The 57671-nt window shown below is 62.7% G+C and carries 51 protein-coding genes (2 of these 51 running past the window's edge); 25 read left to right on the top strand and 26 right to left on the bottom strand.

The window, feature by feature from the left end; translation table 11 throughout:
• From NGM68_RS11700 to NGM68_RS11710, 3 genes are all read right to left on the bottom strand, one after another.
• A protein-coding gene (locus NGM68_RS11700) for a TIGR00341 family protein (RefSeq protein WP_252698305.1) crosses the window boundary here: on the bottom strand, positions 1 to 250 show its beginning. 1130 nt of this gene lie to the left of the window's left edge; the window shows 250 of its 1380 coding nt (coding positions 1-250); its start codon is at positions 248 to 250; the stop codon falls past the left edge of the window.
• A gap of 195 nt (positions 251 to 445) precedes the next feature.
• Positions 446 to 1204, bottom strand: coding sequence for a universal stress protein (locus NGM68_RS11705; RefSeq protein ID WP_252698306.1), 759 nt, complete (start codon positions 1202 to 1204; stop codon positions 446 to 448).
• Positions 1205 to 1501: 297 nt separating this feature from the next.
• The gene (locus NGM68_RS11710) at positions 1502 to 2263 is read right to left on the bottom strand and encodes a lysophospholipase (RefSeq protein WP_252698307.1); all 762 of its coding nucleotides are present in this window, start codon (positions 2261 to 2263) and stop codon (positions 1502 to 1504) included.
• Between the two features lie 235 nt (positions 2264 to 2498).
• Between NGM68_RS11710 and NGM68_RS11715 the strand changes: the two genes are divergently transcribed.
• On the top strand, positions 2499 to 3182 hold the full coding sequence (locus NGM68_RS11715; protein ID WP_252698308.1) for a DUF7095 family protein: 684 nt from the start codon (positions 2499 to 2501) through the stop codon (positions 3180 to 3182).
• Positions 3183 to 3234: 52 nt separating this feature from the next.
• Here NGM68_RS11715 and NGM68_RS11720 read toward each other — a convergent pair whose 3' ends face one another.
• Both NGM68_RS11720 and NGM68_RS11725 read right to left on the bottom strand, forming a co-directional pair.
• Positions 3235 to 4131 (bottom strand): class I SAM-dependent methyltransferase, encoded by an 897-nt coding sequence (locus tag NGM68_RS11720; protein ID WP_252698309.1) that lies wholly within the window; start codon positions 4129 to 4131, stop codon positions 3235 to 3237.
• Positions 4132 to 4293: 162 nt separating this feature from the next.
• The gene (locus NGM68_RS11725; RefSeq protein ID WP_252698310.1) at positions 4294 to 5157 is read right to left on the bottom strand and encodes a hypothetical protein; all 864 of its coding nucleotides are present in this window, start codon (positions 5155 to 5157) and stop codon (positions 4294 to 4296) included.
• A 326-nt stretch (positions 5158 to 5483) separates the two neighbouring features.
• Here NGM68_RS11725 and NGM68_RS11730 point away from each other — a divergent pair, with 326 nt between their 5' ends.
• Both NGM68_RS11730 and NGM68_RS11735 read left to right on the top strand, forming a co-directional pair.
• Positions 5484 to 6290, top strand: coding sequence for a hypothetical protein (locus NGM68_RS11730; RefSeq protein WP_252698311.1), 807 nt, complete (start codon positions 5484 to 5486; stop codon positions 6288 to 6290).
• Between the two features lie 166 nt (positions 6291 to 6456).
• Positions 6457 to 7272: a hypothetical protein gene (locus NGM68_RS11735; protein WP_252698312.1), complete on the top strand. Its 816-nt coding sequence runs from the start codon at positions 6457 to 6459 to the stop codon at positions 7270 to 7272.
• 293 nt (positions 7273 to 7565) lie between these two features.
• Here NGM68_RS11735 and NGM68_RS11740 read toward each other — a convergent pair whose 3' ends face one another.
• Positions 7566 to 8435, bottom strand: a complete 870-nt coding sequence (locus NGM68_RS11740) for a deoxyribonuclease IV (RefSeq protein ID WP_252701422.1) — start codon at positions 8433 to 8435, stop codon at positions 7566 to 7568.
• A gap of 291 nt (positions 8436 to 8726) precedes the next feature.
• Here NGM68_RS11740 and uvrA point away from each other — a divergent pair, with 291 nt between their 5' ends.
• A complete protein-coding gene (gene uvrA, locus NGM68_RS11745; protein WP_252698313.1) occupies positions 8727 to 11678 on the top strand; it encodes an excinuclease ABC subunit UvrA in 2952 nt (983 codons plus the stop codon).
• Positions 11679 to 11717: 39 nt separating this feature from the next.
• Here the strand turns inward: uvrA and NGM68_RS11750 are convergent, their stop codons facing one another.
• The 3 genes from NGM68_RS11750 to NGM68_RS11760 all read right to left on the bottom strand — a co-directional run bounded on the left by NGM68_RS11750 (position 11718) and on the right by NGM68_RS11760 (position 14877).
• Entirely contained in the window at positions 11718 to 11993 is a 276-nt protein-coding gene (locus NGM68_RS11750) for a hypothetical protein (protein WP_252698314.1), read from the bottom strand.
• Positions 11994 to 12260: 267 nt separating this feature from the next.
• Complete coding sequence (locus NGM68_RS11755; RefSeq protein WP_252698315.1) at positions 12261 to 13052, bottom strand: FkbM family methyltransferase; 792 nt, start codon at positions 13050 to 13052, stop codon at positions 12261 to 12263.
• Positions 13053 to 13371: 319 nt separating this feature from the next.
• Complete coding sequence (locus NGM68_RS11760; RefSeq protein WP_252698316.1) at positions 13372 to 14877, bottom strand: sensor histidine kinase; 1506 nt, start codon at positions 14875 to 14877, stop codon at positions 13372 to 13374.
• A gap of 230 nt (positions 14878 to 15107) precedes the next feature.
• Between NGM68_RS11760 and NGM68_RS11765 the strand changes: the two genes are divergently transcribed.
• The 5 genes from NGM68_RS11765 (at position 15108) to NGM68_RS11785 (ending at position 20667) form a co-directional block, all read left to right on the top strand.
• Positions 15108 to 16169, top strand: a complete 1062-nt coding sequence (locus NGM68_RS11765) for a beta propeller repeat protein (protein ID WP_252698317.1) — start codon at positions 15108 to 15110, stop codon at positions 16167 to 16169.
• A 219-nt stretch (positions 16170 to 16388) separates the two neighbouring features.
• A complete protein-coding gene (locus tag NGM68_RS11770; protein WP_252698318.1) occupies positions 16389 to 16700 on the top strand; it encodes a 30S ribosomal protein S24e in 312 nt (103 codons plus the stop codon).
• Positions 16701 to 16835 (top strand): 30S ribosomal protein S27ae, encoded by a 135-nt coding sequence (locus NGM68_RS11775; RefSeq protein ID WP_252698319.1) that lies wholly within the window; start codon positions 16701 to 16703, stop codon positions 16833 to 16835.
• Between the two features lie 123 nt (positions 16836 to 16958).
• Positions 16959 to 18584: a bifunctional N(6)-L-threonylcarbamoyladenine synthase/serine/threonine protein kinase gene (locus NGM68_RS11780; RefSeq protein ID WP_252698320.1), complete on the top strand. Its 1626-nt coding sequence runs from the start codon at positions 16959 to 16961 to the stop codon at positions 18582 to 18584.
• A gap of 130 nt (positions 18585 to 18714) precedes the next feature.
• Positions 18715 to 20667, top strand: coding sequence for a heavy metal translocating P-type ATPase (locus tag NGM68_RS11785; RefSeq protein WP_425493619.1), 1953 nt, complete (start codon positions 18715 to 18717; stop codon positions 20665 to 20667).
• Between the two features lie 96 nt (positions 20668 to 20763).
• Here the strand turns inward: NGM68_RS11785 and NGM68_RS11790 are convergent, their stop codons facing one another.
• The 3 genes from NGM68_RS11790 to NGM68_RS11800 form a co-directional block, all read right to left on the bottom strand.
• A complete protein-coding gene (locus NGM68_RS11790) occupies positions 20764 to 22059 on the bottom strand; it encodes a polysaccharide deacetylase family protein (RefSeq protein ID WP_252698322.1) in 1296 nt (431 codons plus the stop codon).
• A gap of 171 nt (positions 22060 to 22230) precedes the next feature.
• Entirely contained in the window at positions 22231 to 22866 is a 636-nt protein-coding gene (moaC, locus tag NGM68_RS11795; protein ID WP_425493566.1) for a cyclic pyranopterin monophosphate synthase MoaC, read from the bottom strand.
• Entirely contained in the window at positions 22859 to 24286 is a 1428-nt protein-coding gene (locus NGM68_RS11800) for an NAD(P)H-hydrate dehydratase (RefSeq protein ID WP_252698323.1), read from the bottom strand. The genes moaC and NGM68_RS11800 overlap by 8 nt, the downstream gene beginning before the upstream one ends.
• 161 nt (positions 24287 to 24447) lie before the next feature.
• Between NGM68_RS11800 and NGM68_RS11805 the strand changes: the two genes are divergently transcribed.
• Positions 24448 to 24939, top strand: coding sequence for a hypothetical protein (locus tag NGM68_RS11805; protein WP_252698324.1), 492 nt, complete (start codon positions 24448 to 24450; stop codon positions 24937 to 24939).
• 12 nt (positions 24940 to 24951) lie between these two features.
• Here the strand turns inward: NGM68_RS11805 and NGM68_RS11810 are convergent, their stop codons facing one another.
• Positions 24952 to 25254: an acylphosphatase gene (locus NGM68_RS11810; RefSeq protein WP_252698325.1), complete on the bottom strand. Its 303-nt coding sequence runs from the start codon at positions 25252 to 25254 to the stop codon at positions 24952 to 24954.
• Positions 25255 to 25362: 108 nt separating this feature from the next.
• Positions 25363 to 26325 carry a phytoene/squalene synthase family protein gene (locus tag NGM68_RS11815; RefSeq protein ID WP_252698326.1) on the bottom strand — a complete coding sequence of 321 codons (963 nt, stop codon included), beginning with the start codon at positions 26323 to 26325 and terminating at the stop codon, positions 25363 to 25365.
• Positions 26326 to 26571: 246 nt separating this feature from the next.
• Here NGM68_RS11815 and NGM68_RS11820 point away from each other — a divergent pair, with 246 nt between their 5' ends.
• The 3 genes from NGM68_RS11820 (at position 26572) to NGM68_RS11830 (ending at position 30292) form a co-directional block, all read left to right on the top strand.
• On the top strand, positions 26572 to 27564 hold the full coding sequence (locus tag NGM68_RS11820; protein WP_252698327.1) for a hypothetical protein: 993 nt from the start codon (positions 26572 to 26574) through the stop codon (positions 27562 to 27564).
• Between the two features lie 370 nt (positions 27565 to 27934).
• The gene (locus NGM68_RS11825; protein ID WP_252698328.1) at positions 27935 to 28900 is read left to right on the top strand and encodes a transcription initiation factor IIB; all 966 of its coding nucleotides are present in this window, start codon (positions 27935 to 27937) and stop codon (positions 28898 to 28900) included.
• 138 nt (positions 28901 to 29038) lie between these two features.
• A complete protein-coding gene (locus NGM68_RS11830; protein WP_252698329.1) occupies positions 29039 to 30292 on the top strand; it encodes an RNA-guided endonuclease InsQ/TnpB family protein in 1254 nt (417 codons plus the stop codon).
• Positions 30293 to 30314: 22 nt separating this feature from the next.
• On the opposite strand, the gene NGM68_RS11835 is transcribed toward NGM68_RS11830, so the two are convergent.
• Positions 30315 to 30713 (bottom strand): TRAM domain-containing protein, encoded by a 399-nt coding sequence (locus NGM68_RS11835; RefSeq protein WP_252698330.1) that lies wholly within the window; start codon positions 30711 to 30713, stop codon positions 30315 to 30317.
• Positions 30714 to 31059: 346 nt separating this feature from the next.
• Complete coding sequence (locus tag NGM68_RS11840) at positions 31060 to 32298, bottom strand: ornithine cyclodeaminase, nickel-pincer nucleotide-dependent (RefSeq protein ID WP_252698331.1); 1239 nt, start codon at positions 32296 to 32298, stop codon at positions 31060 to 31062.
• A 136-nt stretch (positions 32299 to 32434) separates the two neighbouring features.
• On the opposite strand from NGM68_RS11840, the gene NGM68_RS11845 reads away from it, so the two are divergent.
• Positions 32435 to 33181, top strand: a complete 747-nt coding sequence (locus tag NGM68_RS11845; RefSeq protein ID WP_252698332.1) for a minichromosome maintenance protein MCM — start codon at positions 32435 to 32437, stop codon at positions 33179 to 33181.
• 75 nt (positions 33182 to 33256) lie between these two features.
• Positions 33257 to 33868 (top strand): translation initiation factor IF-2 subunit beta, encoded by a 612-nt coding sequence (locus NGM68_RS11850; protein WP_252698333.1) that lies wholly within the window; start codon positions 33257 to 33259, stop codon positions 33866 to 33868.
• 180 nt (positions 33869 to 34048) lie between these two features.
• On the opposite strand, the gene NGM68_RS11855 is transcribed toward NGM68_RS11850, so the two are convergent.
• From NGM68_RS11855 to NGM68_RS11865, 3 genes are all read right to left on the bottom strand, one after another.
• Entirely contained in the window at positions 34049 to 34387 is a 339-nt protein-coding gene (locus NGM68_RS11855) for a DUF6176 family protein (protein ID WP_252698334.1), read from the bottom strand.
• Between the two features lie 1364 nt (positions 34388 to 35751).
• A complete protein-coding gene (locus NGM68_RS11860; RefSeq protein ID WP_252701424.1) occupies positions 35752 to 36582 on the bottom strand; it encodes an IS5 family transposase in 831 nt (276 codons plus the stop codon).
• A gap of 272 nt (positions 36583 to 36854) precedes the next feature.
• A complete protein-coding gene (locus NGM68_RS11865; protein WP_252698335.1) occupies positions 36855 to 37388 on the bottom strand; it encodes a DUF4407 domain-containing protein in 534 nt (177 codons plus the stop codon).
• 626 nt (positions 37389 to 38014) lie between these two features.
• Here NGM68_RS11865 and NGM68_RS11870 point away from each other — a divergent pair.
• The gene (locus NGM68_RS11870) at positions 38015 to 38461 is read left to right on the top strand and encodes a hypothetical protein (protein ID WP_252698336.1); all 447 of its coding nucleotides are present in this window, start codon (positions 38015 to 38017) and stop codon (positions 38459 to 38461) included.
• A 190-nt stretch (positions 38462 to 38651) separates the two neighbouring features.
• Positions 38652 to 39869, top strand: coding sequence for a M24 family metallopeptidase (locus NGM68_RS11875; RefSeq protein WP_252698337.1), 1218 nt, complete (start codon positions 38652 to 38654; stop codon positions 39867 to 39869).
• Positions 39870 to 39990: 121 nt separating this feature from the next.
• Here NGM68_RS11875 and NGM68_RS11880 read toward each other — a convergent pair whose 3' ends face one another.
• Together NGM68_RS11880 and carA are read right to left on the bottom strand one after the other, a co-directional pair.
• Positions 39991 to 41634 (bottom strand): HTTM domain-containing protein, encoded by a 1644-nt coding sequence (locus NGM68_RS11880; protein WP_252698338.1) that lies wholly within the window; start codon positions 41632 to 41634, stop codon positions 39991 to 39993.
• A 105-nt stretch (positions 41635 to 41739) separates the two neighbouring features.
• Complete coding sequence (gene carA / locus NGM68_RS11885; protein ID WP_252698341.1) at positions 41740 to 42816, bottom strand: glutamine-hydrolyzing carbamoyl-phosphate synthase small subunit; 1077 nt, start codon at positions 42814 to 42816, stop codon at positions 41740 to 41742.
• 102 nt (positions 42817 to 42918) lie between these two features.
• Between carA and NGM68_RS11890 the strand changes: the two genes are divergently transcribed.
• A complete protein-coding gene (locus tag NGM68_RS11890) occupies positions 42919 to 43332 on the top strand; it encodes an Lrp/AsnC family transcriptional regulator (protein WP_252698343.1) in 414 nt (137 codons plus the stop codon).
• A 31-nt stretch (positions 43333 to 43363) separates the two neighbouring features.
• Here the strand turns inward: NGM68_RS11890 and NGM68_RS11895 are convergent, their stop codons facing one another.
• Positions 43364 to 44101 (bottom strand): PHP domain-containing protein, encoded by a 738-nt coding sequence (locus tag NGM68_RS11895; protein ID WP_252698345.1) that lies wholly within the window; start codon positions 44099 to 44101, stop codon positions 43364 to 43366.
• Positions 44102 to 44154: 53 nt separating this feature from the next.
• Between NGM68_RS11895 and NGM68_RS11900 the strand changes: the two genes are divergently transcribed.
• The 6 genes from NGM68_RS11900 to NGM68_RS11925 all read left to right on the top strand — a co-directional run bounded on the left by NGM68_RS11900 (position 44155) and on the right by NGM68_RS11925 (position 50733).
• Positions 44155 to 45195, top strand: coding sequence for a diacylglycerol/lipid kinase family protein (locus tag NGM68_RS11900; RefSeq protein ID WP_252698347.1), 1041 nt, complete (start codon positions 44155 to 44157; stop codon positions 45193 to 45195).
• Between the two features lie 145 nt (positions 45196 to 45340).
• Positions 45341 to 45907: an NUDIX hydrolase gene (locus tag NGM68_RS11905; RefSeq protein WP_252698349.1), complete on the top strand. Its 567-nt coding sequence runs from the start codon at positions 45341 to 45343 to the stop codon at positions 45905 to 45907.
• Between the two features lie 93 nt (positions 45908 to 46000).
• Entirely contained in the window at positions 46001 to 46297 is a 297-nt protein-coding gene (locus NGM68_RS11910; RefSeq protein ID WP_252698351.1) for a DUF7853 family protein, read from the top strand.
• A gap of 86 nt (positions 46298 to 46383) precedes the next feature.
• Positions 46384 to 46635 (top strand): phosphoribosylformylglycinamidine synthase subunit PurS, encoded by a 252-nt coding sequence (gene purS / locus NGM68_RS11915; RefSeq protein WP_252698353.1) that lies wholly within the window; start codon positions 46384 to 46386, stop codon positions 46633 to 46635.
• A complete protein-coding gene (gene purQ, locus NGM68_RS11920) occupies positions 46636 to 47328 on the top strand; it encodes a phosphoribosylformylglycinamidine synthase I (protein WP_252698354.1) in 693 nt (230 codons plus the stop codon).
• Between the two features lie 165 nt (positions 47329 to 47493).
• Positions 47494 to 50733, top strand: coding sequence for a PAS domain S-box protein (locus tag NGM68_RS11925; protein WP_252698356.1), 3240 nt, complete (start codon positions 47494 to 47496; stop codon positions 50731 to 50733).
• 180 nt (positions 50734 to 50913) lie between these two features.
• Here the strand turns inward: NGM68_RS11925 and NGM68_RS11930 are convergent, their stop codons facing one another.
• On the bottom strand, positions 50914 to 52098 hold the full coding sequence (locus tag NGM68_RS11930; RefSeq protein ID WP_252698357.1) for an archaeosine biosynthesis radical SAM protein RaSEA: 1185 nt from the start codon (positions 52096 to 52098) through the stop codon (positions 50914 to 50916).
• A 362-nt stretch (positions 52099 to 52460) separates the two neighbouring features.
• On the opposite strand from NGM68_RS11930, the gene NGM68_RS11935 reads away from it, so the two are divergent.
• Positions 52461 to 54527 carry an SLC13 family permease gene (locus NGM68_RS11935; protein ID WP_252698358.1) on the top strand — a complete coding sequence of 689 codons (2067 nt, stop codon included), beginning with the start codon at positions 52461 to 52463 and terminating at the stop codon, positions 54525 to 54527.
• A 33-nt stretch (positions 54528 to 54560) separates the two neighbouring features.
• Here the strand turns inward: NGM68_RS11935 and NGM68_RS11940 are convergent, their stop codons facing one another.
• The 3 genes in view from NGM68_RS11940 to lysA are tightly spaced (each overlapping or abutting the next) and all read right to left on the bottom strand, a layout consistent with a single transcriptional unit that may run on beyond the window.
• The gene (locus NGM68_RS11940; protein WP_252698360.1) at positions 54561 to 55709 is read right to left on the bottom strand and encodes a M20 family metallopeptidase; all 1149 of its coding nucleotides are present in this window, start codon (positions 55707 to 55709) and stop codon (positions 54561 to 54563) included.
• Positions 55706 to 56569 carry a diaminopimelate epimerase gene (gene dapF, locus NGM68_RS11945; RefSeq protein ID WP_252698368.1) on the bottom strand — a complete coding sequence of 288 codons (864 nt, stop codon included), beginning with the start codon at positions 56567 to 56569 and terminating at the stop codon, positions 55706 to 55708. The genes NGM68_RS11940 and dapF overlap by 4 nt, the downstream gene beginning before the upstream one ends.
• Positions 56566 to 57671, bottom strand: the 3' portion of a protein-coding gene (gene lysA, locus NGM68_RS11950; protein ID WP_252698369.1) for a diaminopimelate decarboxylase. The gene runs 271 nt beyond the window's last position; the window shows 1106 of its 1377 coding nt (coding positions 272-1377); its start codon lies off the right edge, out of view — the gene reads right to left on this strand; it ends in the stop codon at positions 56566 to 56568. The genes dapF and lysA overlap by 4 nt, the downstream gene beginning before the upstream one ends.

The following is a 57671-nucleotide window of genomic DNA, read 5'->3' on the forward strand; positions in this document are numbered from 1 at the left end:
AGTCGTCGAACTGCTGGGAGATGACCGTCTCGGCGTCGACGACAACGACGCGGGCGTCGTCGATCCCGGTGCGGTTCAGGCGGTCGAGGACGGGTTCGACTGCTCTGGTTGGGAGCGGGAATCGAACCACGGCGGTGTAGCCTCGCCCGCTCGTTTCGTCGCTGACGACGTAATCGATACCCTCGTCCTCGAGAATGTCCAGGACGCCCCGTCGATGTCCCTCGGGTACGGCGATCTCCAGGTAACGCATGGGGAGCCAACTACGGGGAGGGGTATATGAGTAGGGCCGGAGGCGAGGGGGTGGAGCCGGAAACGAGGAGGTGGGGTCGGAAACGACGGGGTAGGGCCGGAAGCGAATGAGTACGGCCGAGGAGTCTCCATCGACTCGCCACACTCGACGTCGTGGCGTCCGTCCAGGGCATCCCCAAGACGGGTTCAGCGACTACTACCGTTCGTCGGTCGACCCGGTATCCGTCCCGTTCGATTCGAGATAGGAGCCGCGAACCACGATGACCGGATCGACCGATCGCCTGGCGATCCGGTCGGCTCGATCCCGGAAGATCAGGCGTCGAATCGAGGGTCGGCTTTCGCCGACGACGAGCAGATCGTGATCGGCGGCGGCGTCGAGGATGGCATCGGTCGGCTTCCCGTCGTCGACGACCGTTCGGATTCGGTCGCGTTCGATCCCGTTTTCTTCGAGGGTTGACGCTGCCATCTCGAGGGCGGCTTCCCCTTTCGCTCGCTCGTCGTCGCTCGAGACGACGTGGAGGAGCGTCACGTCGATATCGGTATCAGTGAGGACGGTCGCAACCAGTCGAGCGACGTGGTCGACGTTGACGTCGCCGCGGATCGCGACGAGCATCGTCTCGAGAATCGGGGCGGGGTTCAACAACAGGATCGAATCACAGTCCAACTCGAGTGCGACGCGTTCGAACGTCTTGAACCGGTCGCGAGTGAACACGAGTCGGGTGGTGACCGCACAGCCGGCGGTTTCGAACACCTCCTGGAGTTTTTCGAGTTCCGCACGAGCCTGCGCTTCGAACTCGGATTGGGCTTGCTCCGGTGTGGTCTGGTCGGGAATTTCGTGATAGCCGAGTACAACGACCGGTACCGAGGCGAACGCGTCGACGATCGACGCCGGAACACTCTGGCCGCCGAGAATATCGACCGGGACGAGGATGCGGTGGTCGTGTGGATCAACCATTGGAAACTACCTGCTGTGGGTGAGCGACAGCACGTACCCCACCGATCCGGATTATCTTTGGGGGTCGTTCAGCGGGTGCTTGCGAGCCGGCAGCCGAAACCCGACGGCCGATTTCGTCGTCCTCGAGCCGATCATCCTCCTGCCCTGGTCGACAGGAGCGGGTGCCCCATCGAGAGCGGTGCGACACGGCTACGAGCCGGGTTGACGGAGTTTCGGTGACCTCACCAGTGTGGTCTGGGCTCCGTGATCACCAGTGTTGTCTGCGCTCCGTACTGCCGACGAATGCGACGACGTTCGTTATTCGGCCTCGAGTTCGGCAGCCTCGGCGGATCCCGGCGTCTCGGTCGGCACGACGTGCTTCGATTCGATCGCGTCAGCGCCGGCCTCGAGGGCGGCCAGCAGGAGGTCGACGTACTGGTCGCGAACGCTCGAGGAGAACAGTTCGTGGCCCCCGTCGTAGAGGACGACGTGTTCCGGCGGGACGCGCTCGCCGATGGGTCGAAGGTCGATCACGGTGTCTCGAAGGGAACAGAAGACGACAGCGTCGTGATCGATGTCGAGCAAGTCGGCCTGTGCACGACGGGTCTCCCGAAGGAACGACGGCGAGACCCACTTCGGGCTGGTCGCCAACTGGTGATCGGACGCGAGATCCCCGATCGTCGCTTTCGACACCTCACCACGGGGCAAGAACGGAGCGCTGGTCGGGATCTGGGCGGCGAGATCGATGACGACGTCCGGGTAGTCCTCGTTGTAGCCCCACCACGGACTCAGATAGACGTGGTTTTCGGCACCATCGAGCGCCTGCGCAATGAGCGAGCCGGCACTATGGGCGAGCAGCTGGTACTCCTCGAGGTCGATGACGTACTCGGCGACGGGCTCGAGCCAGTCGGCTTTGAAGTCGTCGATGTTCGTCGGGATCTCGAAGGCGTGGACGCGGTAGCCGGCGTCGGCGAGCGTCCCGATGAGCCAGCTCACGTTCTCGTGTGTCCAGCGATTTCCAAGACCCATGACGAACACGAGATCCGTCTCACCGTCCTCGTTGAACAGTCGATGTCTCATACCTCCACGTTCGCTCGGAACGGATAAAAACGTAAGCGGTTCAATCTGTTTGCTGTGCCGGCAGATCTGACCTGGGTTAACCAGTCCGGTTTTCACTCGAGTACTCTCGAAACAGTCGTAAACCAGCGTTTACGCGTTTTTCTCCTCTCGTCGAACGGGGCCACGTTTCACCCTCGAGACCACCGCCACGGCCGAGAGGAAAACCGTTTTGCGTTCGTCGCCCGACGGTTCACCAATGAGCGGAAGTGGAAACGGGAACGGATTTTCGCGCGAGGCGGCGATCAACCGAATCGAACGGTTGGTCGATACCGTCGAATCGGAGCTGTTGTCCGTCCCTGTCCGAGAGGTGTGGGTGTACGGCGACCTCGCCCTCGGCCTCGATCCCGTCGACCGACTCGATATTTACCTGACGAAGGATATATTGATGCGGGACGACCCGGACGCAGCGGGCGAGTTCGAACGGTCTCACGGCGTAAAAGGCGTTGGTAAATCGGTTCGTGCCGAGTGGGCACGCACGCACCCCGAGTATCTGCGGGCGAACGCGAACGGGCACGCCGCGCCGGAAAAGTGCCTGGCAGCACAGCTCCTCGAGGGCGACGACGGGAGCGGGGAAGCGATCCACCTCGAGGTCTGTAACGCGAGCTTCGAGGACAACGTGACCCAGCGGTTACGCGGGGCGCAGTTGCGGGAGGATTATACCCAGTTGCTCGACCCCCGCGGGGTCTGTCTGTGGGCCGACGGCGTCCGCAGCGAGGAGGCCATCCGAAAACTCCGGGAGAGCGAACTCGCCTTCCCGACGCTTTCGGCGGCGCTCGAGATGCTCGGGATGGACGAGGCAGAAGCCGGGGAGGCCGCACGCGCCGTCCACGCCTGGCGGGACGAACAGGAGGGCGTGACGGTTCGGGGCGACGTCATCTGACTTCGACATTCTCGCTCGCGCGGAGACTCGAGCGATACTGCCCTCTCACTCGTTAGACCCGTCCGACCGTCACGAAAAACGGCACCGTTTCCGTTCGGGCGTACGCCTCCGTTTGCATCTGTTCGATGACCGTCCGTCCCATTTTGCGCCAGTCGCTCCGGAGGTCGTCGTACTCCTCGCCGGTCAGATCGCTCTCGAGCATCGTCGCTCGGTCGTCTGCCAGCCCGGCACCCGTCGCTTTCCGGCGGGCGACCTCGAGAGCGTGCTCGTCGTACGGCGCTTCGATCGAGCGGTCGTGGTCGTATCGGTGGCTCGAGACGGCCTCGAGGCCCACGTCCGTGAAGACGGCTCGAGCATCGGCGCCGAGGGTAACGTCGGTTTCGACGCCCGCGAGGTAGGCCCGCCGCGCGCGGCGCTCGAGGGTGGCTTCCGTGGGAACGGTCGAGTCGATCCGGACGGCCCCGTTGTCCGGTTCGATGGCGGCGACGACGTCGCTCGAGACGCGGGCGAACTCCCGGACGGCGGCCGCCGGGTCGGGGAGGTTGATCAACAGCGCCTGGCAGACGACCAGGTCGAAGGTATCGTCTGCGAAGGGGAGTCTGGTAGCGTCGCCGGTGACGACGGGCGTCGGTTCCTCGAGTGAGTCGTCCGACTCGGCATCGTCCGCCAGTTCGTCGACGTCGGCGTTGGGATTGGTTGCGGATCCACTCGACTCGAGGTGACTCGAGGGCGGCATCCGGGCGAACTCGAGCAGCGCCGGGTCGGCGTCACAGCCGACTACCTCGCCAGGACACTCCTCCCGGAGGACGCGGGTGAGTTCGCCGGAGCCACAGCCGACGTCGAGCACCCGGTCTCGAGACGGGAGACCGAGCGGGGTGAGAGCCTCGCGGGAATCGGCCCACATGCCCTTGCGAGTCCGGCGAAGGTAGGATTCGGAGAACGCGCGCACGGCTTCGATTTACGGACGGGCCGTAAAAAGGGGTGCGGGTTCGGGGTGGCGGCTGGTACCGGGGTCTTCCACCACCCGAGCGGTTGGCTGTCAGCAGCCGTTGATCCTCGAGTGACGTGTCGTCGTCGACGATTGCCACCTCGCGTGCCTCGTCGTTACTGCTTACTCGCCGAAGGTGTCCTCGACGTACTGGGACGCGGCCTCGAGGGTGCCCTCGCTCATCTTGGTGGTGTGTTCCCAGGTGTGGACACCCTCGACGCCATCGTGGCGATAGAAGTCGGCGTGGTGGCCACAGCCGGTTCCCGAAAATCGGGTGTCGTTATCGGTTCCCTCGGTGCCAGCACCCGCGTAGGCGGTCGCCATCGGTGACACCTCGCGAACGCCGTCCTCGAGTTCCCGAACAGTACCGAGGCTGTGATCGCAGCCGACGCCGACGACCGTCCTGGCTGCTGCCGGCGAGAGGAACGTATGTAATACCTCGTGAATCGCGATATTGACCGTCACCGCGCGGGTATCCCACATTTCTGTCGCGCCGATGTTGGCGACCGTCACCGCGTCGCCAGCCCGTCGACCGACTCGACGGTACGCCGATGGTGTCGTCCCGTAGCCCAGGTTTGAGTCGAACGGCCGCCAGGCTAGCAGCAGGTGACAGCCGGTTCCGGTCAGCGTTTCGCGGTGCTCGAGGTGGCGGTAGAACCTGTCGGTCATCGCGGTCACTGGGTCGACGTCTTCGGTGTCGGTGTGATCCGTTCCGTCTTCGAGCCCTGGCCCAGTCGAGAGATCCACCGGGGTCATCGGCTCAACCCGCCAGTAGACGCGGTCGAAACTCGTTCGAGTCTCGATTTCGGACGCCAGCGTTCGCATGGCATCGCTGACTCCCGTGACGGCCTCTCGGTGGGCGCTCGGCCAACCGGTGAGCGTCTGGAGACCGCCCGTCTCGGGATAACACCGGACGTGGAGCGTCACCGCGTCGCTCACCGCCGAGTGGGAATCAGCTGGGGCACCCCTATCGCTGCCAGTGACCATGCTCGCATACGTGCTCGTATGGCGGCGATAAAATGACTGTGGCTTACTGGGCGTCGATAGAGATAACTACATAGTTTGTAGTTGGATAATACAATTTTAACAGTTATGGGTATTGTTGCTCTAGAGGCGTCAAAAACGCTCTCTAACGGAAAATATGAAATTCATGATTATTATTAATGCTATTTATTTCCCTACGAAGCCTATAATCATTCGATTGTTATGATTTCGACAGTCGCTTTCGAGCACATGGTATCGGCAATAGACCGACACAACATTGAGGTGGGACGATGACCCTTGCCTCGTCGACGAGGTCCGTTGGCCACCGTATGTCGAACTCCGCCAGCCACGGAGCCACTCGAGCACGGAAGCCAGCGTTCTACCTCCTCACGGCAGCGTTCTTCGCGTTCCTGCTGTTCGCGTTGCGGGAGTCGATGGCGATGCTCCTCACCGCCTGGACGTCGGGCTACGCGTTCCCGGCACACCGCGTCCACCACGTGATGATCGGGGGCATGCTCACGGTGTTCACCGTGCTGATCGCGGTGCAGCTGTTCCGGCCGACGAAGCGCGTCGGCGCGCTCCAGGCCGTCGTCGCCTTCGTCATTGCGGCGTTCGCGCTCACGCTCGTGGCCTCGGGCGTCGCCGCCGCGGGTGAGATCATGGCCTTCGTGATTCCTGTACTGCTCATCGCGCTGTTACACCCGGCTCGCGATCAACTCGTCCCCAGGCTCGAGCGCGTCGACCGACGCCTGCTCGCTCTCGGTGGGATCGGTGCGATCGGCTTCGGTGCCGTCGCCGTCGCCGAGTATCTGCGCCACACGGGTCCGGGCACCGAACACGTGCTGTTCGGCCACCACGAGTTCCTGCTGTTCACCATGGTGTCGATCGGCCTGTTCGCCATCCTGGGTGCGCTTCGACCGACCGGCTGGCGCGCCCTCGTCTACAGCGCGGCCGCCCTGGCGATCCTCTTCGCCATTGCGTCGCTCGCGTATCCGGGCATCGAGCAGGGCTCGAGTCTGGGCACCATTGGCGCGCTCGCGGTCATCGCCTGGGCCGTCGCGTACGTCGGCTTCGCGGAGTCCGTGGAGCGTGAGGACTCGAGCGAGTCCGACCGCCGCGTCGCCACGACGGCGTGAACGGGGCGTGTGATTCCTTTTTTGTTGGTGGTTCCGCAGTCGTGTCGCTGATCGTGTATCGGTCTGCCAGTAGAGTGGTCTAACCCAGACTGTGAATCTGGTAGCGGTACCTCCGGCCCACCGGAAATTGGGAGGTTTTTTGTGCGTTACCTGTATGCTAGCCGTCATGAAGCCACCCTCCAGCGGAACCACCGGTAGCAGTCCGCCCTCGATTGCCGACCTCCTCTCCCTTACGTCCGCACATCTCGACCGCCTCCTCGTACTGGCACTCGTGCCGCTGGCGACGTCGTTGCTCAACGTCAGTGATCTGTTGGCCACGGCGCAGACGCGTGGGATGGCCGTCAACGCCGCGTTCCCGTTCTACCGGTACGATCTCTGGAGCTTCGTCGACGCACCGGACGGTGGCGGCTTCACGGTTTCGGTGCCGTTCGGAACGATGGAGTCGGTCACACTTCTCGTCCCACTACTCGTGACGTACCTCATCGTTTCCGGTGCGCTCAGCGCGGGGTACTTCGGAAGTATTGCGTCCAGCATCACGACCGGCTCCTTCGATTTCGCTGCCAGCCTGCGCCATTTCGCCGTTCGGATGATCGCGCTGGAGGTGCTCGTCATCGTCGGGTTGCTCGTTGTCTTCTTCCCGTTGCTCGTTGTGCCACCCCTGTTCGTCCTCGCCCTCCTCGTTCTCTTGGTCGTCGCGTACTTCCTGTTCCCGACCGTGTACGTGCTTGTGCTGGAAGATCGCGGCATCGAATCCGCCCTTCGACGAGCGTACGACCTCGTTAGCGAACACCAACCGATTGGGGTGTTCCTGGCACTCGTTGGTGCGACGCTCATCTGTTCGATCCCGCTGAGTATACTGGCGTTCTCCGGGCTTGGTGGCGCGATCATAGCGGCGGTCGTCGCCGCACCGATCAGTCTCGCGTTCAACGTCGCTACCGCACTGCTGGTGGCCGAGATGGCCGATCTCGAGGTCGTCGCGTGAGTTCTTGAACGCATCGGCAGGTGTCGGTTCATCCCGATTCACCCATAGATCGACTCGTGGCCTCCATCCATTCCACGTCGGTGACGGTGCTCGAGGCTCGTGGCTCACGTCGTTCTCAGATCGGTCACCCGTGGCGGTAGAAATCGCGCAGTTCACGGGTCACTGCGTTCCCCCTTCGCCATTCCGCGAAACTACGTTTCGCGGGTCGCGGTGCTCCCCGCTCACCATAACGTGACAATACGAGTCACGCAGCTCACGGGTCGCTTCGCTCCCCGTTCGCAACCTCGAGATTCTTACGAATCTCGCAGCTCCTTCACTTTCGCAATATTCCACGCAAACCCTTTCCCATCCTCGGTGGGCGTCTCGAGCGCATACGGCAAATCCCGAAGCTCGGGATGGTTGATGATCGCCGCGATCCCATCCTCGCCGATGTAGCCCTCGCCGATGAGCGCGTGTTCGTCCTTGTGGGTACCCACGTCGTGCTTCGAATCGTTCAGGTGGATGTACTCGAGGTGCTCGAGGCCGACCACGTCGTCGAAGCGTTCGACCGTCTCGTCGACGGATTCGGGCGTCGTCAGATCGTTCCCCGCCACGAGGGTGTGGGCCGTGTCGATACAGATCCCGATCTCCTCGTCGGTTCGCTCGATGATCCCCGCAAGGTGTTCAAACTCGCCGCCGAGTTTCGTCCCCGACCCCGCGTCGGACTCGATCAGGATCGTGACGTCCTCGGGGACGTCCAGCGCGTCGATCACCTCGGCTGCGTTGTCCAGGCCGCCCTCGACCCCAGCACCGGTGTGGGCCCCGAGGTGGACGTTGACGTACGGAATTCCCAACTGGTCGGCGGCGTCGAGTTCGGCCTGCATCGAGGCCATCGACTTCTCCCGAAGGCCCTCCTTGGGCGTACAGAGGTTGACCAGGTACGCCGAGTGAATCACCCACGGCCCCTCGAGCAGTTCGTCGGTTTCCTCGCGGAAGCCGTCGGCGGCCTCATCACTGATCTCTGGCTGGGCCCAGACCTGCGGCGAGGTGGTAAAGATCTGGCCGCAGTTGCCGCCGAAGGTCATCTGTCGATGGACGGCGTTGCGGATGTCGCCGTAGGGCGGTGTCTCGTCGTCGGATGAAACGCGCGATCCGGAGATGGATACGTGTGCGCCGACCTGCATTGTCATGTTCGAGTGTATAGAGCGGGTCATGAAAGGCGCTTCGAAGGCGGCCAGGTGGTTGGGTTGGTGGGCACTCGGATTGACCGATTGCTGGCTGCCCGCTCGAGGTGGCTGTGCAGGCGGTTCGCGTCGGGATCTGTGAGGACTCGCACCCATACACGCCAAGCGTTCCGTGCTAGCACGTATCGGGAAGGTACGCTATCAGACGCGTTAAGTCGCTTCGGCCACTGATGAACGCACAATGAATCGACCCGTCGAACGACCGCGTCACCACTCGAGACGGAGCGGCAAATGAGCAAAGACCACATCACCGTCCGCGGGGCACAGGAGCACAACCTCAAGGACGTCGACGTCTCGATTCCGCGCGAGTCGTTCACCGTCGTCACCGGCCTCTCGGGGTCGGGGAAATCGTCGCTCGCGTTCGACACCGTCTACGCAGAAGGCCAGCGCCGGTACATCGAGAGCCTCTCGGCGTACGCCCGGAACTTCCTGGGCCAGATGGACAAACCCCAGGTCGAGAACGTCGAGGGCCTCTCCCCGGCGATTTCGATCGACCAGAAGAACGCGGCGAACAACCCACGGTCGACGGTCGGTACCGTCACCGAGTTACACGACTACCTGCGCCTCCTCTATGCCCGCGTCGGCACACAATACGACCCGATCACGGGCGAAGAAGTTGGCACCCAGAGCGCCCAGGACATGGTCGCCCAGATCATGGATCTCCCCGAGGGCACCCGCGCGAAGATCGCCGCCCCCGTCGTCCGCGACCAGAAGGGCGCATTCGAGGATCTCTTCGCCGAACTCGTCTCGGAAGGCTACTCCCGCGTCGAAGTCGACGGCGAGGAGTGGGATCTGGCCCTCGAGCAACCCGATCTGGACAAGAACTACGACCACACCATCGACGTGATCGTCGACCGCGTGACGATCAGTGAGGAAGCACGCCCCCGGATCACCGACAGTGTCGAAACCGCGCTCGAGGAGGCCGATGGCGTCCTCAAGGTCATCATCCCCGACCCCGGCGATGACATCGACCTGGGGTCGAATACGCGCTCGACCGGCGACCTGGCCGGCGACGGCGACGAGCGCCTGACCGTCGAGTTCTCGACGGCGCTCGGCAACCCCAACAGCGACTTCCAGTTCAGCGAGATCGAGACCCGCAGTTTCTCGTTCAACAGCCCTCACGGTGCCTGCCCGGAGTGTGAAGGACTCGGGAAGACGAAGGAGGTCGACGAGGATCTCGTCGTCCAGCATCCCGAAAAGCCGCTGAAGAACGTCTTCGAGGCCTGGAGCTACAACCGTTCGTACTACCGAACCCGGATCGACGCCGTCGCGGAACACTTCGACGTCAGCCTCGACACGCCCTGGAAGGAACTCGAGGGCGACGTCAAACGCCAGTTCCTCTACGGCACCGACGACCAGGTCGTGTTCAAGCGCCGGACGAAAAACGGGATCCGCCGGAAGACCAAGCGCTTCGAGGGCGTCGTTCCGAACCTCGACCGCCGGTACCTCGAGACCGACTCCGACGGCACCCGCGACCACATCGAGAAGTACATGGCCGTCACCGAGTGTCCGGCCTGTGACGGCTCGCGGCTCAAGGAGCAGTCCCGGCACGTCCGCGTCGCCGGCACCAGCCTCGACGAGATCAACCGCCTGTCGATCGGGGACGCCCTCGAGCACTTCGAGGGACTCGAGTCCGACCTCTCGGGCCGCGACCTGACCATCGCCGAGGAGATTCTGAAGGAGATCCGCGCCCGCCTCGGCTTCATGTGCGAGGTCGGTCTCGAGTACCTCACCCTCGACCGGGAAGCGTCGACGCTTTCTGGCGGGGAGAGCCAGCGAATTCGGCTCGCGACGCAGGTCGGTTCCGGCCTCGTCGGCGTGCTCTACGTACTGGACGAGCCCTCGATCGGGCTCCACCAGCGCGACAACGATCGGCTGCTGGATACGCTCTGTGAGCTTCGGGACATCGGCAACACCCTACTCGTCGTCGAGCACGACGAGGAGACGATGCGCCGGGCCGACACCATCATCGACATGGGGCCCGGCCCGGGCAAGCGCGGCGGCGAGGTCGTCATCAATGGGCCGCTCGAGGAGGTCAAAGCCTGCGAGGGCTCGATCACGGGCGAGTACCTCTCGGGGCGCAAGGGCATTCCCGTCCCCGAAACGCGACGCGATGCGGACGGGGCGCTGACGATCCTCGGCGCTCGCCAGCACAACCTCAAGGACGTCGACGTGGACATCCCGATGGGTTGCTTTACGTCGATTACCGGGGTGTCGGGCTCCGGTAAGTCGACGCTGATGCACAAAGTCCTCTACAAGGCACTGGCCCGCCGGATGAACGACAACACCTCTGTAATCCCGGGCGACCACGACGACATCCAGGGCCTCGAGGAGATCGAAACCGTCCGGCTGATCGACCAGTCGCCGATCGGTCGCACCCCGCGCTCGAACCCCGCGACCTACACCGGCGTCTTCGACTACATCCGGGAACTGTTCGCCGAGACGAAACTCGCTAAACAGCGCGGCTACGAGAAGGGACGCTTCTCCTTCAACGTGAAGGAAGGCCGGTGTGCCGAGTGTGGCGGTCAGGGGACGGTCAAAATCGAGATGAACTTCCTCTCGGACGTGTACGTCCCCTGTGAGGCCTGTAACGGTGCCCGGTACAACGACGCGACGCTCGACGTGACCTACAAGGACAAGACCATCGCCGACGTCCTCGAGATGTCCATCGAGGAAGCCTACGACTTCTTCGAGTCCTCGAGTCGCCTCCGGCGTCGTCTCCAGCTATTGAAGGACGTCGGCCTCGAGTACATGAAACTCGGTCAGCCCTCGACGACGCTTTCGGGAGGGGAAGCCCAGCGGGTGAAACTGGCCGAGGAACTCGGCAAGCGCGATTCAGGCAACACCCTCTACCTGCTCGACGAGCCGACCACGGGGCTGCACTCCGAGGACGAGCGCAAACTCATCGACGTCCTCCATCGGCTGACCGACAACGACAACACCGTCGTCGTCATCGAACACGAACTCGACCTGGTCAAAAACGCCGACCACGTCATCGACCTCGGCCCCGAAGGTGGCGAGAACGGTGGCGAGGTCGTTGCCACGGGTACGCCCGAGGAGGTCGCCCACGTCGAGGGCTCCTACACCGGACTGTACCTCCGTGATCTCCTGCCCGACGTCGATCTCGAGGGGCCACGCGGCGAGCGCGCCGAGCCGATGACCGCACCGATGGACGACGACTGATCCTCGGTTCCTTTCGCGACAGTCGGCATCTGCTCTCGATTACACTAGTCCCCAGACCGCGTGCTGACCGAAGCGAACCGCGGCGAACGGGACGATAGCGACGAGTGCGAGGACGAACGAGACGAGCAATTGCTTCGTCGTCGAAAGGTCGTTCCATCCGCTCGCCCCGAATCTGGCCGTCAGCGGCGGTTCGAACGCTGCCCCGAGAAAGCCGATGCCGAAGAGCGTCGCGAACGCGCTGATCCGCGTCTCGAGGCCGAGGTTCGGTTGGCCGAGGGTGGATCCGACGAGGACGAGGACGACGCCGATGAGCAATCGATGGGTGACAGAAAGCTTCGAAATATCAATATAGATTGATACAAATGGGGTTATAATAATTCTTGTGACTGTTGGATCCTGTCGTGCAGGTGCGTCGAAGAAGCATCAGTAGAGTGATGGCTGGTAGTCTCAGAGACGGGATACTCCAGTGATGGCGGCCAGACCACAGTCAGCGTCCGTTCTCGATCTGGTAGCTATCGTAGCCACTGAAAGTCAATGCACACCCGATCACAAGATAGGTTTTCGATCGGTGTGTCAGTCGTTTCAGTGGCTACTGCTGTTGGAGCGTGCTTTGACGTGGAGGTCGAGGCCTCGATCCATGATCGTCTCGACGGTAAAGCCGAGATCCGAAAGGGAGTCCAGGAACTCCTCCGTGGTGGCTCCGTGATCCTGTACCGACGGTCGCGTTTCCGCTGGCCGGTGGACTTCACAGTAAACCAGTCGACACTCGTCGTCTGTCAGCGTTTCTTCCATTCCATCGATAACGCGTGGCTCAGCACCTTCAACGTCAATTTTGACGACGTTCGGCTGGGGAATCTCGTCACCGACGAGATTGTCTCCCGTCCGAGCAGGCACCGTGATCGACCCGCCTTCGCCGGTGGCGGCACTCTCTGAATCCAGCGTGAGCGTCTCGTTCGTATGCCAGAGCGCACATTCGTGAACCGATGCGTCCACGTCGTTCGCCGCAACGTGTTTCCGACAGCGCTCCGCGGCGACCGAAGCCGGTTCGAACGCTTCGACCCGATTCACACGCTGGCCGGCGAAACACGAGTGAAAGCCGATATGTGCACCGACGTCCCAGAAGACGTCGTCCTTCTCGACGTTCGAGAGGAGGTCTTGTACCATCTCGCGTTCGCCGTCGTCGAAGATCTGCAGGGAGCGTGCGGCACGCCCCTTCGTCGTGAACGTCGCCGTGACGTCATCTATCTCGAACGTCCGTGAGCCACGGCTGCGCCAGTAGGTCAATGCTGTGTATCGCTGTAGCGCCCCGATTGATTTACCCACGAGCTGATTCAACCCTTCCTCTCGGTAGACTTCCGCTGCACGATTGATCATGTACATCCCGTCCCATCATATTGTTGCCAATAGTTCCTCACCTTCGATTAGAAACTGTTTTAAGTGGGTTCCCTGGTTTTCTTCCTTTCAGACGTTCGATCGTTCCACTGCCGCCTGCTCGAGTGGTACTGGTCGATAGCGGTCGGTCGAGATGGTCGATAGCGGGGTTGGTCACGATCGTGGAGGATATACGCGAGAGAGCGCGTTCTAGTGGGAGTTTCAATCGTGGGTCACGTTCGAGTTCGAATCGAGACAGGTGACGAGAATCCCAACCGACGTCGAAATAACCGCTGACCGTTGCGTTGACGCTCGTTTACCTTCAGTGGGCCAGTAGAGGCGGTTCCGCCGGCTCGTTGTCCACCGAAGTCCGCTCGAGCGGGAACGAGAGCGTGACGACCGAGCCGCCACCAACCCGGTCGCTGAAGCGGACGTCGCCGCCGGCATTGGTCACCAACCAGGAGACGAGCCAGAGGCCGAGTCCGGAGCCGTGATTCAGTTGCGTTTCTTCGCCCTCGAGCACCGCTCGCCGTTCGCTTTCGGGGATACCGGGGCCGTCGTCGGCCACCGTGAACTCGAGGCGGGCAGACGACTCGTAGGTGACGGTCTGGACGCCCACCTCGACCGTTGGCTCGGTTTTCTGAGCGGCACTGTCGACGTCGGTATCGGACACGGAAGCCGACCCGTGGTGATGCTCGACGGCGTTATCGACCAGTTCGTTGAGTGCGTCGACGACGCTTCCGTCGACAGTGGTGGTAGCGGCTCCCATTTCTTCGACCTGCGAACGGACCGTCGCGTGAGGGTACGCCGCTGTGGCGCGGTCGACGACCGATCGGATCGCCGTCGGGGGCTCGATCAGATCACGATCGCTGCGGCGTGCCAGGGCGCGTTCGACGCCACGGGCCTTATCGGCCGTTCCCAGCAGGTTTTGGATTTCCTGACGAATTGGTTCGACGTGTTCGGAGCCAACCTCGTCGTGGCGTTCGGCGATGAGATTCGTGTGCCCCTGAATAACCGTAAACGCGTTCCGGAGGTTGTGTCTGAGGACGCGATTGAGTACCTGAATTCGCTGCTCGCGGTCGCGTTGTTCGGAGACGTCCCGAACGACCGCCACGTAGCCGCGCTCGAGCGAACTGATCGTCACGCGCTGGGGGAAGGTAGTACCGTCGTCGCGAACGCCGATCAGCGTTCCTTGCCAGTTTGACCGCGACTCGAGGGCGGGGTACACCTCGCGCTCGATTTTGACCCTGGCGGCGTTCGTATACTGCTCGTCCCAGGGACGCCCGGTGAGCGCGTCTGGTGTCTCGAGGTCGTACATCGACGCGTAGGCTTCGTTGACGTAGGTGTGCTCGGCGTCGGTGAAGAGCGCGATGCCGTCACGTGAGGCGTCGACGGCGCGTGCGAGGCGGTTGTGCGATCGGTAGTGGCGAGCGAAGTCTGTGTAGAGATGTCCCACACCGGTGCCGACGGCGATGCCGATGCTGAGGGCGGTCAATGCCGGTTGTCCAAGCCCTGTTTCTGTGCCCGTTCGAATGGCCTGGAGGTACACGGCCCAGATACTCGTCGTCGTTGCGAGGAGGCCACACCCGATCGCACACGCGGCGATCGTTCCTTGCCGATCGGTCTCGAGTCGGTCGCCATCGCTAGTTCCGTACCAGACGAGGGCTGCGCCGACGACGATCGGCACCAGTGTCTCGAGAAGGATCGTCTCGGGTGGCCCGCCACTCCGGGACGCGTACAACAACGAGAGCACGATGAGGCCGAGTCCGACGAGTGAAACGGCGTGCTCGGCGAGAGACGTGCGCGCGGGGGGAACGAGCGAGGCCATCGATATCGTCTGCTTGGACGAGTATTTTCAGACGGCGGCCATACGTGTTGTGGCCAGTCACCGCCGATTTATGGCGATTTATTGTCAACTCGTCTTCGTGGCTGGAGCGTACGCCACTTTCGTCTCCGGGCCTCGCATCTGTCTGCTCGTGCCGGCTCGTCGTTCCGACCATGTGCCATTACATCTGCTACCACAAACGGTAGGGCAGCCGCGGTCGATACGGGTACTAGATGACTCGAGTGTATATCGCACTACGCGACCGGTTGCGGTGGTGTACAGTTTCCGAGGTCGGTGACGGTGGCGGTGATCGACCACGGGCGACTCAGCAAACGACACGCCTCGAGGGTCGTCAGCTCGAGTGCGTCGTTGTCTCCCCCGACGCGCCCGAGCGAGTGTTCATCGGCACGTTCGAGGATGGAGTGTTTCGATCGACGGACGGCGGTGAGACGTTCGAGTCGCTCGAACCGACGGTGGAAACTGAAACAGGCGACGAAACCGCGTTCGTTAGCGACGCGGTGATGTCGATCGCGATCAGTCCCCACGACCCCGATGTCGTCTACGCGGGTACCGAACCCAGTCGGGTGTATCGCTCCCGGGACGGTGGCGACACCTGGACGCACCTGTCGGGACTGACCGATCTCCCTTCCGAGGACGAGTGGTACTTCCCGCCACGTCCGCACACCCATCACGTTCGGTGGCTCGAGGTCGACCCGTTCGATCCCGACCGCGTGTACGTGGGAATCGAGGCCGGCGCGCTCGTCCTTCGCGACGAGGCCGGCGACAGCTGGTACGAACGCCCCGAGGGATCCCGGATCGACAATCACAGTCTCGCGACCCACTCCGACCGCGAGGGTCGGGTCTACAGCGCCGCCGGCGACGGCTACGCCCAGAGCGACGACACTGGCGAGACGTGGGAACACCCTCGGGACGGTCTCGAGCACCGCTACTGCTGGTCGGTCGTATCCCATACAGACGACCCCGACCGCGTCATGGTCTCGAGCGCGAGCGGTGCCTCGAGCGCCCACACGGCCTCGCAGGCGTCGGCGTACGTGTATCGGAAGGACGGGGCCGACGTCCCGTGGGAACGCCTCGACGACCGGGGCATCCCGATGGGCGATGGCGTCGTTCGGGCGGTGTTCGCGAGCGATGACGAGGGGGGCGACGTGTACGCCGTCACGAACCAGGGGCTGTTCGTCTCGGGTGATTTTGGCGACTCGTGGTCGGCGGTCGACCTCGAGTGGGAGGCCGAACTCGAGTCGATCACGCCTCGCGGGCTGGCGGTGGTTCCCTGATTGCGGGCCGTCTCGCCTCGCGGTCTGTGCTTGTCACCTCGCCACGGATCGACGTGGGTTGACGCACCGCCCAATTGCGAGCCTCGATCGGTCGAATCGACTCACCGGCCCGCTCTGACTGGACGGGGCGTGGCACCAATCGCACCTGCCATCGCCTACCACCCGCTTCGAAATCCTTTTACACGCTACCCGGGCATAGTAGAGTAACTGAGTGATATCATGGACGTCGACATCATCTCCGAAAAGGAGAACCCCATGTTGCACCGTACGGACGTCACGTTCGAACTGGTTCACGACGAGGCAACGCCCTCGCGTCTCCAGGTTCGTGACAGTCTCGCCGCCAAACTGAACAAGAACGCCGACGAGGTCGTCATCCGCAAACTCGACACCAAATTCGGCATGCGAAAGACCATCGGCGCGGCCAAGGTCTACGAGTCGTCGGCCCACGCCGCCGAGGTCGAACAGGAGCACATGCTCGAGCGCAACAAGATCGTCACCGAGGACGGCGACGTCGAGGCGGAGGAGGCCTAAATGGCACACTACGAGATCTACGCCGACGACGGCACCGCAGAGCGCGAACAGTGTCCGCGCTGTGGCGACTCGTTCCTCGCCGACCACGGCGACCGCCAGCACTGTGGCAAGTGTGGCTACACCGAGTGGGCCTGAGCCGACTCGAGCGCCACCCACTGTAGTGTTGCATCCGATGGAACGAACACGGTTTTCCCGTGTCCGCAAGCCCTCGAGCGACGCGGCCACGATTTCAGCCACCGGTAACGGAGTGCTGTTGCCGTGACTGACGACGCACCCCGGATCCTCGGCATCGAGGGCACTGCCTGGGCGGCCAGTGCCGCCCTTTACGACGCCTCGAGTGACGACGTCACGATCGAAACCGATGCCTACGAACCGGACAGCGGCGGCATTCACCCGCGGGAGGCCGCCGAACACATGCACGAGGCAATCCCACGGGTCGTCGAAACGATCCTCACACACGCTGCCGACACCGCACCCGCAGACGCCGATGGGCCTGGGATCGACGGCGTGGCGTTCTCCCGTGGCCCCGGCCTCGGCCCGTGTCTCCGGGTCGTCGCGACCGCAGCGCGGGCGCTCGCGGGGACGCTCGAGGTGCCCCTGGTCGGCGTCAACCATATGGTCGCCCACCTCGAGATCGGTCGTCACACTGCCGACTTCGACGACCCGGTCTGTCTGAACGCGAGCGGGGCCAACGCCCACCTGCTGGCCTACCGGAACGGCCGATACCGCGTGCTCGGCGAGACGATGGACACCGGCGTCGGGAACGCCATCGACAAGTTCACTCGCCACGTCGGCTGGACGCATCCGGGCGGACCGAAGGTCGAACGCGCGGCCGAAAACGGCGAATACCTCGACCTCCCGTACGTCGTCAAGGGGATGGACTTCTCGTTTTCGGGCATCATGTCCGCCGCGAAGGATGCGGTCGACGACGGTCACGCCGTCGAGGACGTCTGCTTTTCGCTCCAGGAGAATATCTTCGGGATGCTCACGGAGGTGGCCGAACGGGCGCTCTCGCTCACCGGCAGCACCGAACTCGTCCTCGGGGGCGGGGTCGGACAGAACGCCCGCCTTCGAACCATGCTCGAAACGATGTGTGAGGAACGGGGGGCCACGTTTCACGCCCCCGAACCCCGATTTCTGGGGGACAACGCCGGCATGATCGCCGTGCTCGGCGCGAAGATGTACGCTGCCGGGGATACGCTGACGCTCTCCGAGTCACACGTCAGACCGAACTTCCGCCCGGATCAGGTGCCGGTGACCTGGCGCGGCGACCGTGCGGATCGGTCACGCGGAACGGGTTGCGAGACGATTCGCGGGGCCGAGGCGGTCGTCACCCTCGAGCCCGAGGCCGGAGTCGTTCATAAGCGACGACTTCCCAAGTCCTCCCGCTACCCCGCCCTCGACGAGCGACTCCGTCGCGAGCGGACGACCCTCGAGGCCCGGCTAACGAGCCTCGCTCGGCGCGAGGGCGTTCCGACGCCGGTCATCAGAGACGTCGATTGTGAGGGGGCCGCCATCTCGTTCGAGTACGTCGGCGAAGCGGAACTCAGGGATGCCCTCGAGCCTGCGCGCGTCGAATCGGTCGCCCGTTCGCTCGCGTCGATCCACCGGACCGGGTTCGTCCACGGCGATCCGACGACGCGGAACGTTCGCGTCTCGGCCGACCGTACCTACCTGATCGACTTCGGTCTGGGCTATCACACCGACCACCTCGAGGACTACGCGATGGATCTGCACGTCTTCGATCAGAGCCTCCTCGGGACGGCCGACGACCCGGAACCGCTTCGCGATGCGCTTCGGGAAGGGTACCGCGACCGGGGTCGGGCGGACGTCCTCGAGCGGCTTCGTGAGATCGAATCTCGCGGGCGCTACGTGACCGGGTGACACCACTCGAGAGCTGACGGACTGGTAGCGACAGGAAACCGGTTTTGTGGCCGTGATGGAGGCCCGCTTTACGAACGCTTTTCGCGTCCTGGACGGAAGGTAGGCTATGGAGACGACGACCACGTCGCCGATGGCATCCGATCGAGCAGCGACATCGGCGGTACGCCCGGTCGTTCGACGTCAAGCGATGTTCGTCGTCCTCACGTTTCTCGGAATGTTCGGCGGACTGTTCGGGAGTTGGTTCGGGGCACCGGAGTCGGTCGTCTGGGGCAGTTACGCCGTCGCGTACGTCTTCGGTGGCTGGTACGGCCTCAAAGAGAGCATCAAGGCGGTTCAGGTACCGGAGGTGGAGATCGACCTGCTGATGATCATCGCGGCGCTCGGTGCCCTGTACATCGGCGCTCCCTTCGAGGGCGCGATGCTGTTGTTTCTGTTCTCCCTGTCGGGCGTCCTCGAGGAGTACGCGATCGGGCGTTCTCGAACGGCTATCAGGTCACTCATCGAGATGCGTCCCGAGTCGGCTCGCGTGCTCCGTGATGGCACCGAAGAAATCGTCCCCATCGAGGACGTCGACATCGGCGACGTCTTCGTCGTTCGCCCTGGCGGTCGGATCCCGCTCGACGGCGTCGTCACGGCCGGCGAGAGTACGATCGACCAGTCGTCGCTCACGGGTGAGTCGGTTCCCGTTCCGAAAGAACCCGGCGACGACGTGTTCGGCGGGACGATCAACGAAACCGGGAGCCTCGAGGTTCGCGTGACCCGGGAAGCCCAGGAATCGGCGATCTCACGGCTCATCCACATGGTCGAGGAGGCCCAGAGCAAGCGGGCACCGACGCAACAACTCATCGATCGCTTCGAACAGCCGTACGTGCTGGGCGTCTTCGCCATGACGCTGATCGCGATCGCCCTCCCGATCGCGCTCTTGAATCACTCGTTCGATCCGACGGTTTACCGCGCGATGACGCTCATGGTTGCCGCATCGCCCTGTGCAGTCATCATCTCGACCCCGGCGGCAGTGCTCTCGGCGATTTCCGCCGGCGGACGGCAGGGCGTACTGTTCAAAGGTGGCGAGCACATCGAGACGGCGGGGAGCGTCGACGCCATCGCGTTCGACAAGACTGGCACGTTGACAGAGGGGAACACCCGATTGACCGATGTGTCCGCCCACGAGGGGGCGACCGTCGACGGGACGGCGATGAACGAGGAGCAGCTGTTGACTCTCGCCGCCGCGGTGCAGGCCCGATCGGAGCATCACCTAGCCGAGGCTACCGTCGAGGCCGCCGAATCCCGTTCGCTCGAGCTTCCTGACGCGACCGGCTTCGAGGCGGTCGTCGGCAAGGGGGTTCATGCGACCGTCCAGAACCGGACGATCCACATCGGCAACGCGCGGTACGTCGAGACAGTACTAACTAGCCGATCGATCGACGGGCTCGAGGTCGGACTCGATGCGGTACGAGAACTCGAAGCGAGTGGCAAGACGAGCGTCCTCGTCGTTAGCGAAACCGACGAGCAGCTACAGGTGCTCGGCTGGCTCGCGTTCACCGACACAATTCGGTCGGATGCAGCAGCGATGATCGAGCGCCTGCGCGAACGCGGTGTCGAACGAATCGTCATGCTGACCGGGGATAACGAACGCGTCGCCCAGTACATCGCAGACGAACTCGGGATCGACGAGGTCTATGCGGGGCTCTTACCGGAGGAGAAAGTCGAGCACGTCGAACGGCTCCAGGAGCGCTACGAAGCGGTTGCGATGGTCGGCGACGGGGTGAACGACGCGCCGGCGCTTGCCACCGCCGATATCAGTATCGGGATGGGCGGCGCTGGCACCGACGTGGCGCTCGAGACGGCTGACATCGTCCTGATGTCGGATAAACTCGATCGACTGCCGTACGCGTTCGCGCTCAGCCAGGAGACACGTCGAACGCTGTTTATCAACTTCGGGATCGCATTCGGTGCTATCCTGATCATGGTCGTCGCGATTTTGACGGCGGGCATTCCGTTGCCGGTCGCCGTGGTCGGTCACGAAGGGTCGACCGTGCTGGTGAGTCTGATCGGATTGCGGCTCCTCCGCTTCGATGGGTGATAGCTGTGGTTCGATGGATGGCGCCACGTTCCAGTCGGTCGTGTCGTGTGCAGCGAACGGATAAAAATAGGTCGCAGTCGTTCGATAACGAGCAGATCAGATGACGTACTCGTCCGCGAGCTGCTGGGGCGTGATGACCTCGATGTCACCCGCTTGCTCGAGGTCGTGGATGTGTTCGAGGGTGGCCTCGAGGGCGTCGAGGTCGTTCTCGAGTCGGACGAACGCGATCGAGGCGATCCCGCCGAGTTCCACCGTCATGTCGAGCGTGTGATGAGCCTGTTCGGCGTCGGGGTGAACCAGGCGCGAGCAGAGGGCCGAGTTCATGATGGCACCGTGGGTGGGGTACCCGCCGGAGAAGCCGAGTACGTGGTTGTCAGTGACTGCTTCGATCGCGGCGTCGTCGTACCTGTCGCCCGGGTAGGCAAAGAACTGAGCGCCGTCGCCGTAGCCGTTGTCCTCGAGCCACGCGCGGGCGGTTTCGACCTCGCTCTCGGCGCTTCGGTCGCTTCCGAGGTTCTGCATATTCCCGCCGTGAGCGCCGTAGCTCCCGATCGTCCAGCCTGCCTCGGAGAGTTCCTCGACCTGGTCGTGTGTAAGGCGGTCTCCATCGTGGCCTTCCTCGGCGCGAAGCCGGTTCGTCGGAACGAACGCCGTCGCCGGGATGTCGTACTCCTCGACGAGCGGGAGGGCGTTGGTGTAGTGAGACTGGTAGGCTCCGTCGAACTGTAGCAGTACTTTGGCGTCGGGCCGGGAGACGAAGTGAAGGTCGTCGATCCACGCCTGAGTGGTAGCCTCACCGGACCAGATGGTGATGTCGATCTCAGTGACCTCGCTCAAATCCGGACTCCCCTGGAGGTACTCGACGCCGAAGTTGACGTGGCGGATGGACATACCGTTCGTCCGCTGACGGAAGACCGCCTTGTCACGCGATTCATCGAAGAGCTGGATAGCAACGTTGACAGTGTGGTGGGAGGCGACCGCCAGGCCAGGCCTTAGTTCGCTGCAGTCGATCGGTTCCTCGAGTTCGCGGGACATCCTGACCTGGGACTCTGCCTCGCTTGCCTCGAGCAAGACTGACTGGCTGCCCGTGACCGAGTAGTCCCCGTACGCGCTGGCAGATCCAGAGATCACGCGCCAGTTGTTGAGGTTTTCGAAGTCGTCGAACGTCTCGGCCTCTGGCGGTGATTCGGCGTCACCTTCGCCGTTACCGTCGCCCTCGCCGTTGCCATCGCCGTTTCCGTTACCGTCGCCGTTACCTGTGCCGTTGCCGTCGCCGTTTCCGGACGAGTCCGTCGTATTGTTGTCGGTTCGTGGTTCGTCGGTTTCGCCGAAGCCCATGCAACCGCTGATAGTCAGTGCGCCTGCCGTTACGAGATAGGTACGTCGCTTCATTGCGCCGACGAGGTGTACCACGGGAGAGGGGGATTGTTATGAACCCGTTTGCTCGATCGTAGGGTCGAAGTTGCATCGTTCGCGATCCGAGAGTGTCAATACGAAAACGTCTACGCAGCGTCCCCAAACCCCTCTCAGAGCGTGGTAGGTGGTGCATACTCCGGGTGAGCGTTACTCAGTGCGCTTGGTTTTCTCGAGCACCCGCACGTTCTCGATCGCCGTCGACGGATACTGCCCGTCGTCGTCCTTCTCGACTGCCTTCACCATGTCCCAGACGACGTTTAGGCCCGTCGTGACGCCCTCGAGCGCCTCCATCTCGCAGCCGGTTTTCCCGGTGGTCTCGACGGCGACCTCGAGGGTGAGCGTGCCGGTGGTGTCGTCTTCCGCGTCGCTATCAACAGCGTCGGTGTCGTCGTGTCCATCGTCGTCGAACCGAAACGCGAACGCGGTGTCGACGTTCGTGATCGGAATCTGGTGACACATCGGGATCGTCTCCCAGGTGTGTTTGACCGCCTGGATCGCGCCGACGCGCGCGGTTGCGAGGACGTCACCCTTCTCGACTGAATCGGCGCGAATCGCCTCGAGCGTCGAGCGCTGCAGTCGAATCTCCCCAGTTGCTACGGCTCGCCGTCGCGTGTCCGGTTTCGAGCCGACGTCGACCATCTGCACGTCGCCGTCGGCGGTCGTGTGGGTGAGTTCATCAGTCGTCGTCACGTTGACGTCGGTCTCGTCTCCCTCGTTGCGCTCGCCTGTTCCGCCTGTCTCGTCGCCGTCGTCTTCCATCTCGGTCACCTCCTCGTCACTCATCCGGCTCACCCCATATCGCCTCCGGAATCTCCTCGAGCATCTCGGACGCGTACAGCCCCTCGTACTGTCGGTCGGTGACGCGTTCGCCGGCGAGTCCGTTGACGTACGACGCCGCCGCCGCGGCCTCGAACGGCTCGCTGTGCTCGAGCAAGCCCGCCGTAATCCCGGCCAGCAGGTCACCGGTGCCGCCGACGGCCATCGCCGACGTCCCAGTGCGACTGATGCGCGTCCGCTCGCCGTCGGAGATCACGTCCGTGGCTCCCTTCGCGAGGACGACGTGACCGAGGTCGGACGCGAACGCCTCGATTTCGTCCTCGACCGCCCGGAGCTCGTCGGCCTCTGGGCCCCCCATCCGCGCGAGTTCGCGCCGGTTCGGCGTGCAGACGAGGGTCGCTTCCGTCTCGAGATCCGACACGACCTCGAGGGCGTCGGCGTCGACCACCGCCTGGCCGGTGTAGCTCTCGAGGAATCGCTCGGCGGCCTCGAGGGTCTCCTCGGCCGTCCCCAGACCGGGGCCGAGGACGACGACGTCGTCGTAGCGCTCGGCTGTTTCGACCAGATCGTCGACCTGATCGGGCGTCAGTACGTCGCCATCGTACGGCTGGACGATCAGATCCGGCGCGTACGACTGAATCTCGCCGGCGACGGCGTCGGGCGCGGCGACGAACGAGAGTTTCGCGCCGGCGCGCAAGGCTGCCTGAGCAGCCAGCGCCGGTGCGCCCGTGTAGGGGCCGCCGCCGATTACGAACGCCCGCCCCGTCCGCTCAGCCGGTCTGGCGAGGCGAACGTCACCAGGGCCAACGACGTGCTCCGCGGCCGACGGGATACCGATGTCGGCGACCGTCACCGACGCCTCGAGATCCGCGAGCCCCGTTTTCTCGTCGTGGAAGGTGACGACGTGGTCAGCGTCGACGCCGTTGACCGCGTGGTCGCCACCGTCGGCGTCGAACCCCGAGGGAACGTCGACGCTCACGACGGTTGCCGAGGACTCGTTGATCTGTCGGGCGGCCGTCGCCGCCGGTTCGCGTAACTCGCCGCTGATCCCGGTGCCGAGCATTGCGTCGACGATAACGTCGCATTCGGGGAGCTCGATATTACGAGAGTCGGTGACCGTTCGACGATCGTACTCGCCGTGCTCGAGGGCCTCCCAGTTCGCCCGCGCGATATCGGTGCCGATGGCGTCCGCGCGGCCGAGCAGGAGCGTCGTCACGTCGTAGGCCTCGAGAAAGCGGATGGCGACGAACGCGTCGCCGCCGTTGTTTCCCCGGCCAGCGACGACGACGACGCGGTCTCCGGGGTCGGCGACGGTCTCGACGGCTCGACCGACGGCGTTTCCGCTGGACTCCATGAGCTGTCTCCGGGGAACGCCGAGTGCCGCGGCGTTCTCGTCGACGGCGGCCATCCGTTCGCCAGTGATCATAGTCTGGCACAAACTTCGTCGGGGATCCCGTTGAAGATTGCGGGGCGGTGGCTTTTGTGCGGTCGTGGCTGATCGGCCACTCGCGGGCACTCCAGTTCCCTCGGGTCGACGGTGCGGGCACAACGAGACACGTTTACAGTTACTCGAACCCTGATCCTGCTGTGAACGTCTTCTGGCTCGATGAGGATCCACGCTGCGCCGCCCGCTATCACTGTGACGAGCACGTCAACAAGCTACTGCTCGAGGCGGCCCAGGTGCTGTGTACGGCCGCCCGGTCGAACGGATACGACGCCGACTTCCTCTACGCGTCGACGCACGCCGCACACCCGGTCACGACGTGGGCCGCCGAGTCGGAAGCGAACTGGAAACGCCTCCGCGAGCACGCGAAGGCGCTGAACGCGGAGTTCGTCGAACGCTACGGGAAGAACGACGATCACGCGAGTTGGATGGTCATCGAACGGATTGAACCCGAAAAGATCGACTTCTCGTCGACCGAGCCAACGCCACGCCCGCAGGCGATGCCCGAGGAGTACCGGCAGCCTGGCGACCCGGTCGCCGCCTACCGCGCCTACTACGCCGCCGAAAAAGCACCGTGGGCGACCTGGGCACATACCGAGAAGCCGCCGTGGCTCGAGGCGGCTGCCGAGGGCTAATCGAGCCCCGGTTTAATACCGGATCTCGAACCCCGACAGACCTCGCGGCTTGTCGTACTCGACGTCGACGCCCGTCACGGTAGCCGCGGGACTCCCCTCGTGACACCACTCGACCATCGATTCGACGGCATCCTGCTCGCCCTCGAACACCGCTTCGACGCGACCGTCCTCGAGATTTTTCACCCAGCCGTCGACGCCAGACTCCTGGGCGGTCTCTCGTGTCGTCGCACGGTAGAACACACCCTGTACGGTGCCGGAGACGAACACGTGTGCTCGCGTTCGATCGGTCGAATTCGAACTCGCGTTCGCTGTCATGGTGGATCGATCGCCGGCGAGTCAAAAAAGGCTGGTGCTGGGTACCGTGACCGGACGATCGGAGGCACATTTCCACACGGTGACTCCGGATGATCGGCACGAATGGCACTATCGCGTCGGGACTCCCTCGTCTGGTCTGGGATCCGGCCCGCGTTCGGCCTGTCCTCGCTCGGTGGTTGGGACGGCCGAGACGCGGCGGAATACGGCCTCGGGATCCCGATTCCAGTGCCAGTGCCAGCGCGTCTTGAGCACACACCAGAGCTTTCGAGCCGCCGAGAGCGACGGCTCGGATGCGAGGACGTTGTACCCCTGCTGGCGGATGACCGTGTGGTGTTCGGCGTAGAGGACGGCCGCGAGCAACACCGGCAGCTGACAGTCCTCGGGGAGGTAACGGATGCCGGCCACTCCCTCCCGATACAGCGACTCCGTCCGACGGAGTTCCTCGGCCATCACCGTCGCCACCGACTCGGTCATCTCCAGATTTTCGATCTGGGACTCGGTGACGTCGTGTTTCTCGAGCGTCTCGAGCGGCAGGTAGATCCGGTCACGCTCGAGGACGTCCTCGCGGACGTCCCGCAGGAAGTTCGTCATCTGGAACGCTTCGCCGAGTTTGATGGCGTGGGGAAGCGCTGCCTCGGGGTCGTCCGGCTCCATGATGGCCGTCATCATCACGCCGACGGCAGCAGCCGACCCGCGCATGTAGGTCTCGAGCTCGGCGTAGGTGTCGTACCGATCGGTCTCGATGTCGGCTTTCATCGCGTCGAGGAACTCGTCGACCTCCCGATCGGTGATGTCGTAGCGTTCACGGAGATCCTGAAACGCGATGAGCACCGGGTCGTCGGCGGGTCGTTCGCCGAGAGCCTGTACTCGAAGGCTCTCGAGCCGATCGGCCTGTTCGTCGGGCGGGACTCCAGCAGCGTCGTCCACGACCTCGTCGGCGATTCGAAAGAAGCCATAGAGGACGTGGGTAGGGTCGCGAACGCGCTTCGGGAGGAATCGCGTCGCTATGTAGAACGTCTTCCCGGTTCGTCGCTGAATTGCCTTGCCCGCTTGTACGTGTTTTTTTTGCATGGTCTCGTTGTTCTCGCCAACCTGCCCGACAGCAATTTGATAGGATACCTTCGACAGACACGCATAAAAAGGACACCCCTCACCAGGATGGCTTGCAGTGGTAACGCATTCAGACTCCGCTCGAGTTGGATCGTGAATTCTCGTTTTACTCCGTTACGTCGGGCGTCTAAGGCTGGCGTTTCCGTCGGTATCTCGGGCGGCCAGCAGAACGAAAATATTTATTCAAAGACAGGTAACGAAGCGAACGTGACCCGACACGCCCTCCACCTCACGTTCGTCGTCGCCCTCGTCGCCCTGGCAGGCTGTAGTGGATTCGCCGCCGATCCGTTCGACGACGACCCTGACCGCGACGCCTTCGACGTCGACACGCCGCTCGATCCCGACTCGATTGAAGCCGAGCCGTCCGAATCGGATCTCGAGGAGCATCCCGAGTGGTATCCGGCAGACGATGACGGGAAATTCCATCCGGGGCCGTTGCTCAGCGAGCACAACAATCACATCATGGAGAATGGGGTCATTGAGCAGTCGTCCATCGATGCGACCGACGAAAACGGGACGGTCGTATTACACAACACGGCGACTCTCTTTCACGATCCGAACGTCCCGCGATTTTACGTGGTCGAGCACTTCGGCGGCGAGTACCGGGCCTGGGACGGTGCTCCCCGAAGTGGCCCGCCCGACCTCCAGCGAGCCGAACAGTGGTACAACGACACGGACAGCTACGTCGAGTTTGAGCACGACAACGGCACGGTTGCCTACGACAGATCGTTCGGGCACTACGTGGGAGCGTTCACGCACGTCGGACTGATCGTCAGCGATGCCAGTGACGTGTCCGTCACCAGCTTCGACGACGGCGGGGCGACGTACTACTACGTCCATTCGACGACACCGGACGAGTCGGGCCGGTTCGTCGAGGACGAGCCGTTCGAACTCGAGTTGTACGTCGACGAGGACGGCTTCATCGTGTTCGCCTCGGTCGAAGGAACGCTGAACCTCGACCAGCGCGAGTACGACGGGCCGATCAACGAGGAGTACGACACCCTCGAAGTCGAGGAAACCATGCGATTCGGCAACCTTCAGGAGGATTCGTTCGAGGAACCGGAATGGCTCGAGACGGCGCGCGAGGAGGTCGATGACGGTAGCGCCGACGAGGGCGGTTCCGACGACGAGGAATACGACGACCAACCAGATGTCGACACGCGAAGCCAGATGGTCGGCTCGACTGGTTCCCACCGGTAGCCGTTCGGTTCACTCGAGTCGCCTCGAGAAACCCGTGCTTTTACGACCTGGATGAAGAGCACGCAGACGATGGTTCGTTAGGGTAACCGAGTGCGGTTCAGGGCCGCTGTGAATAACTGGTACGATAGATGGTGTACGAATGCGTTACCTCACTGGTCGGAAAACGTGCTCCTCGAACACGGTCGGTGGTGGAAGTAGCCGATAGCGATCTTTTTTGTCGATGCCCGATCACCCACTACCACCGTCCACCCACTGCCACGTTTCGGGCAGCTCATGGCCACCACTGTTTCGCCGCCAAGCTTTCACATCGATTCCCGTACAAACTGCACCCAGTATTTAACCCGTTCGAGCCACTCTGTACAACAGATTAATGGAACGTCTATCTCGCCAGAATGAGAGCAACGAGCGCACAGCGGAGGAAACGACTGGACAAGAGGGCGTCCGTACCTGTCCCGAATGCGATTCGACGACCCTGACGAGAAGTTCGGATGGGAGCGAGATCAGCTGCGAGGAATGTGGGCTGATTCTCGAAGAGGAGACCATCGACAGAGGGCCGGAATGGCGGGCATTCAACGCCGCTGAGCGAGATAGTAAGTCACGAGTCGGCGCACCGACGACCCAGACGATGCACGATAAGGGACTGACAACGACCATCGACTGGAAGAATCAGGATGCCTACGGCCGCTCACTCTCCTCGGAAAAGCGCAGCCAGATGAACCGACTGCGAAAATGGCAAGAGCGCATTCGAACGAAGGACGCTGGCGAGCGAAACCTGCAGTTTGCGCTCTCCGAGACCGACCGAATGGCATCTGCGCTGGGCGTACCCCGATCCGTTCGGGAGGTCGCGAGCGTTCTCTACCGACGCGCCCTCGAGGAGGATCTGATCCGGGGACGCTCGATTGAGGGCGTCGCCACAAGCACGTTGTATGCCGCCTGCCGAATGGAAGGGATTCCCCGATCGCTCGACGAAGTTGCGGCTGTCTCGCGTGTTGATCGGATGGAGATCGGACGCACATATCGGTATGTTTCCCAGGAACTCAGTCTCGAGATGCAGCCCGTCGATCCGAAGAAATACGTCCCCCGTTTCTGTTCCGAACTCGAGCTCTCTGAGGAGGTAGAATCGAAGGCCAACGAAATCATCGACACGACAGCAGAGCAAGGAATGTTGTCGGGGAAATCCCCAACTGGGTACGCTGCAGCTGCAATCTATGCCGGTGCGCTCCTTTGTAATGAGAAAAAGACGCAGACCGAAGTGGCCACGGTTGCCCAAGTAACTGAAGTCACGATTCGGAATCGATACCAGGAGCAAATCGCCGCAATGGGTCTCCCTCACTGACCGACGTTTCAACTAAACGGTAGCGCGGAGTCCCCTTCCTCAAGCGTGAGCGAAGCGAGCGGTAGGGAGGGGAGGAGCGCGTTCGTATAGTTGGGCAAAAAGACGGTCTATACATAGCCACGGAGCTACATTGAATACGTGGCAGACGACTACGTGCGTCGGACGGCAATCACCCGCCTCTCGATAGACGGCGAGCAACGCGACGTGCTCGAAAAGCCTCTTTCCGAGTGGAAGCGGGGTTGCCAAATCGCCACAGACCTCGCGTGGGGACGTTGCAACACCAAGAGCGACGTGCAACCTCTCGCCTACGATTCTGTGCGCGAATACACCGACCTCGGCAGTCAGCACGCGATTCTCGCCACCCACCAGGCCGCACAAGCCATCACCGGCTGTATCGAACGCCAGTCGAAAGGCAAGAAGGTCAGCAAGCCAACGTTCACCGCACCCACGCTGAAATACGATACACGGACGATGACGGTGTTCGATGACGATACCGTTTCCCTCTCTACAACGGAGAGTCGAGTCCGGTGTCCGCTCGACCTTCCCGACGCCGACGATGGCTATCAGCGTCAGTATCTCGACTCGGACGAATGGAGTGTTACGGAAAGTACGCTCACCGCCCGAGGCGGCGAGTTCTTCCTGCATATCGGCTTCCGCCGGTACAAGAACGATACCGAACGCAACACCGCCGAGGACGGAACGGTTCTCGGGGTTGACCTCGGTATCGAAAACCTCGCTGTCACCAGCACCGCCTCCTTCTTCAGCGGGCGAGAGCTAACCCACCGCCTCCGCGAGTTCGAGAAGGTACGCGCCGGGTTGCAACAGACCGGAACGCGAAGCGCCCACCGGACGCTCGTACAATCGAGCGGTCGAGAACTTCGATACGTTCGAGACGTTCTCCACCGGGCGTCGAACGCGCTGATAGATGAAGCACTCCGGTACGACTGTGACGTTATCGCGTTCGAGAACCTAACCCATATCCGCGACCGAACCAGTGCGTCGTGGGGTCACAAGTGGGCGTTCCGAACGCTCTACGAGTACGTCGAATACAAGGCCGAGTCTGTCGGTATCTCGGTGAAGCAAGTCGGATCGGCGTACACGTCGAAACGGTGTTCCGAGTGCGGATTCACGGCAGACGAGAATCGACCATCGCGTAACGACTTCCGATGCGTGAAGTGTGGGTCGGAAGCGAACGCCGATTACAATGCGGCGAAAAACATCGGTATGCGGTACGTCCGCCGGGGCCAACAGTCGTCTCGGCGGACGGGCAACAGTCAACTCGCCCTGAAGTCTGGAACGGTGACGCCAAACGCCGGATTTACCGGCTACCCCGACGGGTTCGAGGCCGAGTTCACGGACAAGCCCCACCCTCAAAGCGCCGAAGGCGCTTAGGGTGGGGTAGTTGACATCGATTTCAGAGGTAGTACTCTTCTCGCTCGAGAACGTCAGCGAAGGCGACGGTCTCTTTCACATCTGTGATTTCGATGGTTACGCGCTCTCCTTTCTCCGTATCGGGAACGATCACCACGTAGCCTCGTTCGACGCGCGCAATCCCGTCACCTTGCTCTCCGGTACCTTCGATATCGACAGTGCGAGTCTCGCCAGTTTCGACTGGTGGGGTCGGTTCATCGTGCTCCCGCTGTGTGTCTGTGTTGGCTTCGGCTCCTGGCCCAAGCAGTGCGGCTCGGTACACTTCTCCAACTTTGACGTCTCCGAACGCGACCTCCTGATCAGGAACCTCGATGATGTATGAACCGTCTTCTTCCACGATCTCGGCGTTAAATAGGCACAGTAAATTATCAGGGATTTCCATCAGTTGATCTTCTTCCCGGAAAAACGGGAACCATCATATTGAGTCCACCGGTGACTCCTCATCCGAATCAACTTCCACTGTAACAGGAATAGGGATTGTCCAGGTTCTGGAAGGGGAGTTTTCACCAGAATTGGCTCGGGGACAGAGGGCACAAAAGCTCCGACTACGGGAATTTACCGTACAGACCGTCCGAAAATGAGACATAGTGATGTCTTCTCGATTTCAGCCTGCCTCTCGAGACAGTCCGTGAACCCAGGTCGGCTGCAAAGAATGTACGTACGCGAGGTGAGTTCCCCGGGGTCGTTCGGAAGACGGAGTCTCTCGAACCACCTGCCCCCGAGGCGGGTCACACTTCCTCGAGCAGTTCGTCGGCGAGCATCGGCAGGAACGTCCCGATGTCGGTCACCATCCCGATCGCCTGGGCGCTGCCACGATCGAGCAACTGGGTTACGGTGGCCGGGTTGATGTCGACGCAGACGGTTTTCGTCGTCGAGGGCAGGCAGTTACCGACGGCGACCGAGTGTAACAGCGTCGAGAGCATAAGCACGAGGTCGGCCTCGTGGGCTTGCTCGCGGATCGCCGCCTGGGCCTCGACCGCGTCCGTGATCGTATCCGGGAGGGGACCGTCGTCCCGAATCGAGCCAGCGAGCACGTACGGCACGTCGTTGCGGATACACTCGTACATGACGCCGCTGGTGACGATTTCGTCCTCGACCGCGGCCTCGATGCCGCCGGCACGACCGATCTCGCTGATCGTGTAGATGTGGTGTTTGTGCCCTTTTCGGGGGTGCTCGAGCGTCTCCGTGTCGACACCCAGCGAGGTGCCATACAGGTCGCGCTCGAGGTCGTGGACGGCGAAGCCGTTGCCCGCGCTAAGGGCGTCAATGTAGCCCGCCCGGACGAGGTCGGCCAGTGCTTCCCGGCCGCCCGAGTGGACGATCGCCGGGCCACAGACGACGAGTACGCTCCCGTCTTCGTCACGGACGTCCCGCATCTCGGCGGCGATCTCCTCGATCAACGACTTCGACGGCCGCTCGCTCGAGACGCCACCCTGCATGAAGCCGAAGGCACTCCCTTTCCCCCGCGGGCGCTCGGGCGGGTCGACCCGGATGCCGGTTTCGCCTGTCACGACGCGGTCGCCCGCCTCGATGGCGTTGAGCACCCGCGTCACCACGCGCGGGGCCGACCCGTCGTTGCCCTTCTCGACGACCAACGCACAGTCCATCTCGACGTTCTCGACGGGCAGCCACTCGCCGTCGACGCGCACCTCCGTCGGGTGGTTCGTCGTCGAGTAGAAGTCGACGGGGACGACCTGGTCGGCGGGTGCCTCCTCGAGGGTCGCGTCCCGCGGATCGGCGACGGTCGCGCCGTTCTGGTTGAGCTCGTGCACAATCGCCCGTAGCTCTCCGTCCGTGTCGGCGCTGACCGTCATTCGACAGTACGACTCCTCGTGTTTGTGTCGCCCTACCTCGAACGCCTCGACGTCGAACTCCCCGCCGAGATCCATCACGGCACCGAAACACCGCGCCATCGAGCCGGAGTCGATGATGTGCCCTTCGAGTTCGACCGTACGACTGACTGTCATCGGTGGCCCTTCGGGGTCGGTAACCGTGAATCTGTGTATCGGTGCAGTGATCACCGCCCCCGGGCACTCAGCGAACCCGATCGATTGTTCCGGGTAGCGAGTCACTACCAAAGTATCCCGACCGGCAACCCTCGGTATGGTCTCGGATCGCGAACTGGTCGATAAGTGGCGAACGCAGGTGTTACAACCCGCGAGTGAGGAGGTCAAGCGCCTCCTCGAGCGCTTTCCCGACCGGCGGTCGCTGACGATCACGTTCGATCGATTCGGCACGGACTACCGATTTTCCAGCCCGCTGCTGTCTCAGCCGGATCGGACGCTCGAGGCGGGAAAACGGGCGCTCGGCGAGTTCGCGGCCGAGACGCTCGAGGAACCGGGGACTACCGAAATCCACCCCGACGACCGCGTGTATCTCCGGGTGACGGACGCACCGGCACGCATCCGCTGTTCGATACCGACACTGGGATCGGAACAGTTGAACCGACTCGTCGCCCTCGAGGGGCGCGTCGTCGAGACTGATTCCGTCCGGCCCCGGGCCGTCGTCGCCGCGTTTCGGTGCGACCACTGCGGGGAGTTCCAGCCGGTTCGACAGCCGGGACGGTTTCTTCGACGGCCCGGTCGCTGTCACGACTGTAACGCGAGCGGGCCGTTTACGCTGACGCCCGAACGGGGAACGTACGTCGACGCTCAGACGATAACCGTCGGTGAGGGTGACCGATCGGTGCCCGTCGAACTTGAGCACGACCTGGTGGGTGCGTTCGACATCGGTGATCGCGTCGACTTCGTCGCGATTCCGCGAGCCAGATCGAACGGCGAGACGACGACGGCGACGCTCGAACTCGAGGCCGTGAGTGGGACGGTGCTCGCGACCGACGACGGCGAGTGACGCCGCGGGAACCCGACGCAGCGACCAGCACGCAAGAGCAGAACCGATTTACGTCGCGGGCCATTCCTGTCGTGTATGGATTACGAGTCGAGCCTCGAGCGGGCTATGGAGAACGTCCCCGACATCGGTGGGGACGACGAGCGACTGCAGATTCCCGACGCACAGGCACAGAAGGACGGGGCCTTCACCCGGTTTACGAACCTCGGCGAGATCGCTGACGTCCTCTCGCGAGAGACGGCACACCTGCACCGATTCGTCCAGCGAGAACTGGGGACGAACGGGAAACTCGGCGACGGACGCAGCCGATACAACGGTACGTTCTCCGGCCAGGACTTCGACGCGGCAATCGACGCCTACGTCGAGGAGTACGTCCGCTGTTCGGAGTGTGGCCTGCCGGACACCCGTCTGGTTCGCGAGGATCGAACCCCGATGCTCCGGTGTGACGCCTGTGGGGCGTTCCGCCCGGTAACGAAGCGCTCCTCGAGCCCACAGCAGCAACAACAGCGCGAGGCCGTCGAGGAAGGCAAGACTTACACGGTCGAGATCACCGGCACGGGTCGGAAGGGCGACGGTGTGGCGGAGAAAGGCGAATATACGATTTTCGTCCCCGGCGCGAGCAAGGGCGACGTCGTCGAGATTTACATCAAGAACATTTCTGGCAACCTCGCGTTCGCCCGACTTGCGTAGACGAGAGACTCGAGTCTACGGACGCAAACAGTCTGGCTCTGTCGAACAACGCAGTAGATGACGGGAGTGGGCTGGCTGGGTAGAGGGGGCGAGTTCAGCGCGACGGCTTCATTTGTGTCACGTTGCAGCCAGTGAACTGCCCGTTCATTCGACCTTCCAGGCACGCGATACAGATCACAGCTACCGGATGGAAGGGTTCGTGAAGTGTCCGACGGTATCGAGTTCTTCCCACTCGCCGACGAGGGTATCTCGAAGAACATCGTGGTGTTCCTCGTCGATCTCGTACGCCTCTTCATCACCGGCCTCGTCAGCGTGTTCGAGATCGCGTGCCTCCATGTAGATGTAGAGGTATGTCACGTCGTCGAACGAGCCAAGAAACGCGGTCTCCGTGTAAACGCCCTCGTGCTCGAGCGTTTCAACGACTTCAGATTCGCGTTCGTGCAACTCCTCGAACCACGCGCGAAGGCGCTCGGCTTTCCCCGGAGCGACCTGCGCGCGAGCAAGCATCACCTCGGACATACGCGGTCTCTATCGCAGGAGTAGTTAGACTTTCTGAGCAACTGTGGAATTTTCACGCTGTGCCGAGCGATCACCACTATCGCAGCGGAAGCCGAATCTCGTACAACGTTCGTGTCTGTCTATTGTAGAGGATCCACGGACTACCGAAATGCTGTCAGAAATGGCGTGCAACATACAGAGGATGGATCCAGCATTACGGATCGCATTTTTCAACTGGATCCTGTAGCACCGAATGGTCATCACTGTACCTATTTAGAGTATAATATTGTTAGCTCACCAGAAAGTACTTGCTGGAGACTCCAAGAAAATAGATATGAAGCGGCAAAACATCCTCACAGAGTTAGGCATTACTGGATTTTTCTATCATCTATCCTACTACAGTGCTGTAGAAAATACCGTGATGCACTCTGGTGATATTTCGGGATATGGGTTTGCCATATGGATACTCTTGTTTATCGGATTCTTGCTTGTCATGGGTGGACTCTTGTCTATCGGATTCTTGTTTGTCATGAAGTTACTAGTCATAGTCAGGGCGTGAGATGGCAGTTGAGAACAATTTTCCTTTGAGTTGTAAATTATCACTTACCAACCGTTACATCTCCGTGTGAGTTCAGCAGGTACTGAACGAACTACCTGATCCCTATCAGAAACGACTTGACCGACTCAGAGCATGAGTTTAGCAATACAGAATCGCATCTTTTACTTTGACCTGTGGGGTTGAGACGCCATCACTGTACCAATTTAGAGCATGTTATTATTAGCTCACCAGAAAGTACTTGCTGGTGACTCTAAGAAACCATATATGAAGCGACGAGCCATCCTCACAGGGATCGGTATTACTGAACTCATATGTAATCTAACCGGTCATATGCAATGACAATGAGTGCTGTAAATGTTGTAGAGAACCTTGTCGTGAATAGCGCAACTGTGACTGCTGTAGAATATATCGTGATGCACTCTGATGCCCCTTCGTTATATGCGCTTGCCAGAGTTATACTCAGAAATATTACACTTTTGTTTGTCATGAGCGTACTCTCGGTTATCGTATTCTTGTTTTTCATGAAGTTACTAGGTCATAGGTGAACTGACAGTCGAGGGTTGTTTTCACACGAGTTGCAAATTGTCACTTACCAACCGCTACAAACCCAGCTGTCCTAACCGCTCAGCGAATTCAGTCACGGAACCGAGTTCTCCGTTGTAGTGGGTCTAAAGGTCGCCAGTACTCCGGAAGAACATCGGACACTCGGGGCAGTGGTGGCGCTCAGTACCGACTCTGTACTGAACTTTCATCTTTGCGATGGTCGATCCTGCCGAGTGCCACATTCGCGCCCTGGGTCTTGTTTAGACGCGCGAGATCGGCCGGGTTAGGCCCTGATCGATTGTTCGATGTTTCTGACGGCAGCCTTTAGGACGAGTTCTCGGAACTGCCCAAACCACGTTCTTGCCTTAAGTGTGGAACCGAAACGCTTGCGCAACGCGAAAAATATCGATTCTGCGATAGACCGTTGATGGTAGGTTTCATCATCAATCCGAGCATTGTGCGCAGCGTCGAGCGAGTAGAACTCACGATGCTTGATTACCGGTCTAATCCCCTCGTTTCGTAGCATCTGCCGGAGTTCATCCCAATCAAACCCTTTGTCAGCGACGACAGTTTCCACGGTGCTGAGATTTCTTTTCAGGACTTGCCACGCAATCTGCGTGTCATGTGGTAGGTTCATCGAGCAGTGTACATCGAGAATGGCTCGCGTAGAACAGTCTACGAGAATAGTGGTTTTGACCGACTCAAACGTCCCTTTGACGCGTTTTGCGTAGTTATGACTCGACGAGCGATGAGCGATGCTGGTCGAGTCGATTGCTTGTACCTCTCCGGTATCGAATAGTTCCGCCGACAGCTGCAACAGCATCCGCCAGACGGGCATCTTGAGATCTTGTTTTCGAGCACAAACGGTGGTGAAGTCCGGCAGCTCATCCGGTGAAAGGCCGAGTTTGGCGACAATAGCAGGCATTTCTCGAAGAACGTCTAGCAACCGTCGGTAGGAGTGATCGAGGTATTCTCGAAGACCATGGATCGCTACGATCACCCAATCGGCGTAGCCATCTTTTCCTTTGCTGAGAGGTTCTTTCGAACCGCTTCCGACAGCTTTTTGAGACAATTCGACACATCGTTCGGTGAAGCGGGCCAGTTTGGAGTGCACATCCACCTGTGCTCGCTTCATTTCCTAGAAATCCCGACATAGAGGCAATATTACTAGCGTCTAAACACGGCCCGCGCCCTGTATTCAGCAGAAACTGAATGTTCTACTCAGATTCTGTCAGAAACAGCCTGCTGAATATAGAGCATGGATGCACCACAAAGACCCCGTTTGTTTCACACCGAAAGCGGTGAACCATCTGTTCACTACACGTACGCACCGAATCCAAAGCCCCACTGTAGCAGGGTATTCACTCCGGTGATGAGTAGTGCGACTCAGCTATCAGTACGAGGCGTACCTGTTACACCAGCCCTGATCATGTGGAATATTACCACCCACGCCAATCCTATCCAAATTAGTAGCGGCCAAATTGATTGGAAGACCCCGAAAGCCATCTGAATGTATGGGAAGGCAAAGGCTGCGATAATCACCGCTAAGCCAGCTCCTGCAAATGCGACCTCTTGCTTTGGAGAAGCGTTCGAAGCCACCGCTATCCATCCGAGAATCAGCGCGTATGGAATAAGCGTTATTCCCTTGAGAACGGTCTCGAGCATAAATGTGAAATCTAGGCCGCCATGTTGGTATGATGTTGCTAATATGTAGAGTTCACCGTTCTCTTCGAGAAGGCTGTAGGTAATATAGTCACCATGCCCGTCGGAAGGAAACTCAGGTCGTTCCGAATACTGGTCGCAATAATACACAAACGGTCTACAATGCTTCATATTGTAGGATTGCCATCCAGTTGAGCCTACTGGTTGCTCTTTGACTTCCAGAAAGAGCCGTTGGGCGTCACCAGAGAGTTCACTCACAGAAGTTGGACTGGCCCAATCAATATAGTCCTGGTTAGTTTGGTCGAAAGCGTCGGTCGAGTTATGAGCAACCTCATACCTCGGTTCATTTGAATGATAGGGGTTAAGAACGAGTACTGCCGGGTGAAAAACGCAAATTAACAGGAGGAGGATTACAAGTGCTGAGAAAACTGACACTCGCCGAAATCTCATACCACTTCACTTGTGTGATTTTATAAGTCCTTTCTGGTCACAGTACAGGTGTTCGGGAAAGCGGGGCATGATACCAAACAGTCATACGATATCGTTCACCTGTACTTAGCGAACACTACCATCGCAGATCGTCTCTCAGTCTGTGCCACGTTCGCGCTGTGTATTCAGCACAACTCCTGAAAACCATCACAAATCAAGGGATTCACAGGATCACAGTCGCCGCACTTCTCTCCGTACGTACTAGGTGGTCACTAGGAACGGTTCGTCAACTCGAGTGCTCACCGCTAAATCGGCTACGAACCGACCAGTTCGTTTCTCGGTTACGCCTGCTGGAGGATGGACGCTGGACGTAAAAAATCGGCGGCGAGGGTTCGGATCTGGTTCGATAGTAAACACCGACACGCTTTGACACTGCCGAACCATATTTATACAAAATGGGTGTACGAGCGGAACGATCCGGCGAGACGAACCCGTTCGGTGACGTCCTCCTATTTGGCGCGTTCGTCCCAATCGGGACGCTGATAGCACTCACTCATACACCACTCACAACTCACACCGACTTGCTTCCGATCGTGTGGGCAGGGATCGTCGTCTCGGCGACGGCAGGGATTGGACTGTGGAGTGAAATCCCCTCGTCCGCGCTCCTCCTCGGTGGCGTCGTCGGATTGGGAAGCGGCTGGCTCTTCGCCTCGTGGGCGTTCGACCTCGGGCTTCCGGTCGTGTTAGCGGCGCTGGGGGCGGCATCTATCGCCTTCGGGGCCAGCCTCGTGTACGTCTCCCGACTGTACCGGGGTGTCGAAGCGACGGGGCGAATGGGCGTGTGGCGCTACCTATTTCTCGCGCTGGGGGCGATCCCGTTCGGTGTGTTGTTCCTCCGGTAGCGAACACGTCCCTCCCCCGGTGCACCACCGGCGTTCGGCGTGCGCGAACGAATCGGCTCGCTGACTGTACGTTTCTCCACTCGGAGGACGAACGGCGGCGCAATCCACTCGAGGTCGCACGACGCCCCGGGAAGGGGACTCCTAAGCCGCCTCCTGAACCCTTTTAGTGTGACGGACTGAGTGGTCTCACATGGCCACGACACTCCCCGAAAGCGAGTTCGACGACCGCCTCGAGCGCGTTCGCGAGCGCATCGTCGACGCCGAGGTCGACGCCGGCGTCTGGTTCGGCGCGACGAGCATCGAGTACCTCACGGGCTTCGATCACATCCAGACCGAGCGGCCGGTCGTCCTCGCGGTGACGGGGGATCGGATCGAGATCACGGTGCCCCGCCTCGAGGTCGAACGCGTCGAGACCAACCCACGGATCGACGCCGTCCACCACTACCGAGATTTCCCCGGCGGCGAGCCGATCGGCGTCGCGACGTCGATGCTCGAGGGACTCGACGTCGAATCGATCGCGGCCGACGCGGAGGGTGCGCCGGGGACGATGGGCTACCAGGGGCCGACGCTCGCGGAGGCTGCCGACGCGGAACTCGAGGTCGAGACCCAGGGCTGGGTGAGCCGGATGCGCTGGGAGAAGAGCGACGCCGAGGTCGACCTGATCCGGGAGTCGGCGAAGTGGGCGAACCTGGGCCACCGCTATCTCGCAGAGTACACCGCCGTCGGCGAACATCCGGCGACGGTGAGCCAGCGGGCCTCGATGGACGCCTCCCGGGCGATGCTCGATACTCTCGGCGACCGATACGTCGCCCGCACGCGTGGGTCGGGGCCGGTACACGCCGGCTACATCACCGGCCCGCAGACGGCCCTGCCCCATGGCCACACCGCCAACCGACGGCTCGCGGAAGGCGACGTCCTCGTCACCGGCGCGTCGGCGAACGTCGACGGCTACCACTCCGAACTCGAGCGGACGATGTTCCTGGGCGAGCCCACGGACGAGCAGGGTCACTACTTCGAGGTGATGCTCGAGGCCCAGACCATCGCCATCGACGCGCTCGGCCCAGGCGTCTCGATCGCTCACGTCGACGACGTCGTCGACTCCTACTTCGAGGAGCAGGGCGTCGCCGACCTGGCCCAGCACCACGTCGGCCACAACATCGGGATGGGCGGTCACGAACCGCCGTACATCGACCGCGGGTGGGACGACTACTGTGAACGGGAGTATACGACCTACGACGCGGACGACGCCGTCATGCGCCCTGGCCACGTCTGGACGATCGAACCCGGCATCTACACGGACGAGGCGGGTTATCGCCACTCCGATACCATTGCGATCACCGAGGACGGCATCGAGTGGCTCACGTACTTCCCACGCGACCTCGAGTCGAACGTGATCGACCTCGAGTAGTCAGGAGTGGTGGTTTACGAGTGGAGATGCAACGATCGGATGTGCTGCGAGTGGCGATGTTGGTACTCGAGCGGCCCCGACTCGATAGCCGGAACTATCCGTCTACGACCTCACCAGCCGCTCACGGTGGCGTCGGCATCGGCTGGAGGACGTTCGACTCACAGCTGTGGCGATAGAACTGTCGGTACTGTCTGTCGCGGCTTTCGGGATCCGAAATCGTCTCGTGGGTGACCTGCTCGCTGACGATGTACATGTTGATCTGCACCAGTTCGCCCTCGTTCTCGACCGCCCAGCGTTCACAGAGGTGATCCCCGAGCATCGCCGCAGTGTCGGTGTGGTACCCGCCGCGCCGAACGCTGTTCATGTAGAAGCGTTCGCGGTAGGTGCCGTACTGCTTCTGGAGTTCGTCGTGCGGTCGGTCGTAGGTGAGCGGGCGGTCGTTGTACACGTCGACGTACTCGCCGCTTTCCGTTACCGCCGCGAAGACGTAGTAGCGATCGACCGTTCGCGGTTCGGGCGCGAACACGCCCCAGCCGATCGGCTGGTCGATCCCCAGACTCGAGGCGACCGTGTGAACTTCCCTGACGCCGACGGTCTCCTGGTAGCTCTCGACGAGCATCTCGTCTATGGCTTCCTCGATCGGTTGCTCGCCGTCGTGATCGACGACGGTGGCGACCGACTGGGCAGCGATCACGACCGACACGAACAGGATCGTGACGACGATGATCACCATCGTGGCCGTGTACGTTATCGACCGATACTGGCGGACTCGGGAGCTCCTCGTCTGCGGATTCGGCACCGAACGAGCCGCAGCACAAAGTCGGTCACGCAGTGACTCGAGTCGTACCGCCTCCGGGCGAGTCGTGACGAACGCCTCGAGGCGATCCCAGACGGGCGTCTGAACGAACAACACCAGGCCGGCAAGGGCGACGTAGGCGAACGCGCCGATGCGGACGGTGAGCGCGAAGGAGAGGTGGCCGCCGACGTAGAGGGTGAGCAGCGCCAGTCGCGACCAGCCGTGTGTGACCAGCAACAGCCAGCCACCGATCATCATCAGGTACCAGAGCATGCCGCCGTAGCCCAGCAAGGTGGTGAACTCTCGGGCGGTGTCGCCGAGGAGGAACGTCATCTCGTCGAGGCCGAGCACCAGCGGTGCGGCCTCTCCCGCTCGCCAGGTGGTCGAGACGGATTTGATGACGCCGTTCGAGACGTACATGAACACCATCTGCCCCAGAATCAGCGCACTGGCGACGCTGGCGATGGCGGTTCTGGGCTCGCGCTCGCGGTGGGCGGCGTCGATCGACCAGCGTTCCCCGATCGGGAGGAAGATCGCCCAGAACGTGAGCAGCCGAAACAGGGTGTCGGCGTAGCTCAACACCAGCGGGTTGTGGTGGTCGAGCGAGATGACGAACAGGAACGAGGCGATCATCGCGAGGCGAGTCCTGTAGCCGACCAGCAACTGGAGTGCGAACAACCCCTGGACGACGAACAGGGCGGCGATCACCGTCGTACTCGTCGAGAGGTGGTAAAACGAGAACGCGTAGGGGGCGGCGATGTCGCGGGCGAGCGACCGGGGGACGACGCCGTGTTCGGTGTAGAACAGGTGGAAGTTCCGCGAGCGCAATCCAAGGTCGGCGAGAATCAACAGGGCGACGAACACGCGAAAGACGGCCAGTGCCCGCGTGTCGATGCTCACGCGGCGGCTGATGGCTTCGTGTAGCCGGCGAGAAATCGTCGAGCGGCGATGCATCGAGGTGGAGGGCATCTGTCACATTTCCCGCAGGGGGACGGGAAATACGTTTCTATCCCTCGAGCGAGCACACTCGGTCGAAACGGATGCAGCAGCCGAGCGGGCGATCGGTAGCGCCGATCAGTCGTCAGCCGGAATCGCTCGAGGGATTCGAGGGGACGCCATCGCGAGGACGTCGTCGAAGAAGTCGAGGGTGTCCTCGGGGCCGGGGTTCGCTTCGGGGTGGTACTGGCGGGTGAGTACGTCGTACTCGATGCCGTCGAGACCTTCGGGGGTGTCGTCGTTGACGTTGATCTGGGAGATCTCGAGGTGCGCTCCTGGATCGGCGACGGTGTAGCCGTGGTTCTGGGTGGTCATGACGACCCGGCCCGACTCGAGGTCGAGTACGGGTTGGTTGACGCCGCGGTGGCCGAAGGTCATCTTCTCGGTGGTGCCTCCCAGCGCGCGGGCGACGATCTGCTGGCCGAGGCAGATGCCGGCGACGGGAAGTTCCTCGACGAAAGCCTCGACGAGCGAGACGGCCGCCCCGTAGTTGGCGGGGTCGCCTGGACCGTTAGAGACGAAGAGGACGTCGGGGTCGACGGCGTCGACGTCGGCGCTCGTGGCGTCGTGGGGGAAGACGTGGACGGTCGCCCCGCGGGCGAGCAGGGAGTCGACGATCGAGCCCTTGACGCCACAGTCGATCAGAGCGACGGTCGGCCCGTCGTTGTCGGCTCCGTGGACGGTCGGCTCGGCGACGCTGACCTGGGAACCGATCTCGGTGTGGTCGCTCATGGCTTTACAGCGCTCGAGTTCGGCGACGGCGTCGTCTGGGGTGGCGTGTTCGCCGACGGCGATCCCACACTTCATGGCGCCACCTTCGCGCACGTCGGTGACGACGTCGCGGGTGTCAAGGTGGTCGACGGCGGGGACGCCCTCGGCCTCGAGCCAGGCGGCGACCTCGTCGGTGAGTTCGCGGGCCAGGACGGCTCGCGGGTGGACGCGATCGGACTCGAAGCGCTCCTCGCGGACGCCGTAGTTGCCGATCAGCGGGTACGAGAAGGTCAGGATCTGTTCCTCGTAGGATGGATCCGTCAGACTTTCTTCGTAGCCCGTGTACGCTGTTGTGAAAACCAGTTCCCCGCGTGCAGTCCCAGGAGCACGACCACGTCCCTCGAGTACGTGTCCGCTCTCCAGCGCTACGTAGGCCGGGTTCATTACGAGATACGTATTAGATCGTGCACCATAAGTGTTGTCTTCGAAGCGAAGTTACGAATTTCGTAATCATCAAGTAGGCGTCACGCGAACACCTAGATCTCAATGGACGATCTCGACCGACACATCCTGAACATCCTCCGGCGAGACGCCCGCACGCCGTACACGGAGATCGCCGAGGAAGTGGGGACGAGCGAGGGTACCGTGCGAAACCGCGTCGAACGGATGAACGACGATGGCGTCATCGAACGGTTCACCGTCACCACGCGCACGGGGAACGTGAAGGCGATGCTCGAGATCAGCGTCGCCGTCGACGTCGACACCGCGAGCGTCTCCGAACGCATGGCCGAGTGGGAGGAAGTCGACTTCGTCTGGCAGGTTTCGGGCGAACAGGACATCGTCCTCGTCGTCGACGCGGCAGACACCCGCGGGGTCAACGCCTTGATCACGCAAGCGCGCGAGCAAGAGGAGGTCGTGAGTACGAAAACGCGGTTGATTCTCGAGGAGATGCTGGGGTAATCGACGACACGGAACCGCTGGTACGAGCCGGTCACGACTCGGGCTCGGGTTCTGGCGGCCGCCCGACGCCTGGTGCCCCCTCGCCGAATACGTCGCCCGGATGTTTCCGACGGTGCACCGCACGGTATCCGCGTCGAAGGAGTCGGTCGACCGGCCGTCGCGCAATGCGGACGTCGACGCGGCCGTCCCTGATCGCGGAGACGACCGATTCGGGCGTCAACTCGTCGGCGTCGATGCGCGTATACGCCCGCCCGACCTCAAACGGGTAGTGGGCGTCGCTGCCGGCAACGAGTGGCAAATCGCGCTCCCTGGCGAGCCGTTCGACGAGCGGTTGTGTTCTGGGGTGTTTGCCGTTGATCTCGATGGCGTCGAACGGAACCTCGTCCAGCGTCGCGACCGTGCTGTTCCGGAACGGGTGGGCGACGATCGCGACACACCCGCGGCCGTGGGCCATCTCGACCGCTTCCGCGGGCGTGTACTCGAGCGGAACCGTTTCCCGCGGCGGGTCGGGACCGACGACGAGGACGTGGCCGTGGGTTGTCGACACCTCGATGCCGGGGATGATGGTCGTCCCGCTCCCAGGGATGGCACCCCCCTCGTCGCGGTCGAACGGCGTGTAGTAGTCGTGATTGGTCGTTGCGACGCCGTCGAGGTCGCGCCAGGATGCGACGCGGGCGAGGAGACTCACCCCGATCGGATCGAATCGGTCGCCGAGCGCCCGATGTCCGTGGAAAAAGCGGGTGTGTGCGTGCAGATCCACGGCGAACATACCAACGCAGACGAGGGGAGAGCATTTTGGTTTTGGGGGCTGTCACTGCGTGTATGGTCTCCCACCAGGCTGGCGAACGAGCGATTCGTTCGGACGGGTCGGGGTCGTCTTCGGAGCCGAAACCGGAGTCGGAATCGAAGCCGGCACCGGACTCGGTCGTGATCTGCAACCCGACCAGCGGGAGCGAGGATCACCTCGAGCGGGTACACCTGCTGGCGGCGAATCACGGGTGGCCGATCCGGGTGACGGAGACGGCGGGTGACGCCCGGGAATTTGCCCGAGAGGCGGCGGAAGGTGGGTTGACTCGCGTGGTCGCCGTCGGCGGCGACGGTACCGTGAACGAGGTGGTCGACGGATTGCTTTCGGCGGCAGTCGATGGGTGGCCGACGCTCGTGATTGCGCCAGCAGGAACGGGAAACAACACCGCGTCGAACCTCGGGATCGAGAGCGTCGAGGACGCGTTCAGGCTCGCCGAGGACGGGGAGCGTCGGCAGATTGACCTTGGTGTCGCCAACGGTCGGGCCTTCATCAACTCCTGTATCGGCGGACTCACGGCCGAAGCGAGCCTCGAGACCTCGGCGGCGAGCAAGCGGCGACTGGGTATCCTCGCCTACGTCGTCAAGACGATCGAAACGGCGGCGACCTTCGACCCGCCGACGCTCCGAGTGACCCTCGAGGACGACGACGCGAGTACGGCAGCCATCTGGGAGGGCGCGGTCGCACTCGCGTTCGTCGGAAACTGTCGGCGGTTCACGGCCGGACGCGCTGCACAGGCCCACGCCGAGGACGGTCTGCTCGAGGTGACGCTGGTCGAGAACGGATCGACGCCCGCGGTACTCGGCGATGCCGCACTCGAGCAACTTTTCGACCGGGATGCAGCCCACATCGTCCACCACCGCGTCCCGACGGTGACACTCGAACGGGTGGGACAGAAGCCGATCACTTACAGTCTCGACGGCGAGGTGCTCGAGACGGATCAACTCACGCTCGAGACCGTTCCTGCGTCGGTGCCGGTGGTCGTCGGTGAGGGATATCGGCCCGACCCCGACGTGTCGATGGGCGACGAGTCGAGCGAACTCGAGGGAGGGTCGTAGGGACGATCCACAGGGGTCGTCGTAGTCACGTCCCGCCGATCGCTTCGAGCGTGTTCCCACGCTGGGCCCGGGGACGCAGCTTTCACGGCCGGCCGCGGCGTCCGCAGCCGATACTGGTTTTACGGACGACCCGTTCACTAGTTCCATGGACGAGACTCCGGAATCGGGCGAACTTCCCCACAAGAACGCGGCACAGGACGTCATCGCGGTCGACGCCGACGACACCGAACTCGGCGTGGTCAATCGCCTCGAGGCGCACACCGGCGAGGGGACGCGCCATCGGGCGTTCACGTCGCTCGTGTTCGACCAGGACGACAACATCCTGCTCGCCCAGCGTGCACCCGGCAAGCGGCTGTGGGGCACCTACTGGGACGGGACGGTCGCCTCCCACCCCGTCCAGGGCCAGAGCCAGGAGGATGCGACCCGCCAACGTCTCGAGGAGGAGCTGGGTATCACGCCGGATCAATACGAGGAGCTTCGGTTGACCGACCGATTCGAGTACAAACGCTACTTCGAAAACGCCGGTGTCGAACACGAGGTGTGTGCCGTCCTCAAGACGACCCTCCACGATACGAGACTCGACCCCGACGAAGAGGAGGTTGCGGGGCTCATGTGGGTGCCCTACGAGCGGCTCCACACCCACCCGGAGTGGTACCGACAGCTCCGGCTCTGCCCGTGGTTCGAGATCGCGATGCGACGGGACGTCCGATGAGCAACTTCTAGAGGTGTGTTAACAAGCAACAATGTTTAAGGGGTGGCGGCGCTTACTGTCGCCCAGCGGTCGACGCAATCGACCCGTGACACGATGAGTACACCTCCACAGGAAGCCGATCGCCGCACTGTCGACCTCTCGCGTGAACAGCGCTGGGTCGTCCACCACGCGCTCGTCCATCGAGCGGACGAATATATCGACGAGGATCGAACCGTTCCCGCTTGGCTCGTCCGACTCCTCGAGACCATCGAGGCAGACGGTCAGACGATGACGGTCAGACAGGGCCGAAACCTCGCTACACTCCTCCAGGACGACGACCTCGAGTCGGTCGGTGCAGCCGACGACGATCTCGAGACCGTCGTCGACGAACTCGAGTCGGCACTTCACTGACGGTCGTTTCGACGCCAGTATCCACAAACGTGTATGTCGAGCCGAACCCGAAAGCGTTTTTGAGCACGGTTACGGGGTATCAGATGATGACCGCCTACACCGCCACGGTGACCGTCCGACTCAAGCACGGTGTGCTCGACCCCGAGGCCGAAACCACGCGCCGTTCGCTCGAGCGTCTTGGCTTCGAGCTCGAGGCCCTGCGTTCGGCCGACCGCTTCGAGATCGATCTCGAGGCGGACTCTGCGGATGCGGCCGCCGACAGCGTCGAGGAGATGGCCGAACGACTGCTCGCGAACCCGACCATCCACGACTACGACGTGGAGGTCGACGAGCGGTAGATGGCAGTCTCGATAATTCGATTCGGCGGCTCGAACTGCGACCGCGACGCCGCGCGCGCCCTCGAGCACCTCTCGATCGACGCCGAAATCGTCTGGCACGAAGACGGCCTCCCCGAGGACGTGTCGGGTATCGTCCTCCCCGGCGGCTTCTCCTACGGTGACTACCTCCGCGCAGGCGCGATGGCTGCCCATTCACCGATCCTCGAGGAGGTACGGGAGGCGGCCGCCCACGGGGTGCCGGTGCTCGGCATCTGTAACGGCGCCCAGATCGGCTGTGAGTCTGGGCTTACCGAGGGCGCGTTCACTACGAACGAGAGCGCCCGGTTCCAGTGTGAACACGTATACCTCCGCGTCGAGCGAACGGATACGCCCTGGACGGCCGCGTTCGAGGAGGGCGAGGTAATCGAGATCCCGATCGCTCACGGTGAAGGTCGCTTCGAGATCGACGACGACCACCTCACCCGACTCGAGACCGACGGTCGCGTGCTCTTTCGGTACTGCGACCTGGATGGGGAACTGACGGAGGCGGCGAATCCGAACGGCTCGAAACACAACGTCGCCGGCGTCCTCGGCGAGACCGACACCGTGGCCGTGATGATGCCCCACCCGGAGCGGGCGACGCTCCCCGACGTCGGTGGAACGGACGGCCAGGCGATTCTCCGCGGGTTCGAGCGCGCTGTGAACGCGGACTAACGACGAATTCCCACCGAGTAGCCTGATCGAAACCGGCCCATACGTTTATTTCCTTTTGCACAAATGTGGACTCATCCCGTGAGTCGAATCGAACACTAATGGGATGGGGGTTCGTTGAAAACACGAACACGATCTACAACCAACGTTGGTTTCACACGCAACTATATGGGAGAGTCCACCTACGTCGTCTACGTCGACCCCGGCCGTCCGGAGCGGATCGTCTCGATCGGTGACGAGATCGGGTTTGTGGTCGACCACGTCACCGAACGAACCGACTGCCTCGAGCGTCTCGAGACGGCGGATTGCGTCGTCACGGAGTACGACCTGGACACGCCGGGGACGACCGGTCTCGAGCTCTGTCAGGCGATCCGGGAGCGCCGACCCGACCTGCCGGTACTCATCTACACCGCCAGCGGGAGCGAAGCGGTGGCTGGAGAGGCCATCGCCATGGGTGCAGCGGGGTACGTCCCGAAGTCCCAGGGCGTCAACACGCTCGTCACGCGGATCCTCGAGGTGGTGGTCGATGGTCGAGCCCGTTCGGTGGCCGGATCACGTTCGGCTTCGACGCTGGCCAATTCCGAACCCGACTCCGACGCTGAGCCCGACACCGACGCTGCCTCCGGAACCGTTTTCGAGGCTGGCGACCCCCACCTCGAGCGGCTCGTCGATCAGTCACCGGTCGCCATCATCGAGTGGACGCTGGATTTCGAGGTGCGTCGGTGGAACGGGAAAGCGACCGACCTGTTCGGATACGAACGCGAGGAGGCGCTCGGTACCAGGGGAACCGAGTTACTCGTCCCGGCCGACGGTCGAGACGCCTTCTCGACGTGGTGGGAGGAGTGGCTGTCGGGGACGCCGACGAGCAGCCACGGCATTTCTAGAAACGTTCACAAGTCCGGTCTCGAGTTCCGGTGTGAGTGGTACAGTAGCCCGCTGGTCGACGATACTGGCACCGTTCGAAGCGTCCTCTCGTTCGTTCGTGATGCCACGACCGAGTTCAGACGGTCGGCTGCCCTCGAGACGTTACAGACGGCGACCCGAAAACTGATGCAGACGAGTTCGGTCGACGACATCGGCGACATCGTGATCGAGGCAACGGACGAGATTGTCGATGGTGCGCTTGCCGGCGTTCGCATCTACGACGAGGAGAGCGACACGCTAGAGGCCATCGCGACGAGCAAGCGGTTGCAGCAAGCGACCGACGAGATACCGCCGATCGAACCTGGCAACGGGACGCTCTGGAACGTGTATGCTACCGGAACACACGACGTGATCGAGGATGCCTCGGTGGTGCGGGTTCCGTACGATATCGACGACGAGGTCGGTAATGCCGTCATCCATCCACTGGGAACGTATGGATTGTTGTCAGTCGCCTCCTCCGGCGCAACCAAACTCGAGGATGTCGACATAAATCTCATCCAGCTCCTCGCGGCGACCGCCGAAGCCGCACTCGAGCGGGCCGAACGCGAGCGCGAACTCGAGCGGGCGAAAACGCTCGTCGAGACGGTCGGGGACAGCATGTACGCGATCGATACCGACGGCCGTTTCGTCATGGTCAACGACACTCTGTCCGAAACCACCGGCTACGACCGCGAGCGATTGCTCGGCGAGCACGCATCGCTAATCCTGACCGACGACAGCCTCGCTCGGAGCCGACGCGAGGTCGGTCGACTCATCGACGGTGACGCTGACACGGTCGCCACGTACGACGTCGACGTCGTCACCGCCGACGGCGACCGGATCCCGTGTGAGGTCAATACGACGCTTCTCGAGACCGAAGGCGAGAAAGCTCGAACCGTCGGTATCGTCCGCGACGTTAGCGACCGGAAACTGATGGAACGGGAGCTCAGCGACCGACGTGCCAAAATGGAGAAGCTTCACGAAATCGCCTCCAGGCTCGATGAGTGTGAGAACCCACAGCAGGTGTACGATCTGACGGTCGAGACAGCCGAAGACGTTCTCGAGTTCGACGTTTGTGTGTTCGATACCGTCCAGGGAGAGTACCTGGTGACGGAAGCGGTCTCCTCGACGATTCACGACGAGGGGTACTCGAACCGGACGTCCATCTATGGCGGCATCGCCGGGAAAACCCACCGACACGGGCGAACCTATCGGGCCGCCGACCTCCGATCCGATGATGACGCAGATCCCGAACAGGACGCCTACCGCGCCGTACTGAGCGTCCCGGTCGGCGATCGTGGCGTCTTCCAGGCCGTTTCGACAGACATCGGCGCGTTCGACAGCGACGATCAGGAACTCACAGAACTGTTGCTTTCACACGTCTCGGATACGCTCGACCGGCTGGCGTTCGAATCCCAGCTCAAAGAAGAACGCGACCGGTTCGTCGCCCTGTTCGAAAACGTCCCGGACGCCGTCGTCAGCACCCAGCAGACCGACCGTGGGCCGGTCGTCGAGCGCCTGAATCCAGCGTTCGAACGAATCTTCGGATACGACGGTGACGACCTCAGCGGGGAACTGCTCGACCCGTTCGTCGTCCCGAGTGACCAAACCGAAGCGGCGACCGAGATCAACAGACGGGGCAATCAGGGCGAGCCGATCGAAGCCGAAGTCAAACGGCGAACCACCAACGGACTCCGCGATTTCATGATGCGCGTCGTCCCGATCGAGATGCACGAACACTCCGATCGGGCGTTCGGCCTCTATACGGATATCACGGAACAGAAACAGCGCCAGAAACGCGTCGAGATCCTCAACCGCGTCCTGCGCCACGACCTTCGTAACGGGATGAACATCATCAACGGCTCCGCAGAGATGCTCGCTGCGGCCGTCGACGACGAGGCGGATAAACAGTTCGCGGAGGCGATTCAAGAGCGGGCGTCCGAACTCATCAGCCTCGCCGAAAAAACCCGCGCGGTCGAACGAACGCTCGATCGCGACGACGCAGCGATGGGGCCGATCGACGTCGTCGAGCGTCTCGAGGCCGCCATCGATCGCATCGAGAGGGAGTATCCGAGGGTCAACATCTCCATCTTCGAGTCGATCCCGGATCGGATTCATGCCCGGGCCGACGAAATGGTCGAGGACGCGATCTATCACGTCCTCGAGAACGCGATCGAACACAGCGACCGGGACGAGCCGACGGTCGAGGTTGCACTCGCGGAGGAAGACGGTGACGAGGAGATGGTCGTCGTCACCGTCGTGGACGACGGCCCGGGCATTCCCGACGATGAGCGGGCGTTGTTGCAAGAAGACGAGGAGATCACCCAGTTGCGCCACGCGAGCGGGCTTGGGCTGTGGCTCGTCAACTGGGTCGTCACCCAGTCGGGCGGTCAGCTGACGTTCCAGGAAAACGAGCCTCGAGGAACCGTCGTCAGGATGGCGCTCCCGACGGCCGAGATGCCAACGCACTCGTCCGCGCTCGACGGCACTGCGGCGAGTGACTAGCTCGCCCCCTCATAATTGCGATTTTCTTCGGGGAAAAAGAACCCGGTCGTTCACCACGGCGGAGGTCACCCGTTGGGCTGATTCGGTGGACTAGTCCCCTCCAACCATCGACTGATGAGTGAAACCGGATGGACGCCATCGGTTTCACCCACCAGTTCAGGCCTGGTACGCCACTAGCGATTACCGCGTGAGCGGTTGATTGAACCCCGTCTCGAGGTCGAGGACGGCCTCCCAGGTCGCCTCACACTCACACGAAACCTGTTCGAACACCGTCGGATCCTGGCGCAGGTCGAAGTCCTTGATCGCCTTCTGGACGAGGTCGTCACACTCCCCGCAGTTGTGGGCGCCGCGGTCGGTGCCGTGGCCGACAGGGTCGGAGACGACGATGCCGTCGACGTCTGCGGTTCGCTCGAGCACCGCGGCGACCGACCAGAGCCAGGGCGGGCGGTAGCCATCGTGGAAGAAGAGTTCGTCGACCATGGTGTAGCGCTGGACGTTACACGGGTTCATCGAGACGGTGTGACAGCCCTCGACGGCGAGACAGCGCTCGACGGAGTCGACCATGTCCTCGAGTGCTTCGGACTCGGTGAGGAAGGGCGGTTTCATCAGGAGGTAGGCTTTGATGCCGGCCCCGCCGGTTGCGTTGTCTGAGTCGACTTCAGTGGCGTCGGCAACACCGTCGTCAGTACTCGCTCCATCGAGAGCGACACCATCCGCTGCACCGTCGCGAGCGGCGGCGTCCGCTGCCACGGCCTCTGCACAGGCGTCCTCGAAATCCTCGAAGTCGAAGTACTTGTTCACGCAGTCACGACGTACGCGGTCGGTCGCCGTCTCGAGACCCACGGCGACGTCCGTCTGGAGGCCGTACTGGGTGAAATCGGCGAGCTTCTCGCGGTCGACGAAGTCGGGGAGAGACTCGAGGACGATCCGTTCGCGGTCGCCGAAGGTTTCGGCGATGGCCCTACGGGAATCTGCGCCGACCTCGCGTTCGTCGAGGAAGGAGCCGGAGGTGTAGATCTTGATCAGTGGGGCCGGCTCGTCGGCATTGTCGGCCTCGTGGTCGAGACACACCTGGATCTGATCCATCAGCGCCCCGTGGGGAACGCTCCCTCCGTCGACGCTCTCGGCGACGTAGCCACACATCGTACAGCCGCCGGCGCGCGCCCAGCGACAGCCGCCGGTGTTCAGGATGATCGTCAGGCTCCGCTTGACGCCGCCGGGCGTGTTGTCCTCGTCGAGCCAGACCCGCGTGGGCTGGTGTGGGTCGTAGCTCTTCTCTTTGCGCGATCGGATCTCGCGCATCACCTGGTTGTGGGCGTCCATGCCCTTGCCCTGTTCGTAGACCTCGGGCGTCGGCTGGCTCATTACCGGAGGAAACGGCTCGAGGGGTAAAGCGGCTTCGTCTGTCGGCGGAGTTGGCTCGCACACCGGTGATGGAACCGAACAGACCGTGGTAGGGAATACGAACAGATCGACAAAACGTCTGTACATGGAGACAGATACTATTTTACGAGTTGCCTGATCACGCACACGTGTGATGGAGGGCCAGACGAGTCGGCTCGAACAGCGAGCAGCCGCTGGTTTCGATGCCGTTCGCCTGGCCCAACACAGCGGAGGAGAATCGCTGTGAGGGTCGACTTCGCTCGAGCCCGAACCCGAACGCGCGTTTCACCCAATGCCGCTCGAGCACATTACCAGAAACAGCGACCGAACCCCGGTGAGACGCGATGATCATCGACGGCGTGTCGACGGGCACGCTGATCGTCTTCGCACTCATCGCTATCGCGCTCGTCCTCTTCGTCTCCGAACTGATCCCCAACGACGTGACGGCGATCGGGATCATCGTCGCGTTGGCCCTCCTCGAGCCGTTCACCGGCGTCGGTTCCCGGACGGCCATCTCGGGATTTGCCAGCACGGCGACGATCACAATCGTCGCGATGTACATGCTCAGTGCGGGCATTCAACGAACCGGTCTCGTTCAGCGACTCGGTCTGGTGCTCGCCCGGTTCACCAGAGGGAACCATCGTCGTGCTCTGTTGGCGACGATCGCGACGACCGGGCCGCTCGCTGGGTTCATCAACAACACGCCGGTCGTGGCAATTTTCGTCCCGATGATCTCCGACCTCGCCGAGAAGATCGGCGTCTCGCCGTCGAAACTCCTGTTGCCGCTGTCGTACGCGGCGATCCTCGGCGGCACGCTGACGCTGATCGGCACCTCGACGAACTTGCTCGCCAGCGAGTTTGCCGTGGGCATGCTCGGTCGCCAGCCGATCGGGATGTTCGAGTTTACGCTCCTCGGTCTCCTGGTACTGGTCGTCGGTCTCGTCTATCTCGCGACCGTCGGCTGGTGGCTCACACCTGCACGCGTTCCGGTGGATGCGGACCTCGTCGTGGAGTTCGACCTCGAGGATCACCTCACCCAGGTTCGCGTCGGTTCGAACGCCGCCCCGATCGGTCTCACCGTCGGCGAACTCGAGGCACAGCAGGAGGCGAACGTTCGCGTCCTCCAGCTCCGGCGTGCGGCCGACGTGGACGACAGCCCGACGGACGTCGACACTCCGCTCGAGTACGACGATGGTGGTGACAGAGCTACGGACACCGACACCGACACCGTACTCGAGTACGACGCCGAGGAGGGCAGCAAATCGGGAATCCAGCGGACAGCGGCGACCGCTCAGGGCGAGCACCCCCAACAGGAACTCGAGACCGCTTCAGCACCTGACGCTCGAGCGATCGACCAACCCAACGAATCGTTCGTCGCCGTGTCGTCCGACCAGCGGATCCGGGAGGGGGACGTGCTCACCGTCCACGGCACGCTGCAGGCGGTCAATCGCTTCGTCGAGAACCAGCGACTGCGGCAACTCGTTCGGGAACCGGTGACCGAGGAGACGTTCGACGACGCCTCGAGCGAGGACCTGCTGGCGAAAGCGGTCGTCCCTGAGGACTCGACGTTCGTCGGTGAGCCGCTCTCGGAGGCTCGATTTCGCGATGTCTATCGAACCACCGTTCTGGCGATTCGTCGCGACGGCGATCTCCTCCGAACCGAGCTACAGGACGTTCGACTCGAGCCCGGTGATCTCCTCCTGGTGCAGACGGTTCCCAGCACCATCGAGCACCTCGCCGACTCGAGGGAACTCATCGTCATCGAGGAGGACGCGGTCGACCGGTTTCTCGAGGGCGATCCGGAGACGCTCGCCCCGCTGTCAGCACGAACGCCGATCGCTGTCGCGATTATGGCCGGCGTCATCGGTGCGGCCGCCGTCGGCATCGCCCCGATCGTGATCACGGCCCTCGCCGGAGTCTTCCTCATGGTCGTCACCGGCTGTCTCTCGACGGGCGAAGCGTACGACGCCGTCTCCTGGAACATCGTCTTTCTCCTCGCCGGCGTGATCCCGCTCGGGATCGCACTCGAGTCGACCGGCGGCTCACAGCTTCTCGCCAACGGGCTCGTCGGAACCGGCGAATTCCTGCCGCTGGCCCTGGTACTCCTGTTGTTCTACATCGTCACGGGACTGCTGGCGAACGTCATCACGCCGGTCGCGACGGTTGTGTTGATGATCCCCGTCGCCGTCGACGCGGCGGTGAGCCTGGGGGCGACGCCGTTCTCGTTCCTGCTCGCGGTGATGTTCGCGTCCGCGACGTCATTTATGACACCGGTGGGTTATCAGACGAATCTGATGGTGTACGGCCCCGGCGGATACGAGTTCGCCGATTTCGTCAAGGTCGGTGGCCCGTTGCAGTTACTGCTCGCGTTCGTCACGACGGGCGGTATCGTCTTCATCTGGGGGCTGTGAGAACCCTCTCCAGTTAGTGTGGAAAATAGCCACTCAGGCCGACTCGAGCACTCTCCTCACCGCCTCGTCAGCAGCAAGCACGTCTGCACGACGAACGTACTCCCGAGGCGAGTGGGCGACGGCCCCTTCGTCGTCTGCCAGTTCACCCGGCCCGAAGACGACCGTCGGCGCGTGAGCGGCGAAGTACGAGGCTTCGGTGGCGGCCGTGAACGGTCGGACGTCGCCTCCGGAGGCCTCAACGAGGGCGTCTACGACCGCCGCCTCGCGGTCGGTCTCCCAGGCCTCGAGGAACGGCGTCGGCCGATCGGTAAAGGCGAAGTCGACGCCGACGGCCTCGGGAACAGCGACCTCGAGGTGCTCGAGCAACGCACCCTCGAACGTCTCGGTCGTCTCCGGGGGAACGCTTCGCCGGTCGATCGTCAGCCGAACCTGGTCAGGCACCTGATTCGTCGCTCCACCGCCGTCGACCACCGTCGGCGTGAGCGTCGCGCTGCCGAGGTCGGGGTGTTCGGGCGGTGCGTCCGAGCGGTCGTCGAACGTCTCGAGGGCCCCGAGCACTGGCTCGAGGGCGGCGATGGCGTTCACGCCCGACTGCGGTTCGGCGGCGTGGGCGTTCGCGCCCGAGAGTGTAATCGTCCCCTCGAAGCGCCCCTTCGCGGCCGTGCAGACGTCGAGGCCGGTCGGCTCGCCGACGATGACGGCGTCGGCGTCCCGGATGGGTGAATCGGAGCGGGCGACGAGGGCGTGGGCTCCCGTCGACAGCACCTCCTCGTCGGGCGTGATCGCGAGCGTCACTCGGCCGGCGGGATCTGCCTCCAAAAATGCAGACAGTAGCACCGCGACTTGCCCCTTCGCGTCACAGGAACCCCGGCCGCGGATCGCGTCGCCGTCGGCCTCGCAGGGGACGTGCGGGGAGACGGTGTCGATGTGGGTGTTGAGGACGTAGTGGGGGGCGTCTCCGCCCGTCGAGGCCGGTGAGGCTGGGTCGCCGCTCGCCCGTTCGCCTCGAGTCGCCAGCACGTTCCCCGCCTCGTCGACCGCCGGCTCGAGCCCGTGTTCCTCGAGCGTCTCGACCAGGAAATCCCGCATACGACCGACGCCCGCGTCGGGGTGAGAGGGGATGGAAACGGCCTCCTCGAGGAACGCGAGGGGATCGAATTCGAAATCGCTGCCCCTCGTCATAGGTCGAACGACGAGAAGTGCGTCGACTGTACTTCGCCGTCGAACTCGTGTTCGACCGGGCCGAGCAACGTCGCGGTCTCGCCGTCGAAGCGGATCTCGAGGTCGCCGCCGGGCAGGCTGATAGGGATGGCGTCGGCGTCGACGAGATCGAGTCGACGGGCCGCGGCCGCGATGGCCACCGCGCCGGTTCCGCAGGCGTCGGTCTCGCCCTCGACGCCGCGCTCGAACGTCCGTTGGCGGAAACCGCCCTCTCCCTCGCCCTTGACGTCGCCGTCGACGCTTGCCAGGGTGACGTTCGTCCCCAGCGGGAAGTCTTCGGCGTGACGAACGGGCGGCGCGACGGCCTCCAGATCCACGGCGTCGACGTCCTCGACGAACGCGACGGCGTGGGGAACGCCCGTGTTAAGGACGCTCACCTCGAGGCCCTCGATCGACTCCTCGAGGACGGGGTCGTCGGCGCGAATCGGGACGGCCGGCGGATCGAACGTCGGCTCGCCCATCTCGACGGCGATCCGGTCGCCGTCGCGGGCGGCGTGGCGCGTCCCGGCCTGGGTGTCGATCATGACCTCGTCGCTGCCGGTGCGCTCCATCGCCCACTGGCCCGCGACGCGGGCACCGTTGCCACACATCGGGGCCGTGCTGCCATCGGGCTGGACGAGGGTCATGATCACCCGCGGTGGGTTGTAGCGATCCTCGAGGGCCAGAAAGAGGATGCCGTCGGCGCCGACGCCGGTCTCGCGGTCGCACTCGCGGGAGGCGAGCGCCCGTCGGTCGGGGACGTAGGTTTCGGCGTCGATGACGAGGAAGTCGTTCCCCGTTCCGTGGTACTTTCCGAATTCGATGTCGGCGAAGGCGCTCATCGGGACACCTCCTGCGGTGATTCGTCGGCCTGTAACTCGCTGTCTAGTACGTGTCGCTCGAGCCGAACGACGTCCTCGATCGTCTCTCGCCGTCGGGAAAGTCGCGCGTCGCCGTCAGCCTCGAGCACCACCGACGCTGGCCGCGGACGGGAGTTGTAGGTGCTCGCCATCTCGTACCCGTAGGCACCCGCGTTGCCGATCGCGAGCAGATCGCCTCGAACCGTTTCCGGGAGCGCACGGTCGGTACAGAACACGTCCGAACTCTCGCAGATGGGGCCGGTGACGGTCTGCTCACGGGTCGGTCGACCGTTCGCGTCGACTGTGAGGTTTCGGATCGCGTGGAACGACCCGTACATCGCCGGTCGCGCCAGGGTGGTCATCCCCGCGTCGACGCCGACGACCGTCGTCTCGGGTGCGTCCTTGACGGTGTTCACCCGCGTCAGGAGGACGCCCGCGTCGGCGACGAGGTAGCGCCCTGGTTCGATCGTCAGCCGTGCATTGCGACCATTGCGTAAGGTGGAGTCACCTTCAGTTTCCGTCTCACCGGCTGCAGATCCCGGCACCTCACCCAACGCTTCGCGGGTCGCCGCGGCGACCGCCTCGAGGTCGAGCGCCGGGTCGTCCTCCCGGTAGGGGACGCCGAAGCCGCCGCCGACGTCGACGAACTCGAGGCCGCCAACGGCGCCGGCCACCTCGCGGGCGAGGTCGCCGATCCGGGAGACGAACGCCCGGTGATCCTCGAGGTCGTCGCCCGAAACGCCGGATCCGACGTGGGCGTGGATCCCGACGACGTCGAATCCGCGTTCGGCGGCGTCGACGAGCGTCTCGACGGCCCGATCGGCTGGCAAGCCGAACTTCGCGTCCGCACCCGTGCGAACCTTCTCGTGGTGACCCGCGCCGATGCCTGGGTTGACGCGCAGGCAGAGTCGTCCGTCGTACCCCCGTTCGACCAATCGGTCGATCGTATCGTTCGCGCCGACCGTAATCGTCAGGTCGGGGTTCTCGGCGGCGGCCTCGACGGCCACATCGAGGTCGGCGGCTGGTGGATTGACCGCCGTGTAGTGCACCTGTTCGCCCGTCGCCCCGGCCTCGAGCGCGCGGG

Source organism: Natronosalvus vescus (assembly GCF_023973145.1).
Classification (GTDB): Archaea; Halobacteriota; Halobacteria; order Halobacteriales; family Natrialbaceae; genus Natronosalvus; species Natronosalvus vescus.

Excerpts from the sequence above, each read along its gene's own strand:
- NGM68_RS11705 (WP_252698306.1), bottom strand. The coding sequence starts at position 1,204 with ATGGTTGATCCACACGACCACCGCATCCTCGTCCCGGTCGATATTCTC.
- NGM68_RS11710 (WP_252698307.1), bottom strand. The coding sequence starts at position 2,263 with ATGAGACATCGACTGTTCAACGAGGACGGTGAGACGGATCTCGTGTTC.
- NGM68_RS11715 (WP_252698308.1), top strand. The coding sequence starts at position 2,499 with ATGAGCGGAAGTGGAAACGGGAACGGATTTTCGCGCGAGGCGGCGATC.
- NGM68_RS11725 (WP_252698310.1), bottom strand. The coding sequence starts at position 5,157 with ATGGTCACTGGCAGCGATAGGGGTGCCCCAGCTGATTCCCACTCGGCG.
- NGM68_RS11730 (WP_252698311.1), top strand. The coding sequence starts at position 5,484 with ATGTCGAACTCCGCCAGCCACGGAGCCACTCGAGCACGGAAGCCAGCG.
- NGM68_RS11735 (WP_252698312.1), top strand. The coding sequence starts at position 6,457 with ATGAAGCCACCCTCCAGCGGAACCACCGGTAGCAGTCCGCCCTCGATT.
- NGM68_RS11740 (WP_252701422.1), bottom strand. The coding sequence starts at position 8,435 with ATGCAGGTCGGCGCACACGTATCCATCTCCGGATCGCGCGTTTCATCC.
- uvrA (WP_252698313.1), top strand. The coding sequence starts at position 8,727 with ATGAGCAAAGACCACATCACCGTCCGCGGGGCACAGGAGCACAACCTC.
- NGM68_RS11755 (WP_252698315.1), bottom strand. The coding sequence starts at position 13,052 with ATGATCAATCGTGCAGCGGAAGTCTACCGAGAGGAAGGGTTGAATCAG.
- NGM68_RS11760 (WP_252698316.1), bottom strand. The coding sequence starts at position 14,877 with ATGGCCTCGCTCGTTCCCCCCGCGCGCACGTCTCTCGCCGAGCACGCC.
- NGM68_RS11765 (WP_252698317.1), top strand. The coding sequence starts at position 15,108 with ATGACTCGAGTGTATATCGCACTACGCGACCGGTTGCGGTGGTGTACA.
- NGM68_RS11770 (WP_252698318.1), top strand. The coding sequence starts at position 16,389 with ATGGACGTCGACATCATCTCCGAAAAGGAGAACCCCATGTTGCACCGT.
- NGM68_RS11775 (WP_252698319.1), top strand. The coding sequence starts at position 16,701 with ATGGCACACTACGAGATCTACGCCGACGACGGCACCGCAGAGCGCGAA.
- NGM68_RS11785 (WP_425493619.1), top strand. The coding sequence starts at position 18,715 with ATGGCATCCGATCGAGCAGCGACATCGGCGGTACGCCCGGTCGTTCGA.
- NGM68_RS11790 (WP_252698322.1), bottom strand. The coding sequence starts at position 22,059 with ATGAAGCGACGTACCTATCTCGTAACGGCAGGCGCACTGACTATCAGC.
- moaC (WP_425493566.1), bottom strand. The coding sequence starts at position 22,866 with ATGAGTGACGAGGAGGTGACCGAGATGGAAGACGACGGCGACGAGACA.
- NGM68_RS11800 (WP_252698323.1), bottom strand. The coding sequence starts at position 24,286 with ATGATCACTGGCGAACGGATGGCCGCCGTCGACGAGAACGCCGCGGCA.
- NGM68_RS11810 (WP_252698325.1), bottom strand. The coding sequence starts at position 25,254 with ATGACAGCGAACGCGAGTTCGAATTCGACCGATCGAACGCGAGCACAC.
- NGM68_RS11815 (WP_252698326.1), bottom strand. The coding sequence starts at position 26,325 with ATGCAAAAAAAACACGTACAAGCGGGCAAGGCAATTCAGCGACGAACC.
- NGM68_RS11825 (WP_252698328.1), top strand. The coding sequence starts at position 27,935 with ATGGAACGTCTATCTCGCCAGAATGAGAGCAACGAGCGCACAGCGGAG.
- NGM68_RS11835 (WP_252698330.1), bottom strand. The coding sequence starts at position 30,713 with ATGGAAATCCCTGATAATTTACTGTGCCTATTTAACGCCGAGATCGTG.
- NGM68_RS11840 (WP_252698331.1), bottom strand. The coding sequence starts at position 32,298 with ATGACAGTCAGTCGTACGGTCGAACTCGAAGGGCACATCATCGACTCC.
- NGM68_RS11845 (WP_252698332.1), top strand. The coding sequence starts at position 32,435 with ATGGTCTCGGATCGCGAACTGGTCGATAAGTGGCGAACGCAGGTGTTA.
- NGM68_RS11850 (WP_252698333.1), top strand. The coding sequence starts at position 33,257 with ATGGATTACGAGTCGAGCCTCGAGCGGGCTATGGAGAACGTCCCCGAC.
- NGM68_RS11855 (WP_252698334.1), bottom strand. The coding sequence starts at position 34,387 with ATGTCCGAGGTGATGCTTGCTCGCGCGCAGGTCGCTCCGGGGAAAGCC.
- NGM68_RS11870 (WP_252698336.1), top strand. The coding sequence starts at position 38,015 with ATGGGTGTACGAGCGGAACGATCCGGCGAGACGAACCCGTTCGGTGAC.
- NGM68_RS11875 (WP_252698337.1), top strand. The coding sequence starts at position 38,652 with ATGGCCACGACACTCCCCGAAAGCGAGTTCGACGACCGCCTCGAGCGC.
- NGM68_RS11880 (WP_252698338.1), bottom strand. The coding sequence starts at position 41,634 with ATGCCCTCCACCTCGATGCATCGCCGCTCGACGATTTCTCGCCGGCTA.
- carA (WP_252698341.1), bottom strand. The coding sequence starts at position 42,816 with ATGAACCCGGCCTACGTAGCGCTGGAGAGCGGACACGTACTCGAGGGA.
- NGM68_RS11890 (WP_252698343.1), top strand. The coding sequence starts at position 42,919 with ATGGACGATCTCGACCGACACATCCTGAACATCCTCCGGCGAGACGCC.
- NGM68_RS11895 (WP_252698345.1), bottom strand. The coding sequence starts at position 44,101 with ATGTTCGCCGTGGATCTGCACGCACACACCCGCTTTTTCCACGGACAT.
- NGM68_RS11900 (WP_252698347.1), top strand. The coding sequence starts at position 44,155 with ATGGTCTCCCACCAGGCTGGCGAACGAGCGATTCGTTCGGACGGGTCG.
- NGM68_RS11905 (WP_252698349.1), top strand. The coding sequence starts at position 45,341 with ATGGACGAGACTCCGGAATCGGGCGAACTTCCCCACAAGAACGCGGCA.
- NGM68_RS11910 (WP_252698351.1), top strand. The coding sequence starts at position 46,001 with ATGAGTACACCTCCACAGGAAGCCGATCGCCGCACTGTCGACCTCTCG.
- purS (WP_252698353.1), top strand. The coding sequence starts at position 46,384 with ATGACCGCCTACACCGCCACGGTGACCGTCCGACTCAAGCACGGTGTG.
- purQ (WP_252698354.1), top strand. The coding sequence starts at position 46,636 with ATGGCAGTCTCGATAATTCGATTCGGCGGCTCGAACTGCGACCGCGAC.
- NGM68_RS11925 (WP_252698356.1), top strand. The coding sequence starts at position 47,494 with ATGGGAGAGTCCACCTACGTCGTCTACGTCGACCCCGGCCGTCCGGAG.
- NGM68_RS11930 (WP_252698357.1), bottom strand. The coding sequence starts at position 52,098 with ATGAGCCAGCCGACGCCCGAGGTCTACGAACAGGGCAAGGGCATGGAC.
- NGM68_RS11935 (WP_252698358.1), top strand. The coding sequence starts at position 52,461 with ATGATCATCGACGGCGTGTCGACGGGCACGCTGATCGTCTTCGCACTC.
- NGM68_RS11940 (WP_252698360.1), bottom strand. The coding sequence starts at position 55,709 with ATGACGAGGGGCAGCGATTTCGAATTCGATCCCCTCGCGTTCCTCGAG.
- dapF (WP_252698368.1), bottom strand. The coding sequence starts at position 56,569 with ATGAGCGCCTTCGCCGACATCGAATTCGGAAAGTACCACGGAACGGGG.